This window comes from Flavobacterium tructae, from assembly GCF_002217475.1.
GTDB classification, from domain to species: Bacteria; Bacteroidota; Bacteroidia; order Flavobacteriales; family Flavobacteriaceae; genus Flavobacterium; species Flavobacterium tructae.
On record NZ_MUHH01000016.1, the window covers coordinates 57672 to 109746 of the forward strand.

Annotated in this window: 54 protein-coding genes (1 of these 54 running past the window's edge); 25 read left to right on the top strand and 29 right to left on the bottom strand. The window is 35.6% G+C overall.

From position 1 onward, the window contains the following. The 5 genes from meaB to B0A80_RS04625 all read right to left on the bottom strand — a co-directional run. Window positions 1–880, bottom strand: the 5' portion of a protein-coding gene (gene meaB, locus B0A80_RS04605; protein WP_089076580.1) for a methylmalonyl Co-A mutase-associated GTPase MeaB. Its footprint begins 212 nt before the window's first position; the window shows 880 of its 1092 coding nt (coding positions 1–880); its start codon is at window positions 878–880; its stop codon lies beyond the left edge, outside the window. 223 nt (window positions 881–1103) lie between these two features. Further along, on the bottom strand, window positions 1104–1745 hold the full coding sequence (locus B0A80_RS04610; protein ID WP_070907493.1) for an NAD(P)-dependent oxidoreductase: 642 nt from the start codon (window positions 1743–1745) through the stop codon (window positions 1104–1106). Window positions 1746–1802: 57 nt separating this feature from the next. Then, window positions 1803–2210 carry an Rrf2 family transcriptional regulator gene (locus tag B0A80_RS04615; protein ID WP_089076581.1) on the bottom strand — a complete coding sequence of 136 codons (408 nt, stop codon included), beginning with the start codon at window positions 2208–2210 and terminating at the stop codon, window positions 1803–1805. 128 nt (window positions 2211–2338) lie between these two features. Next, window positions 2339–2818, bottom strand: coding sequence for a DoxX family protein (locus B0A80_RS04620; RefSeq protein WP_089076582.1), 480 nt, complete (start codon window positions 2816–2818; stop codon window positions 2339–2341). Between the two features lie 55 nt (window positions 2819–2873). Further along, entirely contained in the window at window positions 2874–3440 is a 567-nt protein-coding gene (locus tag B0A80_RS04625) for a Crp/Fnr family transcriptional regulator (protein WP_089076583.1), read from the bottom strand. Between the two features lie 106 nt (window positions 3441–3546). Here B0A80_RS04625 and B0A80_RS04630 point away from each other — a divergent pair, with 106 nt between their 5' ends. From B0A80_RS04630 to B0A80_RS04645, 4 genes are all read left to right on the top strand, one after another. Further along, window positions 3547–4458, top strand: a complete 912-nt coding sequence (locus tag B0A80_RS04630; RefSeq protein ID WP_089076584.1) for an AEC family transporter — start codon at window positions 3547–3549, stop codon at window positions 4456–4458. Window positions 4459–4570: 112 nt separating this feature from the next. Then, window positions 4571–5209, top strand: a complete 639-nt coding sequence (locus B0A80_RS04635; protein ID WP_089076585.1) for a peroxiredoxin — start codon at window positions 4571–4573, stop codon at window positions 5207–5209. A 310-nt stretch (window positions 5210–5519) separates the two neighbouring features. Continuing rightward, the gene (locus B0A80_RS04640) at window positions 5520–6467 is read left to right on the top strand and encodes a hypothetical protein (RefSeq protein ID WP_124020561.1); all 948 of its coding nucleotides are present in this window, start codon (window positions 5520–5522) and stop codon (window positions 6465–6467) included. 9 nt (window positions 6468–6476) lie between these two features. Beyond that, window positions 6477–7640, top strand: a complete 1164-nt coding sequence (locus B0A80_RS04645; RefSeq protein ID WP_208861479.1) for a chitinase — start codon at window positions 6477–6479, stop codon at window positions 7638–7640. A gap of 83 nt (window positions 7641–7723) precedes the next feature. Here the strand turns inward: B0A80_RS04645 and B0A80_RS04650 are convergent, their stop codons facing one another. The 3 genes from B0A80_RS04650 to B0A80_RS04660 form a co-directional block, all read right to left on the bottom strand. Continuing rightward, a complete protein-coding gene (locus B0A80_RS04650; protein ID WP_070907488.1) occupies window positions 7724–9961 on the bottom strand; it encodes a cation:proton antiporter domain-containing protein in 2238 nt (745 codons plus the stop codon). Between the two features lie 228 nt (window positions 9962–10189). After that, complete coding sequence (gene purB, locus B0A80_RS04655; protein WP_089076587.1) at window positions 10190–11536, bottom strand: adenylosuccinate lyase; 1347 nt, start codon at window positions 11534–11536, stop codon at window positions 10190–10192. Window positions 11537–11778: 242 nt separating this feature from the next. After that, entirely contained in the window at window positions 11779–12471 is a 693-nt protein-coding gene (locus B0A80_RS04660; protein ID WP_070907486.1) for an SIR2 family NAD-dependent protein deacylase, read from the bottom strand. A gap of 175 nt (window positions 12472–12646) precedes the next feature. Between B0A80_RS04660 and cysC the strand changes: the two genes are divergently transcribed. From cysC to B0A80_RS04680, 4 genes are all read left to right on the top strand, one after another. Further along, window positions 12647–13180 carry an adenylyl-sulfate kinase gene (gene cysC, locus B0A80_RS04665; protein WP_089076588.1) on the top strand — a complete coding sequence of 178 codons (534 nt, stop codon included), beginning with the start codon at window positions 12647–12649 and terminating at the stop codon, window positions 13178–13180. 122 nt (window positions 13181–13302) lie between these two features. Continuing rightward, entirely contained in the window at window positions 13303–13983 is a 681-nt protein-coding gene (locus B0A80_RS04670; RefSeq protein WP_165769219.1) for an aspartyl/asparaginyl beta-hydroxylase domain-containing protein, read from the top strand. Window positions 13984–13997: 14 nt separating this feature from the next. Further along, window positions 13998–14966, top strand: a complete 969-nt coding sequence (locus tag B0A80_RS04675; protein WP_089076590.1) for a sulfotransferase family protein — start codon at window positions 13998–14000, stop codon at window positions 14964–14966. A 65-nt stretch (window positions 14967–15031) separates the two neighbouring features. Continuing rightward, window positions 15032–15694 (top strand): TrmH family RNA methyltransferase, encoded by a 663-nt coding sequence (locus B0A80_RS04680; RefSeq protein WP_089076591.1) that lies wholly within the window; start codon window positions 15032–15034, stop codon window positions 15692–15694. A gap of 102 nt (window positions 15695–15796) precedes the next feature. Here B0A80_RS04680 and B0A80_RS04685 read toward each other — a convergent pair whose 3' ends face one another. The 10 genes from B0A80_RS04685 to B0A80_RS04730 form a co-directional block, all read right to left on the bottom strand. After that, complete coding sequence (locus B0A80_RS04685) at window positions 15797–16618, bottom strand: YARHG domain-containing protein (RefSeq protein ID WP_165769220.1); 822 nt, start codon at window positions 16616–16618, stop codon at window positions 15797–15799. A gap of 62 nt (window positions 16619–16680) precedes the next feature. Beyond that, a complete protein-coding gene (locus tag B0A80_RS04690; protein WP_233430709.1) occupies window positions 16681–17316 on the bottom strand; it encodes a DUF2306 domain-containing protein in 636 nt (211 codons plus the stop codon). Between the two features lie 206 nt (window positions 17317–17522). Beyond that, a complete protein-coding gene (locus tag B0A80_RS04695; protein WP_165769221.1) occupies window positions 17523–18482 on the bottom strand; it encodes a transporter in 960 nt (319 codons plus the stop codon). Window positions 18483–18648: 166 nt separating this feature from the next. Next, a complete protein-coding gene (locus B0A80_RS04700; protein WP_089076595.1) occupies window positions 18649–19689 on the bottom strand; it encodes a cytochrome-c peroxidase in 1041 nt (346 codons plus the stop codon). A 228-nt stretch (window positions 19690–19917) separates the two neighbouring features. Next, window positions 19918–20727, bottom strand: coding sequence for an MbnP family protein (locus tag B0A80_RS04705; RefSeq protein ID WP_089076619.1), 810 nt, complete (start codon window positions 20725–20727; stop codon window positions 19918–19920). Between the two features lie 279 nt (window positions 20728–21006). After that, entirely contained in the window at window positions 21007–21351 is a 345-nt protein-coding gene (locus B0A80_RS04710) for a hypothetical protein (protein WP_051041428.1), read from the bottom strand. Between the two features lie 211 nt (window positions 21352–21562). Next, window positions 21563–24904, bottom strand: a complete 3342-nt coding sequence (secA, locus tag B0A80_RS04715; protein ID WP_089076596.1) for a preprotein translocase subunit SecA — start codon at window positions 24902–24904, stop codon at window positions 21563–21565. A gap of 87 nt (window positions 24905–24991) precedes the next feature. Further along, entirely contained in the window at window positions 24992–25213 is a 222-nt protein-coding gene (locus B0A80_RS04720) for a DUF2795 domain-containing protein (protein ID WP_007138072.1), read from the bottom strand. A gap of 186 nt (window positions 25214–25399) precedes the next feature. Further along, complete coding sequence (locus B0A80_RS04725) at window positions 25400–25969, bottom strand: cob(I)yrinic acid a,c-diamide adenosyltransferase (RefSeq protein ID WP_089076597.1); 570 nt, start codon at window positions 25967–25969, stop codon at window positions 25400–25402. A 136-nt stretch (window positions 25970–26105) separates the two neighbouring features. Continuing rightward, window positions 26106–26810 carry an ABC transporter ATP-binding protein gene (locus B0A80_RS04730; RefSeq protein ID WP_089076598.1) on the bottom strand — a complete coding sequence of 235 codons (705 nt, stop codon included), beginning with the start codon at window positions 26808–26810 and terminating at the stop codon, window positions 26106–26108. A gap of 303 nt (window positions 26811–27113) precedes the next feature. Between B0A80_RS04730 and B0A80_RS04735 the strand changes: the two genes are divergently transcribed. Continuing rightward, complete coding sequence (locus B0A80_RS04735) at window positions 27114–27773, top strand: DUF6565 domain-containing protein (protein WP_089076599.1); 660 nt, start codon at window positions 27114–27116, stop codon at window positions 27771–27773. Window positions 27774–27850: 77 nt separating this feature from the next. Here the strand turns inward: B0A80_RS04735 and B0A80_RS04740 are convergent, their stop codons facing one another. From B0A80_RS04740 to B0A80_RS04765, 6 genes are all read right to left on the bottom strand, one after another. Beyond that, the gene (locus B0A80_RS04740; protein WP_089076600.1) at window positions 27851–28702 is read right to left on the bottom strand and encodes an alpha/beta hydrolase family protein; all 852 of its coding nucleotides are present in this window, start codon (window positions 28700–28702) and stop codon (window positions 27851–27853) included. A 109-nt stretch (window positions 28703–28811) separates the two neighbouring features. Then, window positions 28812–29606: a pyocin knob domain-containing protein gene (locus B0A80_RS21015; protein ID WP_070907477.1), complete on the bottom strand. Its 795-nt coding sequence runs from the start codon at window positions 29604–29606 to the stop codon at window positions 28812–28814. A gap of 20 nt (window positions 29607–29626) precedes the next feature. Next, on the bottom strand, window positions 29627–30025 hold the full coding sequence (locus B0A80_RS04750; RefSeq protein WP_070907476.1) for a helix-turn-helix domain-containing protein: 399 nt from the start codon (window positions 30023–30025) through the stop codon (window positions 29627–29629). Window positions 30026–30168: 143 nt separating this feature from the next. After that, window positions 30169–30960 (bottom strand): O-methyltransferase, encoded by a 792-nt coding sequence (locus B0A80_RS04755; RefSeq protein WP_089076601.1) that lies wholly within the window; start codon window positions 30958–30960, stop codon window positions 30169–30171. Window positions 30961–31128: 168 nt separating this feature from the next. Then, window positions 31129–31593 (bottom strand): FKBP-type peptidyl-prolyl cis-trans isomerase, encoded by a 465-nt coding sequence (locus tag B0A80_RS04760; RefSeq protein ID WP_070907474.1) that lies wholly within the window; start codon window positions 31591–31593, stop codon window positions 31129–31131. Window positions 31594–31757: 164 nt separating this feature from the next. Next, a complete protein-coding gene (locus B0A80_RS04765) occupies window positions 31758–33620 on the bottom strand; it encodes an ABC-F family ATP-binding cassette domain-containing protein (protein WP_070907473.1) in 1863 nt (620 codons plus the stop codon). Window positions 33621–33778: 158 nt separating this feature from the next. On the opposite strand from B0A80_RS04765, the gene B0A80_RS04770 reads away from it, so the two are divergent. Together B0A80_RS04770 and B0A80_RS04775 are read left to right on the top strand one after the other, a co-directional pair. After that, window positions 33779–34921: a helix-turn-helix domain-containing protein gene (locus B0A80_RS04770; RefSeq protein WP_089076602.1), complete on the top strand. Its 1143-nt coding sequence runs from the start codon at window positions 33779–33781 to the stop codon at window positions 34919–34921. 60 nt (window positions 34922–34981) lie between these two features. Further along, window positions 34982–35827, top strand: a complete 846-nt coding sequence (locus B0A80_RS04775) for an alpha/beta fold hydrolase (protein ID WP_089076603.1) — start codon at window positions 34982–34984, stop codon at window positions 35825–35827. Window positions 35828–35877: 50 nt separating this feature from the next. Here B0A80_RS04775 and B0A80_RS04780 read toward each other — a convergent pair whose 3' ends face one another. Continuing rightward, the gene (locus B0A80_RS04780) at window positions 35878–36843 is read right to left on the bottom strand and encodes a hypothetical protein (RefSeq protein ID WP_089076604.1); all 966 of its coding nucleotides are present in this window, start codon (window positions 36841–36843) and stop codon (window positions 35878–35880) included. A 159-nt stretch (window positions 36844–37002) separates the two neighbouring features. Between B0A80_RS04780 and B0A80_RS04785 the strand changes: the two genes are divergently transcribed. Beyond that, window positions 37003–38421: an undecaprenyl-phosphate glucose phosphotransferase gene (locus tag B0A80_RS04785; RefSeq protein ID WP_089076605.1), complete on the top strand. Its 1419-nt coding sequence runs from the start codon at window positions 37003–37005 to the stop codon at window positions 38419–38421. 6 nt (window positions 38422–38427) lie between these two features. Here the strand turns inward: B0A80_RS04785 and B0A80_RS04790 are convergent, their stop codons facing one another. Further along, window positions 38428–39165 (bottom strand): tyrosine-protein phosphatase, encoded by a 738-nt coding sequence (locus tag B0A80_RS04790; RefSeq protein ID WP_089076606.1) that lies wholly within the window; start codon window positions 39163–39165, stop codon window positions 38428–38430. A gap of 115 nt (window positions 39166–39280) precedes the next feature. Here B0A80_RS04790 and B0A80_RS04795 point away from each other — a divergent pair, with 115 nt between their 5' ends. After that, a complete protein-coding gene (locus tag B0A80_RS04795) occupies window positions 39281–40465 on the top strand; it encodes a DUF5009 domain-containing protein (protein WP_089076607.1) in 1185 nt (394 codons plus the stop codon). Window positions 40466–40585: 120 nt separating this feature from the next. Here B0A80_RS04795 and B0A80_RS04800 read toward each other — a convergent pair whose 3' ends face one another. Both B0A80_RS04800 and B0A80_RS04805 read right to left on the bottom strand, forming a co-directional pair. Then, complete coding sequence (locus tag B0A80_RS04800) at window positions 40586–40975, bottom strand: hypothetical protein (RefSeq protein WP_089076608.1); 390 nt, start codon at window positions 40973–40975, stop codon at window positions 40586–40588. Window positions 40976–40987: 12 nt separating this feature from the next. After that, window positions 40988–41569 carry a hypothetical protein gene (locus B0A80_RS04805; RefSeq protein ID WP_089076609.1) on the bottom strand — a complete coding sequence of 194 codons (582 nt, stop codon included), beginning with the start codon at window positions 41567–41569 and terminating at the stop codon, window positions 40988–40990. Window positions 41570–41788: 219 nt separating this feature from the next. On the opposite strand from B0A80_RS04805, the gene B0A80_RS04810 reads away from it, so the two are divergent. From B0A80_RS04810 to ftsY, 10 genes are all read left to right on the top strand, one after another. Then, window positions 41789–42952: a glycosyltransferase family 2 protein gene (locus B0A80_RS04810; RefSeq protein ID WP_089076610.1), complete on the top strand. Its 1164-nt coding sequence runs from the start codon at window positions 41789–41791 to the stop codon at window positions 42950–42952. A gap of 84 nt (window positions 42953–43036) precedes the next feature. Further along, the gene (locus B0A80_RS04815; protein WP_089076611.1) at window positions 43037–44350 is read left to right on the top strand and encodes a dihydrolipoamide acetyltransferase family protein; all 1314 of its coding nucleotides are present in this window, start codon (window positions 43037–43039) and stop codon (window positions 44348–44350) included. Window positions 44351–44567: 217 nt separating this feature from the next. Next, window positions 44568–45338: a 3'-5' exonuclease gene (locus B0A80_RS04820; RefSeq protein WP_017495175.1), complete on the top strand. Its 771-nt coding sequence runs from the start codon at window positions 44568–44570 to the stop codon at window positions 45336–45338. A gap of 90 nt (window positions 45339–45428) precedes the next feature. After that, window positions 45429–46040: a fumarylacetoacetate hydrolase family protein gene (locus B0A80_RS04825; RefSeq protein WP_089076612.1), complete on the top strand. Its 612-nt coding sequence runs from the start codon at window positions 45429–45431 to the stop codon at window positions 46038–46040. Beyond that, window positions 46040–46384, top strand: coding sequence for an Hpt domain-containing protein (locus B0A80_RS04830; protein WP_017495177.1), 345 nt, complete (start codon window positions 46040–46042; stop codon window positions 46382–46384). Before B0A80_RS04825 ends, B0A80_RS04830 begins: the two co-directional genes overlap by 1 nt. Window positions 46385–46509: 125 nt before the next feature. Next, complete coding sequence (locus B0A80_RS04835; RefSeq protein WP_089076613.1) at window positions 46510–47763, top strand: CinA family nicotinamide mononucleotide deamidase-related protein; 1254 nt, start codon at window positions 46510–46512, stop codon at window positions 47761–47763. A 71-nt stretch (window positions 47764–47834) separates the two neighbouring features. Next, window positions 47835–48071, top strand: a complete 237-nt coding sequence (rpmB, locus tag B0A80_RS04840; RefSeq protein ID WP_008468080.1) for a 50S ribosomal protein L28 — start codon at window positions 47835–47837, stop codon at window positions 48069–48071. Window positions 48072–48098: 27 nt separating this feature from the next. Beyond that, window positions 48099–48281: a 50S ribosomal protein L33 gene (rpmG, locus tag B0A80_RS04845; RefSeq protein ID WP_017495179.1), complete on the top strand. Its 183-nt coding sequence runs from the start codon at window positions 48099–48101 to the stop codon at window positions 48279–48281. Window positions 48282–48331: 50 nt separating this feature from the next. After that, complete coding sequence (locus B0A80_RS04850; protein ID WP_008468081.1) at window positions 48332–48484, top strand: DUF4295 domain-containing protein; 153 nt, start codon at window positions 48332–48334, stop codon at window positions 48482–48484. Between the two features lie 168 nt (window positions 48485–48652). Then, window positions 48653–49606: a signal recognition particle-docking protein FtsY gene (ftsY, locus tag B0A80_RS04855; protein WP_017495180.1), complete on the top strand. Its 954-nt coding sequence runs from the start codon at window positions 48653–48655 to the stop codon at window positions 49604–49606. A 271-nt stretch (window positions 49607–49877) separates the two neighbouring features. Here ftsY and B0A80_RS04865 read toward each other — a convergent pair whose 3' ends face one another. After that, window positions 49878–50948: a serine hydrolase domain-containing protein gene (locus tag B0A80_RS04865; protein ID WP_089076614.1), complete on the bottom strand. Its 1071-nt coding sequence runs from the start codon at window positions 50946–50948 to the stop codon at window positions 49878–49880. Between the two features lie 265 nt (window positions 50949–51213). Here B0A80_RS04865 and B0A80_RS04870 point away from each other — a divergent pair, with 265 nt between their 5' ends. Both B0A80_RS04870 and B0A80_RS04875 read left to right on the top strand, forming a co-directional pair. Next, window positions 51214–51654, top strand: coding sequence for a hypothetical protein (locus B0A80_RS04870; RefSeq protein ID WP_089076615.1), 441 nt, complete (start codon window positions 51214–51216; stop codon window positions 51652–51654). Then, on the top strand, window positions 51635–51931 hold the full coding sequence (locus B0A80_RS04875; RefSeq protein WP_017495184.1) for a DUF721 domain-containing protein: 297 nt from the start codon (window positions 51635–51637) through the stop codon (window positions 51929–51931). The genes B0A80_RS04870 and B0A80_RS04875 overlap by 20 nt, the downstream gene beginning before the upstream one ends. Window positions 51932–52075 lie beyond the last annotated feature (144 nt).

Here is a 52075-nt window from a genome sequence, read left to right on the forward strand (position 1 = left end):
TCGTTTCCGTATAATCAGAAATGGTATTCCAGATTTCAGAGATGCCCTCTTTGGTAATGGCACTGCAGGTAGTAACTTTTGGCTGCCAGTTCGATTTTTTGGGTGGAAACAAATGTAAAGCTCTGTTGAATTCCAGTTTGGCCTGATTGGCTTTTTTGATGTTATCGCCATCGGCTTTGTTGATTACGATAGCATCTGCCATTTCCATAATGCCGCGTTTGATACCCTGAAGTTCGTCTCCTGCACCTGAAATTTTTAGTAGTAAAAAAAAGTCCACCATGCTGTGAACAGCAGTTTCACTTTGTCCTACACCAACTGTTTCTATAACAATCGTGTCAAAACCTGCGGCTTCACATAAAATAATCGATTCCCTTGTTTTACGGGCTACACCGCCTAAAGTATCTCCGGAAGCACTTGGTCTGATAAAAGCATTTTCGTCTTTTACAAGTTCTTCCATTCGGGTTTTATCACCTAAAATACTGCCGTGTGAAATAGAGCTGCTGGGATCAACTGCCAGAACGGCTACTTTTTTCCCCAATTGAGTCAGGTAACTCCCGAAAGTTTCAATAAATGTACTTTTTCCAACACCGGGAACTCCAGTGATTCCAATTCGGATCGATTGATTGGCATGTGGCAGACAACCTTTTATAACCTCGTTTGCTTTTGCGGTATGTTCCGGATTGGTACTTTCAACCAGCGTGATAGCACGACTCAGAGCCGTGATATTTCCGGTTAGTATACCATCAATTAACTCCTTTGAAGAAGGTTGTTGTCTTCTGTTTTTTTTAATTTGCTGAATAGCAGAAACATTGGTGATTTCTGGAGGAGAAATTCCGGCTTTTTCGTGTAAACTACCTGATCGTTTTTTTGAACCTGACAAAATATACTTTTTGGTAGTGTAAAAGTACAGAAAACAAAAACAGTTTCAAAAAGGATTTTTTTTGAAACTGTTTGCGTTTGGCCGCCACGAATCACTCGAATTTCGCCAATTTTGATGTTTCGAAATTTGCTTGCGAAAATTGACGGAATTTAATGTAACTCCCGACTATAAGATAAAAAATCACTTAGAATCTTAGTACCTTAGTATCTTAGAGTCTCAAAGATTAATATGCCGCTGTAAACCTCACCTGATGATGTTTTGGAGTTTCCGCTTCGTCAGCGATAACGACTGCCAGATCTTCTACGGATAGAATGCTTCTCTGATCGTCGTTAAAAACCGGATTTTCTAAACCTAAGCGGTATTTTCCGGTTCGTCCGGTGGTAATTCCCTGATGCATTTCAAAAGCAGGACTAAAGAAAGCCCAATCCAGTTCTTTTTCTTCTTTTAAAATATTCAAATAATCTCTGGCTGCCGTGGCTCCTGCATGGTATTCTTTTGGGAAATCAGGTGTGTCAACTGCCTGTAGACCCGGAGCAACAAACAAACTTCCCGCTCCTCCGATGGTAATAAAACGTTTTACTCCCGATTTTTTTACCGCTTCCTGAATGGCTTTTGATCCGGCAATAAAATCATCATAGATATTTGGATTGGTCCACCCCGAATTGTAAGCATTGATAACGATATCATTTCCTTTTAAAATTTCAGACAAAGCTTCTACATTAAAAATGTCTGCACTTTTCCACGTTGCATTTGAGCTGTCTTTTGGGGTTCTGGCAATAGCCGTAAGATCATGATTTCTGTTAGCCAGTTCGTTTAAGATTGCGGTACCTACAAATCCGGTTGCTCCAATAATTGCGATTTTCATAATATATAAATTTAATTAGTAATAAAAAATGTTACAGTTTTGTGTAAAAAAATAGTTTTAGAATTGATTAGAAAAATCTTCCAGGGAGACACCATCTAATTGCAAACTAACTTTTTGATTCATTTCAGCATACAAAGAGCTCAAATTTTGATTGATCTTTTTTCCAACCGGACAATCCGGATTAGGCTGATTTTTGGCATAACCCAGATTGATCGTTTCAAAAGTCATTTCAAATATTTCTTTCAATGTAATTTTCGAAGGATCAACCGCCAGTCTTGTACCGCCGTTTTTACCTTCTTTACTTTCAACAATATGATGTGCTTTTAAATTGGCAATTTCTTTTCGTACCAAAACCGGATTCAGATTAATACTTCCAGCAATAAATTCCGACGACAAAAAATCGTTCGGGAATTTAGTGAGCAAAGTTAAAATGTGAATCGTTATGGCAAACTTACCTGAAATCATACTGTAATAAAATATGTTACAAATGTATGATGTTTTTTGAAACAAAAAAAAGTTTTAACTAAAAATTAATTCTATTTCGAAACTATCCTACAAAGGAGTTCAGGTTAAAGTGATACAAAATGCAAGTTTTAGCTAGCTGTAACTCTTTTCAAACTAGATTGCTTTTTGATGGAAGAGAAGTATACCCAGCTAATAAATAAAAGCTGCAGCGGTATTCTGAACCATAAATAAGAAATGCCTTTTCCGCTATAATTGGCTGTTTGTAAATTGATACTGTGTGCGGCTGCATAAATATTGGCAGGAAGTAAAACGATAAAAAATACGATCAGCAGTTTAGCGGTAAGCACTCTCGTTTTTGGAATCAATAAGCCCACTGCTGCCATGAGTTCTATAATCCCTGTTGCATAAACAATTGCAGTCGGCCAGGGTAAAAAAGAGACCATCATCGCCATTCCCTTGGTAAAAACAAAATGACTTACGGCTGTAAAGACAAGCATGACAGCCATGGCAATTCTGGCTGACTGAAAAATTTCAATTTTTTTTGAGATTAGTTTTATAAAAAGCAACGTAATGACAAAAACACCTACTAACACAATTAAAGTTTCCATATCTTTTTTTTTAACAAAGTTGCGCAGTAAAGCGATTGAAAACAATGAACCTGGGTTAATAAATGCGTTTTCTGATTCTGCTCAAAGCTTGTGGAGTGATGCCAATATAAGAGGCAAGATATTTTTGAGGAATCCTTTGTATGAGCTGTGGCTGTTCTGTAAACAGATTCAGATAACGCAGCTCGGCGGATTCGTTCAGCAGCGAAAGTTCTCTTTTTGTTTTTTTAAGAAATAATCCTTCACTGGCAAAGCGTCCGATGGTATTTCCAATCTTAGTTTCAGCATAAATATCCTGAAGATCTTCGTAAGATATGCGCCAAAGAACGGTTTCTGCGAGGGTTTCAATCGTATAAGTGACAGGTAGTCTTGTGATAAACGAATCATACCCACTCGTAAATTCACCATCGAATACAAAAGTAAAAGTACGGTCGTGATCCTCACCGGGAATGTAATATCTTACCAATCCCTTTTCGACAAAAGAAAGATAGTTTTCGATGGTACCCGCTTTCAGTATTGAGGTTTTCTTTGGAAATTCTTCCCGGATGAGCTTAGATGAAAAAGTATTCCATTCGGCATCTGAAAGTTTTGCCATTCGTTCAAAATTGTCTCTTATCGATTGCATTTGTTTGTGAAATTTGATCTTAAAAGTAGCAAAAAAATAAGAGAAGCAATCTGATTTGTGTAATGCATCCCATAATAAATGTCTATTTTTGTGACTACTAAATGATATGAGCAACTTTATTCAAATATTTCTATTTCTTGCACTGGGTTTACTTTTACAACGCATAAAGCAATTTCCAACTCACCTTTATAAGGTTTTAAATAAGGTCGTCCTTTATGTCTGCCTGCCCGCAATTACATTGTATCATATTCCGAAAATAAAATGGAGCAATGAATTACTGTTCCCCATACTGTCGGGCTGGATTGGTTTTCTACTGGCTCTTGTATTTTTTCATTTTCTCGGAAGAAGATTAGGCTGGTCAAACAAATTGATTGGCTGCCTGATTTTAACTGCGGGACTGTGCAATTCTTCTTTTTTAGGGTACCCTATAATCGAAGCTCTGTTTGGTAAAAAAGGCTTGGAAACTGCAATTCTTGTAGACCAGCCGGGAACGTTTGTGGTGGTTTCTACACTTGGAGTTTTTGTAGCAGCTTTTTATTCTAAAGGAAGCGCGGATTCTCTAAGCATTTTAAAAAAGATCATCTTATTCCCTCCGTTTATTACTTTTTTAGTAGCTTGTTTGCTGAATGTTCTCCAATACGATTTAGATACGAATGTTCAGTCTGTTTTAGTCAAAGTAGGAAGTCTTGTAACACCTTTGGCCCTACTTTCGGTTGGATTACAGCTTACTTTTGATCGAAAAAGCCAGCACTGGCAATTTTTGCGCCTCGGACTTTTCTTTCGGCTTGTAGTAGTTCCGTTTGTTATTTTGGTTTTATACGTTTTTATTTTAAAGCAGCATTCCGAAGCCGTTAAAATAACCATTATGGAAATGGCCATGGCACCCATGATTACAGGTGCGATCTTAGCGTCGACTTATGGATTGAAACCGAGATTGAGCAGTATGATGATTGGTTTTGGAATCCCAATTTCATTTATTACCCTTACGATTTGGTATTGGATTCTGAGTTTAATTTAGTTTTAAATACTAATTAGATAGAGAATGTAGAATTTTAACTTTTTTTTAGAAAATCGGTGTTTTCTTTGTGCTTTTTTTGACTAATTTTAGAGAAACTAAAAAATATATTATTATGTCAACATTAAGATTAGGAGATATTGCTCCGGATTTTCATGCAGAAACAACCGAAGGACCCGTTAAATTTCATGAATGGTTAGGTGATTCCTGGGGTGTTTTATTTTCTCATCCTTCAGATTTTACTCCGGTTTGTACTACTGAATTGGGAACAGTTGCCAATTATCTTCCGGAATTTACCAAAAGAAATACAAAAGTCATTGCGTTAAGTGTAGATGGTTTAGACTCCCATTTAGAGTGGATCAAGGACATTAACGAAACTCAGAATACAACAGTTAATTTTCCAATTATTGCGGACGAGGATAAAAGAATTGCGACTTTATACCATATGCTGCATCCAAATGCAAGTGATAAATTTACGGTGCGTTCTGTGTTTGTAGTGGGGGCCGATAAAAAGATCAAACTTACTTTAACCTATCCGGCTTCTACAGGAAGAAATTTTGACGAGTTACTCCGTGTTATAGACAGTTTGCAATTAACAGCCAACTATAGTGTAGCTACTCCCGCCAACTGGAAAGACGGAGAAGATGTAGTGATTACACTGGCTGTTCCGGATAGTGATATTCCTGCGAAATTTCCAAAAGGATATACACCAATAAAACCTTATTTGCGTATTACACCGCAGCCTAATAAGTAAGGGGCTAAGAGGCTAAGTTTCTTAGGTACTAAGTTTTTAATCATTAAGTTTTATTAAAGATTCCGGGTTTTTAAGAGTTTTTTCTTAAAGGTTCGGAATCTTTATTTTTTCCAGATTTAGGAGTCGAATAATAATTTTGGGATTATACTGTTTAAAGTAGACACAAAAAGTGATTAATGGTCCGCTTATGAAACAGAAGTTACCAATTATTGAATTGTTTTTCACAATAAAAGATTTGTATTGTAAGTTCGCTGTATGAATGCTAAATCTTTATGGGATTCAAAAAAATGTAATTAAACCCCAAAATAATATGATTTCTAAAACAAACTTTAGAACGATCGGTTCGCTCGTAATTATACTATTTCTTTTCAATAGTTGTGATAAAGGAGATAGTCCGGTTGATTCTGAATCAAAGACACCTGAGACTACAAATCCCGAGACACAGACACCTCCACCAGCTGTTACCACAAACCTGAGTATAGAATCCTCTAATACGTTTGGAGTTTTAAAATTATCACAAGACGATTTTAAGTACTGGAACAGCCACACTATTAATGAAACAGCCACAGTAGAAAAACTTAAAACGCTTTGTAAAACTGAAATTTATCCGGTTTTGAAAGATGATTTTGATTTTATTGTGATCGTATTGAATAATGCAACAAGTACGCCTCCTACAGGAATGCCTTATGGTATTTATCAAAGTGTAAAAAATGATACGCAGGGTATCGGACTTAGTTTGTTTGACAGTACAAAAGATTATGGTTCTGCGGGTAAACTGCAAGGAGTTTATTTTCTTTACCTAAACAATATCCAGGGCGGACCTATTTTACATGAGATGTTTCACCGATGGGCTAATTATGCCGTTCCGCAAGATTATGTATACCATTGGGATAAAGTAAAAGGAATACTAAGCGGAGTGTCCAATAACATTGCCGATATTGAATTGTATCTTGCAGGAGCGATTCCTGCTTCGGAGATTAAGGATGCCGAGAGTCTGGCTATTTATAATGATCCCCGTTTTACCAATAAAACAAGGATTCCAAACAGTACTAATTCGCAAAAAAGTTTTAAATCGCTTTTGGTAGTCATGAATCCTACCACTCTGACTGATACCGAAATAAAATCATACAAAGATCAAATTGCTAATGTCACTCGTACACCTGCACAAGGAGTCACTACAGGCTATCAGAATTTGTATAATAAAAGTAGGGGATTGCTAACGTTAACCATCGGTAATTTGGATAAATCCAAAAAATAAAATTGCATTATGACTAAAAAATACAATACGAATTGTAAAGGTGATGTTGCTAAAAAACAAACCTTATTAATGAGGTTTACGCCACTTGTTTTCTTACTTGTTTTATTTTGTTTCTTTTCTGTACTATTTTCTTGTAGTCATGATAATCTGGAAGAAAAGAAGGATCCTACGACAGAAAATCCTAAACCTGATGAAGAACCTAAAAATCCGGATTCTCCAGGTACTCCAGAGAATAATGCAGGGCTTAAAGACCTTATAAGCAAAGAGCAATTTCTGGTATTGTTTCCTTATCGTTATGGAGCAGAGCAGAGTAATAACTGGGTAGTGAATCCTTCAAAAGATTTTTATACCTACGATGCGTTGATGAAAGCAGTTGATCTTATGGCAGACCTAAAGGTTGTTATCGAAAGAAAAGGATGGTTTCAGAAAATAACCCGTATTAAAAAATCGACTAATGAGACAAAAGTGATTAAAGAAGATGCTGATTTCAGTGCTTCCTGGAATAATAATACCGTAGTTAGACAAGAAGTTGATTATGCAGATTTTATAAGCATTGGTTCTTTGGAAGTGCGAAAAAGAGAACTAGCCGCTTTTCTTGCTAATATATCTCATGAAACTACGGGTGGCTGGTCAACGGCACCAGGAGGAGCCTATTCATGGGGTTTACACTTTCGTGAAGAGGTAGGCTATGACGAAAATAGCACGACAGGTTACAGAGAGGAGAATAACGTGAATTATCCTCCAGTGGCAAAGAAATCCTACCACGGTCGAGGGCCCATACAGTTGAGTTGGAATTATAATTATGGACAGATAAGTGAATTTTTATATGGAGATAAAAACGTACTGCTTAAAAATCCTGAAAATGTAGTCAAAGATGCGGCTTTGGCGTTCCAGACTGCCATATGGTTTTGGATGACACCACAGGCTCCTAAACCTTCGTGTCATGCTGTAATGGTTGGTCAGTGGCTGCCTACCCAACAGGATATTAATGAAGGACGTAAACCTGGTTTTGGAGCGACGATTAATATTATCAATGGTGCTTTAGAATGCAATAAAGCAGATAGTGATAAAACACAATCAAGAAGGGGTTTTTATCAAAGATATTTAACGGTTCTCAACACCAGTGACCCTAATTGCGAATGTCAATGCGATAAAATGCAACCGTTTAAATAAGGTATTACTATAAAAAAGCTCCATACATTTTTTGTATGGAGCTTTTTTTCCTTAGCATCTTAGGACCTTAGTATCTCAGCGCCTTAGTAACTTTTGACCAATTCGGCCATTTTCTTTTTATCTCCTACAACCCAAAGAATATCATTTTTTTCTAAGATTAAACTTGATTCCGGATTCAGAAGCCTATTTCCATTTCGCTCAATTCCAACCACCATACCATTGGTTTTTGTACGGAATTGACCAATGCTTTTTTGTACAAAATCTTCTTGAGAAACTTCAAATTGACGTAAAACAATATCCGTTTCTGCTACTTTTGTCGGAGCCTCGATTTCATTTTGATTGAGGTATTTATTGAATTCAGTAACCTGAGCATCGGTACCAATAACACAAATTTCATCACCGGGGAACAGACGTTCATTTTTAGTTGGAATTGGAATTGTAATATCTCCTCGTTTGATGTAGGCAATATTGATTCCCATTGATTCCCGAATACGCAGTTCTTCTAAAGTTTTCCCCACTAAATTGGATTCTGTCCCAATATCAAAAAAAGACATGTGACCGTCCCAAGGCATTAAATTAGCGTAACGTCTATCGATTTTTTTGTTTTCGCGATCATTTAAATTTTTAAGAAAGTGACTTTCAATTTTATGGTATTGTTCGTTTAATTTTTTAGGGAATATTTGATAGACCACAATGGCAACAACCAAAGCAATAAAGGCAACTAAAGGAGAGAAGAAAATGTTTAGTAAAAATCCGATTAAGAACAATCCCAGACTCATTCTAATCAGAATCAGCATCAATATTGCACCACGGTATTTACGTTCTTCCCATAAAGAATCCACTTCTTCTACTGCCACTCTTCGAAGGGAGAGTGCCCATAAGAACGGCGCAATAATTATCAGAGTGATAAGAGCCGCCAATGTATTTCCGAATCTTGTTTCAGCAACTAAAGGCGCAACAAATTTTACCGATAATAAAATAATTGCTGTAATAATAATAGTATGCAGAACGATTTGAATGATATAAGCATTAAGCACTTTTTGCCAAACACTTACGGATTTTATCGCCTGTGCATTGACACTGTAACGATTGATGTTTTTAACCCATCTTTTAGGAAGCTTTCGTTCCAGAAAATCAGAAAATGGCACTGCATATTTGACCATAAACGGAGTTGTAAAAGTAGTAATGGCGGAAACAGCAACCACTACCGGATATAAAAAGGAGCTAGTTACATTTAGTGTCATTCCCAATGTAGCAATGATAAACGAAAACTCCCCGATTTGAGATAAACTCATCCCTGTTTGTACAGATTGTTTTAAAGGTTGTCCGGCCAGTAGTGCACCAATAGTCGAACTGACAGACTGACCTATGATGGTTACCAAAGTTAAAATAGCAACTGGCAGCGCATGTGTATATAGCATTTTAGGATCGATAAGCATCCCAACTGATACAAAGAAAATAGCTCCAAATAAATCTTTTATGGGTTTTATAAGATGTTCTATGTGTTCTGCCTGAGTTGTTTCGGCAATGATAGATCCCATGATAAAAGCGCCCAGAGCAGGTGAGAAACCAACATTTGCGGCAAAACTTACCATTGTTAGACAAAGGGCAAGCGAAATAATTAGCAACATTTCGTCCGTTAGTAAATGTTTGGCTTTTTTAAGTAAGGTTGGAATAAAGAAGATTCCGCCCAGAAACCATACGGTCAGGAAGAAAATTAGTTTTAGCACAGACATCATCAGTTCACTTCCTGAAAATTGCTGACTTACTGCAATGGTCGAAAGTAACACCATCATCAAAATAGCAACAAGATCCTGCACAATTAAAGACCCGATTACAATTCCGGCAAATTTTTGAGCTTTTACGCCTAGTTCATCAAAGGTTTTCAGGATAATGGTTGTCGAAGAAATAGAGAGGATAACACCTAGGAAGATACTGTCCATTTGTTCCCAGCCCATCCAGCGCCCGACCATATAACCCATGACGACCATTGTTATAATTTGGGTAATAGCCGTTATAGAAGCGGTTCCGCCAACTTTCATTAGCTTTTTAAAACTAAATTCAAGACCTAGACTAAATAGTAAAACGATTACACCAATTTCTGCCCAAACTTCAACACTTTTCATTTCGGTAATGGTAGGAAAGAAATCAAAATGATTTCCGGCCAAAAAACCCGCAATTAGATATCCTAAAACCAGAGGCTGCTTGATTAGTCTAAATAACAGAACAGCAATACCTGCAGTCAGCAGGATGAGACCTAAGTCGCTAATTAGAGGTTGTAGGTGGTGGGTAGATGCGGTGGCGGCGTTTAATGCGATCATAGAGTAGTGTTTTTTGTTAAGAAAATCATCCGGCTTTTTGTTTCAGTGTTTTGCTAAAAAAGATACGGCGTTTGAAAATAACAGTTTTTCATGGCAAATAAATTCACTGAACTCCTTTGAAAAATAAAAGTGGAGTGAATCAGCAGGACTAATTTTTTTAATACAATTTGTAAATAAAAAAGCTATCGATAAAGATAGCTTTTTTTGAGAAAATATTTTAGGTTTTCTTTAAATTCCCACATAATTACTAGGAGTAATGGCTAATAATTCGGCTCTGACAGCATCAGAAACTTCTAAAGTAGCAATAAAATTATGAATGGCATTTTTGTCAATTGCTTCATTTGTTCTGGTTAAACCTTTCAAGGCTTCATACGGATTTGGATAAGCCTCACGACGAAGGATTGTTTGAATTGCTTCGGCTACAACAGCCCAGTTTTTCTCTAAATCTTCAGCAAATTTGGCTTCATTCAGCAATAGTTTGTTTAAACCTTTCAGAGAAGCCTCAAAAGCAATAATGGTATGTCCCATTGGAACTCCGATATTACGTAAAACAGTGCTGTCTGTTAAATCACGCTGCAATCTCGAAACCGGTAATTTTGCGGCTAAATGCTCAAAAATAGCATTCGCAATTCCTAAGTTTCCTTCTGAATTTTCAAAATCAATAGGGTTTACTTTATGTGGCATAGCAGAGGAACCAATTTCTCCTGCTTTGATTTTTTGTTTGAAATAATCCATCGAAACATAGGTCCAGATATCACGATCTAAATCGATGATGATTGTATTGATTCTTTTTAAAGCATCGAAAAATGCAGCAAAATGGTCATAATGTTCGATTTGAGTGGTAGGGAAGGAGTGGTGTAAGCCAAGATCCGTTTCTACAAATTTATTACCAAACTGTTTCCAGTCGATTTGTGGGTAAGCTACATGATGTGCGTTGTAATTTCCGGTTGCACCGCCAAATTTAGCCGCAAACGGAATATTAAATAACAAACGCATTTGTTCTTCTAAACGCTCTACAAAAACTAAAATTTCTTTTCCTAAACGAGTAGGCGAAGCAGGCTGTCCGTGTGTGCGTGCCAACATTGGAATAGCGGCCCATTCTACGCTTAGTTCTTTCAATTTAGAAATTAAAGCAATTAACGAAGGCATATAAACCTGCTCAAACGCTTCTTTTGTTGAAAGTGGAATCGCAGTGTTGTTGATATCCTGAGAAGTTAATCCGAAGTGAATGAATTCTTTGTATTGAGATAAACCCAGTTTTTCGAAAGCATCTTTGATAAAGTATTCTACGGCTTTTACATCGTGATTAGTTACTTTTTCAGTTTCTTTAATCCAAAGAGCATCTTCAGTAGAGAAATTTTTATAGATGTTTCTTAAACTTTCAAACAGATCAGGATTTACGTCTGAAAGCTGTGGCAAAGGTACCTCGCATAAAGCGATGAAATATTCAACTTCAACCAGTACACGGTATTTGATTAAAGCTTCCTCAGAGAAAAATGGTGCTAATGAAAGGGTTTTATTTCTATATCTTCCGTCAATTGGAGATATAGCATTCAATTCGTTTAAAGTAGTCATTGTTATGTTGTTTGTTCGAAAGGCACAAATATAAACAGAATTTGTGGATAAAAAAGAGTTAAAAGTTAGATGTTGGATGTAAGATGTTAATTGTAAAATGTTAATTGTAAAATGTTGGAGGCTGGATGTAAGATGTTACTCTTTACTCTTTACTCTTTACTCTTTACTCTTTGTTCTTTCTTCTTTGCTCTTTCTTCTATTGACTAAGGACTAGGGACTAATAACTAAGTACTAATCAAAAACTAGAGCCCGGATTCTAAACGATCTCTTAAAGCTGCTACACCTTTTGAGGCTACTTCGGCAATTACTTCTACTTTATTACGAAGGTTTGGAATGCTGATTGGATTTGGATCAATATAGAAAACAGGTGTGACAGAGGGCGTGTATGAAATTAATCCTGCCGCCGGATATACTTGTAACGATGTTCCGATAACGGCAAAATAATCGGCTGTTTCGGTAATGTCGATGGCTTCTTCAAGAGCAGGAACATCTTCGCCAAACCATACAATATGAGGACGAAGCTGATGCCCGTTTTGGTCCAGATCACCGGTATAGAGGTCCTCTGTCCAGTCTAGAATTAAATTGCGATTTTGAGTGCTTCGTACCTTTATTAATTCTCCATGTAAATGCAAGACTTTGGAGCTTCCGGCACGTTCGTGCAGATTGTCTACATTTTGAGTGATGATGTGCACATCAAAATCTCGTTCTAATTCAGCTAGAATAGTATGCCCTGAATTGGGTTCTACTTCCTTAAGCTGCTGGCGTCTTTTGTTGTAAAAGTCCAGAACCAATTCCTGATTTTTTCTCCATCCTTCAGGAGTGGCAACTTCCATTACATCATGACCTTCCCATAAACCATCACTGTCACGAAAAGTTTTGATCCCGCTTTCGGCACTAATTCCTGCTCCGGTTAAAACCACTAATTTCTTTTTCATTGTACTGTAATTAAAGGATAAAAATAGTGATTTTCCCATTTAGTTTCAGGATAGCAGTAGGGGCGTTGCATTTTTTTTAATAGTTTAGATAACCGATAAAAGCGTATTTATACTTATTGTTTCGGTCTTACAAATTATCTAGTTTTAGTGAGCAATAAAAGAAAAGAGTTTTAAAATGATTTTAATACAATTTACGGGATTATCGGGTTCGGGTAAAACAACATTAGCTGAAAATGTTCGACAGCTTTTAATAGAAAAAAAGTATAAAGTCGAAATAATTGATGGGGATGTATATCGGAAAACCATCTGTAAAGATCTGGGATTTTCTAAAGAAGACCGCTGCGAAAATGTCAGACGTCTTTTTAATGTCGGACGAAATTTTGTTGTATCAGACACGATCGTTTTGATGTCAGTTATAAATCCATATGAAAATCTGAGAAACGAATTGCGCAATCATGAATTTGTCAGAACCGTATATTTAGATTGTTCGATCGATAATTTAATCGAAAGAGATCCTAAAGGACTGTATAAAAAAGCATTATTATCGGATAATGATCCTGATAAAATAAAGAATTTTACCGGAATAAGCGATATTTTTGAAACTCCGTTACAGCCAGATTTAGTGCTGAGAACCGATATAGAAACCGTTCCCGTTTCGACTCATAAACTGTATCATTTTATTTTAAACAGTTTGCCTGATCTGGCTTGACCTTTTAAAGTCAGGTTTCCAAATTCTATTTATTTTACTTATTTCTTTGATGATAAAGCGTTTGTAATTTTTTATATTTACAAGCCCCAAAGTATACTGTCTAATTTAATTTTTTAATGCCTATGAACCCTTCTTCCAGTAAACTCTCTGTTTCTTTTTCGATAGATAAACTACAAAAAGACCTTGAAATATGTGAAAATGATCTATGGACTCCTCACTTTAACACAGGCGACTATAGCGGTAATTGGACAAGTGTATCCTTAAGGTCACAGTCGGGTTTGATAAACGATATTACCTCTTTTGCTAACCAAGAGTATAAAAACACAGAATTACTGGACAGATGTCATTATTTTAAGGAGATTATGGATTGGTTTCAATGTGAAAAGGAGGCTGTGCGATTATTAAGGCTAGGGCCTCAAAGCGAAATAAAGGAACATACAGATAATGATACCTCATACGAAGAAGGTTTCTTTAGAATTCACGTTCCTATAATTACAAATCCGGAGGTGCTTTTTTATGTGGATAAAAAATTGGTTCCCATGAAAGAAGGAGAGTGCTGGTATGCTAATTTTCAGCTGCCGCACAGTGTAGCGAATAAAAGTTCTGAGGCGCGTATTCATCTTACGTTGGATTGTGTCAGAAATGACTGGTCCGATCAATTGTTTGCTGAAATGGGATTCGATATTCATTATACTCCAAAAAAAGAACAATATTCTGATGAGGTAAAACAAATGATTATTGCAGAACTTTCCCGAAACCCGTCGGCAGCAGGAGCTCAGATTATTGCCGATTTGCAATCATAAATAAATACCGAAGAATGGAAAACACAAATCATCCTTTACTAAATTGGATTCCCTATAAGTTAATAGAAAAAGAAAATGAAGTTTATCTGGAATGGCTGTACCTGGCGGATAAAAGATATGTCGATCCTTTTTTTGATGAAACCATTTCGAAATGTAAAAGTCATGCTTATAATTCAACATCATTTAAAATTGTTAGTACGGTAGAAAATTTAGTAGACTGGTCAAACGAATTGGTTTCGGCAGATTTAAAATCACTCGTATTTCATGTGTCCCGATGTGGTTCTACAATGCTGAGTCAATCGCTGGCAACTTCGAAGGAGAATATTATGATTTCGGAAGCACCTCTTATCGACGAAATTTTAAGAAGTCCTAATTTTGGAACAGATAAAAAAAGCGAGCTTTTACAATCGGCTTTGAAATTCTTAGGTCAGAAAAGATTTCCGGAGCAAAAGAATTTAATTGTAAAATTAGATGCCTGGCATATTTTTAAAGCCGGATATTTAAGGTCAATATTTTCCGGGCTGCCTTTTGCTTTGCTTTTTAGGAATCCGGGTGAAGTCTTAAAATCGCATCAAAAAATGATGGGGATGCACATGGTTCCCAATTTATTACCACCTGATGTTTTTGGAATCTCTGCTAAAGAAATTAGCGAGATTAGTTTCCAGCAATATGGAGCCTTGGTCTTAGGGAAGTATTTTCAGGGCTTTCTGGATTTTTATGAAACAGATCAGAATGTTGTAAAACTCAATTATAACGATGGTATGAAAAACGTCATTGAAAAGTTTATATCCTTTATTACTATTGATTACAGCGCCAATGAACTTGAAAAAATGTACGAAAGACTCAACAGACATTCTAAAAATGAAAATGCCGTTTTTAAAGGTGATTTGTTCAAAGAAGAAGTTCTGGAGGTCGATTTGACATTGGTAAACAGTTTGCACAAAAAGCTGGAGAATGTTCTTCTGGAGGATATAACAAATTGAAAATAGTTCTTAATTTTTCTTTCTGTTTTATTTAAAATGTATTTTTGTGGCAAATTAAGATTGAAATGATTGATTTAGATTACCTCGCTTTCCTTGAAAATATATTAACAGACAACCGCAAAGAACGATTTTTGGATGTTCTGGCCAATCGCACCAAACATTTTACAGTTGCTGTAGAAGATGTTTTTCAGATGCACAACACAAGTGCCGTAATGCGCAGCTGTGAGGTTTTCGGGATTCAGGAACTGAATATTATTGAGCAGCGTTTCGGAAAAAGAATCGATAAAGAAATCGCTCTGGGGGCACAAAAATGGGTTGATATCAATCGTTTTGATACCGTAGAGGGCTGTATGACTTCCTTACGAAACCAGGGATATCAAATTATTGCGACAACTCCGCATGAAAACGATTGTTTAATTCAGGATTTCGATATCACAAAACCAAGTGCCTTATTTTTTGGAACTGAAAAAGACGGGCTTTCTCCTGAAATTATGGAACAAGCAGATGGTTTTCTTAAAATTCCAATGGTAGGTTTTACAGAAAGTTTAAATATTTCCGTTTCGGCAGCCATTATTATTCAAAATCTAACCAACCGATTGCGAAATTCAGATATCAAATGGCAATTGTCAGATGAGGAAATCCTGGAGAAACGTTTACTTTGGGCAAAAAACTCCATCAAAGATATTAAGCGCATCGAAGCCAGATATTATGAGGATAATCCCCGATAAAAAATAGTTAGCCACGAATTCACGAATGCTTTTAAAAATTCGTGAATTCGTGGCTAAAAACTTTGCAACTCTGAGCCTTTGAAGCTTTGTACCTCTACAAAATCATCTTCCAAAAGAATCATAATTGTCTTCGGCGTATTTTTCAAAGCGTTTTAACAATACAATGTTATCTTTTTCTGTACTGGTTAGTTCATTGTTTACGTTGTCTGAAACAGGAATATACCATTCTACACTATCAAAAAACTGACGAACTGTTTTTGTTTTAAAAGTCAGTCCATGTCTTGCGAAAATGGTGTTTCTTAGAATCTCTAAATCAATTTTTTTTAAATTTTTTAAATCTGATTCTTTTAATTTTTGCGTAGACGAATTTATCGTCATAATACTTTCTGATGCTGCTCTGAATACTGCTTCTATGTAGGTTTCAGCTTCTTCTCCCTCTTCACCCTCTAAATTGGTTACTTGTTCTTCTCTTGGATTTTCATAATCAATATACATTCCGTCTTCCGGAAGCATCACATTAGGATCATACTTAAATTCTTTTTTAATAAGTTCAAATTTCCTTTTAGAGACTTCTTTTTTAGGATTATTTGCTACCCAGATTCCGGTTAAAAGAGTGTCGTTTTTGATCTCGAAATCAAAAACACCGTCATTTTTATCATCACCAGGTTCTTTAAGTATAAAACGAAGGGTGCTTCCTTTTGTCGTCATTGTACCTGTGAGAGGTCTGCTATTTCCGGCAACAATACTTTGTCCTATAACTTTTGAGGATGTGATTTTTTTGATCACAATATTAATTTTATTGATATAATTTTCTTTTTCAGGTCCTGTGGTATCGCGTTCTAGAATTGTAAAATCACCTACATAAGAGCCATATAAATCGGTTCTGATTTCTTTAGGCAGATCTTTGGTAGTGTCTTTTGTCATTTTTTTCTCTTTAGAATTACAGGAAAAAAGTAATATTGACACTAGTAGACAAAAAAGGTTTTTCATTTTTTTAATTGGTTATAAAGATAATACTCAACGATTAATAAATTGGGGATCCAACCCAGCCAAGCAATAATCTGATACAAATCCATTGGTGCGGGATGAAACAAATATACAAGAATAACCTTCCAAAAACGTAATGTTACAGCAGAAAAGGTTAGAGCAAAACTTCGTAACATAAATGCCTTATGTTGCTTAATCTTTTTGTTTTTTATAGATGTAAAACCTTTAAGTGTGAAGTAAAACCAATAAATTGACAAGGCAACAAAAGAGATCTTAGCGAAAAGTCCACCGTTGGCGAAAAGACCGATAAATAATCCCGACGGGGCACTAAAAAAGAGCACTGTCAAAACATAAAATTTTCCAATACTTCGATGAGTTGCAGGATATTTTTTTAATAGAGTGTCACTGAATTGGAAAAATCCGCTGAGCAAAACAAAAATTGCCGAATATACATGTATGTAAAAGAAAGTAATGTAAAATGGAATTTCAGAAACTTCAGTCTGCTTGATTTGAAGAAATGCAATGTTTTTTTTTAGTGGAACATATTGTAATGTCAGCTGTAACATTAAAACAAAGAAGTAACTAAAAAGGAAAGTCCAAATTAATTGCAATGAAAACCGAAAATTCTTTTTCAATCTTTTTTTTGTAAAGGATTTATTAGCTTCCAAATATAAAAAAATCCCCAATCGTAAAAGCGATTAAGGTTAGCTATTTTCAAAATTCCCTTTAAAAAATTAGCCACGTATTCACGAACACTTTTTAGAAAATTCGCGAATTCGTGGCTAAAAAACTTTGTCCCTCTGTGCCTTTGCCGTTTAGAGCCTCAGAGACTTAGAACTTCTTACAAAGTATAATTCAAATTAATACTCCATCTGTAATTGGCTTCCATATTACCATTTGACAGGTTCTGAGTAATTGGCAGCATCGCATTTACGCCAATTGAAAACTTATCTTTTCCGGCTTCGAGACCAAATTTTCCAAACAAAATATCGCCGGCAGTATTGGGTAAATTCAGATTATGCTGTTTATTGGTTTGATAAAGTTCTCCTGCCAGGCCGGCTTGCGGAACAATCTGAATTGATTTTGTATTAAACAAATAAAAGAAAGTGGCAGCATAATTAAACTGATCACCGTACTGATAATTTTTGTTGTTTTGGGTTTTAAAAATATAATTCAGCGTCGTGTTTAGTCCCAGATTTTTACGTTTTACCACATACTCAGTGGCCAACGGAAAATCCCAGCTCCCGGTTCCCAATTGAAAACTTTGGTTAACACTTCCCGCGTTATTAGCTTCCGTAAATTTTCCTGTCGGAATTTTAACACCACCGCCGAGGCTTATTTTATGCGTAAAAATGGTACTGTCTTTTTGAGTTTCAAAAACTGTGTACAAAGCCATTACCGTAATATCACCCAAACCGGCAATATTTTCGGTTCCTGCAGTTAATTGTCTTTCATGAAAATGATACGGAATCAATGCCGAAATTTGTACTTTTTCTGTAATCGGTATACGTGCCCATGCCTGAACAGTATTAAAATTTTCGTCAATCCACGGAGAGTTTGCAAAGATTCCATCACGGCTGGTATAACTCTGTCTGAAATATCTCAGGCCTACAAAATTATTGTTCAGCATAGAGCTAAATCCCATGCTTCCGCCACTTGCCGAACAACCACAGGCATCACAATCAAAATCTTCCATCAAAGCCATACGCTGAAAAGTGAAGGCAGAAATACTATCTTTTGAAGTAAAACTAAAAGCTGATAAACCAGTCAAAAGGGTGAACATTACTATTATCTTTTTCATTTGAATTATTTTTAGAAGCTAATCCCGCTTTCGGCTTTATCTTTTCGGGTGAAGAAAAATCACCCAAAAAGGATACCGCCTCTATCGGGGCTAGGACTTCGGTTTTCATTATGTTTTTTGTCGCAGCTTATACATTTCTGTAAAGCAATAACCTGCGGCCGTATTTTTAAAATTCTGCGAAACGTTTATCGGTTAGGTATTCCGTATCGGTCAACGTTTTCAGGAAAGCTATGATTTGCTTTTTATCGGTTTCGGAAAGTGTGATTCCAAATTTTCCGTTTTGTTTTAATATCGGATCCAGAGTTGGGGAGGATTCTATCCCTCTTGCATAGTGATCCAGAACACCTTCCAGAGTTCCGAATCGCCCGTCGTGCATGTAAGGTCCGGAAACTTCTACATTTCGTAAACTTGGTACTTTAAATTTGTAATAATCGCTCGCCAGTTCGGTGACTTTGTATCTTCCGACATCATTTACCATTGGGTTTACAGCGAGGCCGTTGTTTCGAAACGAATTGTCGGTTTGTAAATCAGTAGCATGGCAGGAAGCACATTTCGATTGGAACAAATCATATCCTGCCAATTCGTCTGCAGTTAAAGTTCCGCCGGCTTCTTTACGTCTGTATTTGTCAAATTTTGAATTAGAAGAAGTGACCATAACCATAAACTGCGAAAGTGCTTTCAGCATGTTTTCGGTTGAGATTTCTTTGTCAGTAAAAGCCTGTCCAAATAACTTTTGGTATTCCTTGTCGGCTTTCATCATTTTTAGAATGGCATTCAGATTCCCATTCATTTCTATAATACTCGTCAACGGAATTATAGGCTGCAGGTCCAAATGATCCGCAGAACCATCGTACATAAATACAGACTGGTAAGCCAGATTTTGAATTGGTGGTGTATTTCGTGTTCCCTGAGCATCGTTAACACCGTGACTAACCGTGTGTCCGTGATGGGTGAAGGCATTAGCCTGTATGTGACAAAAGCCACAGGAAACAACTCCGTCTGACGCTAAACGTCCGTCATAGAATAGTTTTTTGCCCAGTTCGAATCCTTTTACCGTTGGAGGATTCTGAGCAATATTGTACGCTAAAGCGGGGAAATTAGAAGGGACTTTAAATTCTAAAGGAATATTTACATATTCTTCTTCTTCATTCGAACAGCTCCATACTAGCGGGATCAATAGCCAAAGAAAGTATTTTATTTTCAGCATGATTTTTTGGGTGTAAAAAGAGTAAAGAGCATTTCTTATTACTACTTGCGCGAGTTAGCACAAAGTAGAACAAACTAAATTTTACCGGGATTACTCTTTGATTTGCAGAAGTATCTCTATTTTTTCCGTTACCAATATGCTCTTGTGTCCATTTTAGCGGACACAAAAGATACGGTATAGTGGATTGTTTAGGTTTTGCCTAAAGGTTTGTACTTCTTAAAAAATAAATTAATCGTTGTGTACGTGGTCAACTCTAAACATTGTTGAAATGTTTTGAGTGATTAATGGCAGTTTTGCACCACCCATAATCATGGCGCCCATACCTCCCATATTGTTATCGGAAAGTTTGATTTTGTTTTGACCGTCAATTATTTTAGAAAGATCTGTTATGATATGAACAGCAGGGGTAATGTTAGAACGAACTAAAGCTTTTGTTGGAAAATCTACAGTTACCTCAGTGTAGTTGTAATCTGTTCCTGTTTTTCCGGTGTGAATCATAAATGGGGTAGCAGTTGTAACAGTCGATGAGGTAAAAGTACCTTCAAAAGCAAGAAATTTATACCCGGCAGCCCATGACCACATCATACCTGCAGCGTCTGCCTGTGCCAGAAAATCTCCCTGACCTGCAGCACCTAGTTTCCATTGCGCTTCGTCAACTCCGATTCCGAATTTTACTTTCACATAATCACCTGCAGGAACATCTGTTAGTTTAAATTGCTGACCGGCAGCAGTAGATTCGTCAGCAATAAAATAGCTTTTGCTTTTTGGATAGGTAAAAGTCGTTCCGTCTGCTTTTGTGAAAACAACATTGCTCACGATATACTTTACAAGGTTGATTTTTAGCACTTCGTTGTTTGAAGTTATATTGCCTTGTGTGTTTAAAATAAGATCGTTTGCACCATAAGCATTGTCGAATTTTAAAGTGATGTTTCCGTTTCCTGAAACAGTTTCGTTATTGTCGTCGTTTGAACAGGAAAATAAAGATATAGATATAGATAGTGCTACAATAGCAAGGGCTTTGTATAAAGTATTTTTCATTTTAAGAATTTTATATAATTGTAATTTTAAATTTTTGGGTGTGCGCAAGCACATTTTCATTGTTTTTTAGTTACAATGAAAGATCATTTCAATTGGTAATGAAACGGGATTTAAAAAATTATATGACTGTCCTCAATGCGCACCAAGAGCACTTTTTCGCCACTGATTTTGCAGATTTACATAGATTTTATACACAATTAATAAAGAAATCTGTGGGAATCATTCTAATCTGTGGCTAATTTTACCAGCTTGGTATTAGTCACGAATAGTCATAAAAAATTATATAAAATAGGAGGGAGGATGAAAAGTAGTAATAGAAACCGAAATAGGTTTTTCGTCTAAAGAAGCATAAATTTTTGCTTTCGATTCTATTGGTGCTACTAATTTAAAATCGGCTGTGGTTGTATTTTGAATGTAAACGATCTCTGATTTTTCTTTCAGGTTGTTTTGCATTTTCTTTTCGTTGTCGGCGTATTTTTTTAAACTTTTCTGAAGTTCGCATCGACCGTTACAGGTGTTAAAAACTAATTTACGCTGCACACAAATCGTTTTTACTATTTCGTCCTGATTTAATTTGAAAGAGGTATAAACAACAAAACTGCCGAATGAGGGCACTAGGAGCATACAGGAAAGAAATATGGTAAATAACTTCTTCAAGAGTAGATTTCGTTGTTTCGAATGCAAAAATACACTATAATCATTTTTTGAACGAACAAATACTGGTTTTTTTTCAAAAAAAATATCCGCAGGTACTTTTGTACTTGCGGATATTTTAAAAACAACAAACCCGACAGGTTTTTGAAACCTGTCGGGTTTACTTAATTAAAAGTCTTTATTATTTAACGATAACCCATTCGCCTGAGGCTACTAAAGATTCCGCTTTTTTAAATTTCATTGTTTCCGTTTTGCCGGTTGCAACTTCCTGAACGGTTACAGTATCATTACGGTTGATTTTTGGCATGTCTCTTACAATCGTTTCAGTAACCTGACGCTGTTGTGTTTCTCCGGCTTCACGGTTGATTTCCTCGCTGTTTACGATTTCGTCTTTGCTTAATTTGAAGTTTTCTTTTTGACGTACTTCTTTAGCTTCGTGAATTTCAGGAACGTTTTGAGCCGGTAAATCACCTTTGAACAAGAATGAAATAACTTCTCTGTTTACGTTGTCTAACATTCCTCTGAACAAATTGAAAGCTTCTAATTTGTAAATAAGCAATGGATCTTTTTGCTCGTGAACGGCCAATTGAACTGATTGTTTCAATTCGTCCATTTTGCGTAAGTGTTTTTTCCAGGCCTCATCAACGATAGAAAGAGTAATGTTTTTCTCGAAATCGGCAATTAACTGAGCTCCTTCGCTGTCGTATGCTTTTTTCAAATCAGTTACCACATTCAGTGTTTTGATACCGTCTGTAAACGGAACTACGATACGCTCAAAATGATTGTTTGGCTCTTCGTAAACTCCTTTAATGATTGGGAAAGCTTCTCTGGCGCTTCTTTCTGTTTTTTCAGTATAGAAAGCCAAAGTCTCTTTGTATATTTTTCCTGTAATTTCGATGTCTGATAATTTCGTAAAATCAGCTTCAGAAATTGGAGAAGTGATAGAGAAATAACGGATCAGATCAAATTCGAAAGTTTTGAAATCATTAGCTGCTTTATTCTGACTTACGATTAGTTCACAAGTATCGTAAAGCATGTTTGCGATATCCAGTTTCAAACGCTCACCAAACAAAGCATGACGACGACGTTTGTATACTACTTCACGTTGAGAGTTCATTACGTCATCATATTCTAATAAACGTTTACGAACACCAAAGTTATTTTCTTCTACTTTTTTCTGTGCACGCTCGATAGATTTCGTCATCATAGAATGCTGAATTACTTCGCCTTCCTGAAGTCCCATTCTGTCCATCACTTTAGCTACTCTTTCAGAACCAAATAAACGCATTAGGTTGTCTTCAAGTGAAACATAAAACTGAGAACTTCCCGGATCTCCCTGACGTCCTGCACGACCACGTAACTGTCTGTCTACACGACGAGAGTCATGACGCTCTGTACCCACGATTGCTAAACCTCCGGCAGCTTTTACTTCCGGTGTTAATTTAATATCGGTACCACGACCAGCCATGTTGGTTGCAATCGTTACTACTCCGGCTTTACCCGCTTCTTCTACAATTTGTGCCTCTTGTTTGTGCATTTTAGCATTCAAAACGTTGTGTGTAACGCCTCTCATTTTCAACATACGGCTTAATAATTCTGAAATCTCTACAGAAGTTGTTCCAATAAGAACTGGCCTTCCTGCATTTGATAATTCAGTAACGTCTTCAATTACAGCATTGAATTTTTCACGTGTTGTTTTGTAGATATAGTCTTCTTTATCTTGTCTCGCAATCGGACGGTTGGTTGGAATTTCAACAACGTCTAATTTGTAAATCTGCCATAACTCGCCAGCTTCTGTAACAGCTGTACCGGTCATACCACCTAGTTTGCTGTACATTCTGAAATAATTCTGTAACGTAACAGTTGCAAAAGTTTGTGTAGCAGCTTCGATTTTTACATTTTCTTTAGCTTCGATCGCCTGGTGTAAACCATCAGAATAACGACGGCCATCCATGATACGGCCTGTTTGCTCATCGACAATCATAATTTTGTTGTCCATGATTACGTATTCTACATCTTTTTCAAAAAGAGCGTATGCTTTTAAAAGTTGAGTAAGAGTATGAATACGCTCGCTTTTTACTCCAAAATCCTGGAATAATCTTTCTTTCGCTTCTGCTTCACCATCTTTGTCTAATTTTTGCTTTTCAATAGCGGCAATTTCAGTTCCGATATCCGGAAGTACGAAAAAGTCCGGATCAGTATCTCCTGAAAGGTATTGGATACCATTATCGGTTAATTCAACCTGATTGTTTTTTTCTTCAATTACAAAATACAAAGCTTCATCCACTTTATGCATTTCGCGATTGTTGTCCTGCATGTATTGATTTTCGGTTTTTTGAAGCAATTGTTTGATTCCTTCTTCACTCAAAAATTTAATTAATGCCTTATTTTTAGGTAAACTTCTGTAAGCTCTTAACAATAAGAATCCACCTTCTTTAGTGTTTCCTTCTTTGATTAATTTTTTGGCTTCTGCTAAGAAACCGTTTGCCAACTGACGTTGTTGTGCTACTAAGTTTTCGATTTTTGGTTTCAGTTCATTAAATTCATGACGGTCTCCCTGAGGTACCGGTCCTGAAATAATAAGTGGTGTTCTGGCGTCATCAATCAATACAGAATCGACCTCATCGACAATAGCATAGTTGTGTTTTCTTTGTACTAAATCGCTTGGCGAATGTGCCATGTTATCTCTTAAATAGTCAAAACCAAATTCGTTATTGGTTCCGTAAGTGATATCGGCGTCGTATGCTTTCTTTCTTTGTTCCGTACTTGGCTGGTGATTATCGATACAATCAACAGTTAAACCGTGGAATTCAAATAAAGGCGCTTTCCATGTGCTATCACGTTTGGCAAGGTAATCATTCACTGTTACTAAGTGAACTCCGTTTCCGGTCAAAGCATTTAAGTATAATGGAAGTGTAGCTACTAAAGTTTTACCTTCCCCTGTTTGCATCTCAGCAACTTTACCTTCGTGCAACACCATACCACCAATTAGCTGAACATCATAGTGAATCATGTCCCACGTGATGTCTTTTCCGGCCGCATTCCATTTGTTAGCCCAGACAGATTTTTCGCCATCTATAACAATGTATGGTTTTGTTGCCGAAAATTCGCGGTCTTTTGCAGTTGCGGTAACTTCAATATGAGAATTTTCTTTGAAACGACGAGCCGTTTCTTTTACTACAGAGAAAGCTTCAGGAAGGATTTCCAATAAAGTTTTTTCTGAGATTTCGTAAGCTTCTTTTTCAAGAGTATCAATCGCATCATAAAGATCTTCTCTTTTGTCGATGTCTTCGATGTTTTCTACTTCTGCTTTAAGCGAAGCAATTTTAGCATCTTTATCAGCTCTGGCTTCTTTTATTCTTTCCTTAAAAAATACAGTTCTGGCCCTTAATTCGTCGTGAGACAAACTCATTAAGCTGGTTTCGAATGTTTTAATTTTGTTTAAGTAAGGCTGTAAAGCTTTGACATCTTTCTGTGATTTATCACCTACAAAGACTTTAATAATACTGTTTATGAAACTCATGATTTATTGTATTTCTATTTTATGTAAATGTGTATTTGAACCAAAAAAAAAGCCTCGGTGATGAGACTTTTTCCTTTGGTTTATTTTTTAATATTCATCCTCATTCCAAAGATAATCTTCGTCTGTTGGATAATCAGGCCAAATTTCTTCCATTGATTCATATATCTCGCCTTCGTCTTCAATTGACTGAAGGTTTTCTACTACTTCTAATGGAGCACCAGCTCTAATAGCGTAGTCAATAAGTTCATCTTTGTTAGCAGGCCATGGCGCATCACTTAAATACGATGCTAATTCTAATGTCCAATACATCTGTTATCTGTTTAGTTTTGTGCAAAAATAAATTTTTTACTGAAAAAGACAAGTAAAATTTAATTTATTTTAATAAAATTTAAGAACGTCATCTTTAAACTCCAAAAATCAAACTCCAAATACCAAAAAATGGTGATGAAATTTTGTTGGAATTTGGGATTTGAAAAATTGTAATTTCCAGAAAATTTATTTTCTGGGGATCCATTTTACTTCCTCCGCGTTTAGATCTGAGGACAACTTCCGTGCCAAGACAAAAAGGTAGTCAGAAAGTCGGTTTAAGTATCGAATTGCGATTTCAGGAACAGCTTCATTATGGCTTAAATGTACTGCCAAACGCTCGGCGCGACGACAAATACAACGTGCTATATGACAATGTGACACAGTGGGATGTCCTCCAGGTAAAACAAAATGAGTCATTTGTGGAAGACTTTCTTCCATTTGATCAATTTCATTTTCTAATAATTCGATATCTGTATCGATAATTCCAAGGTTTTTTAGACGAAGTTCTCCATTTTTAAGAACCTCTTTTTCTGCCGGAGTAGCCAAAATGGCACCAACGGTAAACAAACGATCCTGAATTTCAATTAAAATAGTCTTATAATGTGCATCCATTTCCTGATCGCGAATAAGTCCTATATAAGAGTTTAGTTCGTCTACAGTACCGTAACTGTCAATGCGGATATGGTCTTTAGGAACACGGTCACCGCCAAAAAGAGCAGTAGTTCCTTTGTCTCCTGTTTTTGTATATACTTTCATTTTTTTTGAGGTGCTAAGGTTCTGAGATGCTAAGGCTCTAAGGTTTTTCCCATTTGAACCAATTTACAGTCAGAACTTTTTTAAAGATTTTAAGATACTAAGCGACTACTAAGTTTCTTTGCGATCAAACGATTAATCAACTAAACGATTTAACTTCTTTTTGGGTGTCACTTTCGATTAATCCGTCTCTTAAACGTATTACACGATGTGCATAGGCTGCGATGTCTTCCTCGTGTGTTACCAGAATTACGGTGTTTCCCTGTGCGTGAATGTCGCCAAAGAGTTTCATGATCTCCACAGAAGTTTTACTGTCTAAGTTTCCGGTTGGCTCATCGGCAAGAATAATAGAGGGTTTATTGACCAAAGCTCGTGCAATGGCAACACGCTGACGCTGTCCTCCAGATAGCTGATTGGGCTGATGATCCATTCGGTCGGCAAGATTTACCTGCTTTAAAACTTCTTCGGCTCTTTTAACACGTTCTGTTTTGGAGTAACCGGCATAGATCATAGGCAATGCAACATTGTCTAAGGCTGTAGTTCTCGGTAGCAGATTAAAAGTCTGAAATACAAAACCAATTTCTTTGTTTCGAATTTCAGCCAGCTCATCATCACGCATTTGACTGACATCTTTTCCGTTTAGTACGTACTGTCCGGAAGTTGGCGTATCCAAACAACCCAGTAAATTCATTAAAGTTGATTTTCCGGATCCGGATGGGCCCATTAAAGCCACATATTCCCCTTTGTTGATTTGCAGGTCGATTCCTTTTAAAACATAAACAATTTCATTACCCAGAACGAAATCTCGTTTGATGTTGGTTATTTTAATTAATGGATTTGCCATTTCGATTTACAATTTTGGATTTAAATGTACAAAAGACTTTTCAATAAAAGTATGAGTAGTCGAGATTTGGTTTTTGTTACAAATTGTCTTTTGTTTTTTGTTCATCTGAAAATAACCAAAAAACATATCTTTTTTCGACAGAAGAGTGCTATGTTATTTTTGATAAATTTTACATAATTAACATTAAATCTTGTGTTTTATAGTTTTAATATGTTTTTAATGTTTAAAAGGTGATAATTGTGTAATTTTTTATAGTAGGTTTTAGGTAGATTTGTTAAGATAGTAACTAAAACAACTAAGATTATGAAAAATATATCATTATTATCCGGAATTGCGGTAATCGCATTAGGTTTTGTATCCTGTAAAGATGAAAAACAAGAACAGGCCGAAAAAACAATCGATTATTATGTTGCCTATGTCGACTCTGTTAAAAATGTTAAGGCTGATGATTTAAAGGCTGATTGGAAAGCGGTTGAAGCCGAGTATGAAAAAAGAGCTGCAAACGCTCAACTGGCACTTGCTGATATTAAAGAAAATAATGCCGCGACAGAGAAAATAAATACGAGCAAGATCAAATACGAAGAATTTAGAAATAATATGGTGACTATTCTTGCTCCTCCGGCCCCAAGTCCAAAACAGCAATTGCGTAATGCTTTATTTGGTGAAGGAAAGATTGGGGAAGATATGAGTTTTGCCTGGGTGAATGCTAAAAACATTCATAGTGTTTACCAACAGTTTGTGCATACGGTAGAAAAAAATAAAGACAGTTACTCCCGTGAAGATTGGGACGAAATTAAATTGATGTATGAAGCACTTGACAGCCGAAAAAATACAGTAGAAAAAGAAGGCTTAACAGGCGAAGACAATCGTAAAATTGCCGGTCTGAAATTAAAATTTGCGCCAATGTATACTTTAAACAGAATGGGGGCAAAGTCTGAAGAAACGGCGGCGGCTAAGAAGTAAGTTTTAAAATTTTGAATTAGTAAAAAAATGGCAGCCGGAAATGGTTGCCATTTTTGTATCTACTATTTTGTAAATTATTAGGATTGAAATCTTTTTAAATCTTCTAAAAAAATAGGCCAGATAGTATCTTTAAATTGACTTCTGAAAAAACCAAAATGACCTATGTCTTTTACGCCAAATTCTTCCGCTTTTAAATGAATTCTGCTTACTTCAGATTTTTTAAATTTGGAAGCAATCCAATCAATTGCTGATACAGTGGCATAAAAATCATTGTCGATACTATAAGATTTAATGCTGCAGTTTATTTTATCGTAATGTTCTTTTGCATTTTCGATGCAGTCAAAATGATAGTTGGGTTTCTTGCACCATTTGGCCCATTCAATCGCCATTCCCTTAGGTAAATCTTCCATTCGGGTGAAGTGACTGGATGGGAGATAATTGAAGATTTTGGTAAAAGACGGTATAATTGCATACCACAAAAACTGCATTTTTAGTCGGTCAAATCCTTTCCAGTGTATCCAGCTTCCGGATTGTGATGCCACCATTACAATACCATCAAATAAATTATTGGAAGGAACTAAACCTATTAGCTGACCGCCAATACTGTGTGTGATCACAAATAACTTACTGTGAGGATTTTTCTCTTTGACGTATTGGACTACCGTTTCGAAATCATTTTTGGCCCAATCTGAAGCAGTTGTTTTAAATTTAGAAAGTGGTGCGGACTTTGAGTCGCCAATTCCGCCGTAATCAAAAGTAAAAACAGAATAATGATTTTCGGAAAGATACGTTGCAAAATTGTAATAATAATTTTGTTTAACACCGGTGGCCGAAGCTATAATCACACAATTCTCGCTGGGAGTCGCGGATTTAAATTCTGTTACAGCTATAGGGTATTGTAAAGGGGTGTCGATTTTTATCGCATTCATAAATGTATAAGTATAGAATGTAATAAAAGTATCATTTTAAAGTCATTTGTCAAACGCGAATCACAAAATGTTCTTTTTCCTGTTCGTATCTAAAGTGTAATTCTCATAATTAATTACCTAATTTTTTTTTCACTGAATTTAATTCTTGATTTTGAAGCTCAAGTTTTTTGTTTAAATCTATAATGTATAATGTTAATTCTTCAATCTTTTGTAAAAGTTTAGCATTCATTTCACCCAAGTTTATACCATTTTGGAGAACTTCTTTTTCACTTGGAATGTTTTCTAAATGTCCTTTTTCGCTAATGTGTTTTTCTACTTCTGAAAGGGTTGGCAGATTGTAATTTTCTTTAAAAACAAAGTCAGACCAATTTTCCATATCAACTTTTACTTCCTTTGAATGAATAGTTCCGTTTACATCAAGTTTGTTTTTAGGATTAATTGTTCCTATTCCAAAATTACCTGAATTTATATATGAATTACTTGTTGCAGATAAAAGCACATTTGTTTGGGTTTGAGAAATAATTAGTTCTTTTGCTGTCAAAACTTTGGCGTTGAAATCTGTACTGTTGTTGTTTAAGTTTTCAGAATTATAAATTTTCTTCCATTCTGACCAAACTGTTCCGGCAGTATTTGTTGATTGACGAAAGTAAAAATCACTTTCGGTACTAAATGCCAGTTGTGTTCTCCAATCTGATCCGCCAGCTCCTCCCCAGTGCCTAAGCCCTAAGACAGTGCCATAAGTTGAAGGACTATTAAGTGTATGAGGTAAGTAAATTGCTAGATCATTCGTAAATGTATTTAAATTGTCTACTCCTGTTTGTGTTACAAATTGCCCACGTGTAATAATTGTTGTGAAGAGCAGAATAACTACTATTAAATGTATTTTTTTAACCTTGAAAATCATTGATAATATTTTGAGATTGTCTATTTAATTAATTTTTCAAGCCTTGCCATCATTTCATCTTTCTCTTTCAGCATACGCTCATAGAGTGCGATTTTTTCTGCATGCAGTTGAATAATCTTTTCAATTGGATTATGGTTATTAATTACAAATCCAATTGCGTTATCATTAGTATTAAATGTATTCGCAATCACATTTACGGCCTGTTCTTCATCAAAATTTTGAAAAGCTTCTACTGGAATTCTTAATACGGCTGAAATTTGTTTCAATAGGTTTTCTTCAATTACATCTTTCTGCTCAAGCATTGAAATTTTCTTTTGGTTCCAGTCTTCACCCAAATTATAAGCCAGTGCTTCCTGCTTGATGTTAAGCATTTCTCTAAAACGTTTTACGTTTCTTCCCTGATGAATTTTCTGTTCCATAATGAATATTATTTTTTTGAAGGTTCAAAGATAAAATTATCCAAAGTAAAAAGTCTGAATTTCAAAGATAAAAAAACATCTCATAAAATGTTATTTTTGTAAGATATTATATCTGAAATTAGAGAGGATAAAAATATTATGAATTAGGCTCTAATCACAAAATGTTCTTTTTCCTGTTCGTATCTAAAAAATACAAATCCCCATTGAAAAGTGTCTATAGTGACTTTTACTTTTGGATGATTTTGGATGATTCCCCAGGCTTCTTCCATTTCTTCTGACCAATGAATGTCGTCAAAGATCCAAACCGAATCGTTGTTGATTGTTGGCAGTAAAAGCTCAAAATAGGCTAAAGTTGCTTTTTTGGAATGATTTCCGTCGAAATAGATTAAATCGAAGTCTTCAGTCTCCGTTTTTAGTCCCTGTTGAATATCCTGAAGATAGTTTTCAAATTCTGTTACAATTGAATTTACATTAGAACAATCAAACTTTGTAAATTGATTTTGAGCAACATTTGCTGTATTTGGGCAACCTTCTAATGTAATAACTTTTGCTTTTGGATTCCCTAAAGCCAGAGCTGCAGTGGCCAAACCTAATGATGTTCCAATTTCTAAAACATTTTTAGGCTGAAAATAATTGGTTACACGAAATAACAATTCAGCCCGTTTTGGAGAGATTCCGGCTGTTTGGGCAATTTTTGAAATTTGCCTGCTGTTGGATTTAAAAACTTTTGAACCCGCTCCAAAATCCGTTACTTGAATGAAATTTTTATTTTCTAAAAGTGATTTTCGATATTTTTTTAGAATTAAATATTCCGGTTTTGGTTTCCTGTCGTAAAAACATTTCGTCAATAGATGGAATACAAACGGAGAATGAACAGCATGCTCGTTTTTAGAGTTCCAAAGAAATTTGAGATATGATTTTATTGTATGTAGCATTTTTTTGTTTCGCAGAGATTCACAGAGAAACGCAAAGATTCACAAAAAAACTTTTTGAAGCTCGCTTTTTTGCGAATCTCTGTGTAATTGTTTGAGTATTTGATTCTAAATTAAAGCCCTTAGTTGATCTTTGTCAGAGCTTTGAAGGATCATTTTGTCAATTGATATTTACTTGTTTACTTTTAGTAGTTTAATATCAAAAATAAGAACAGCACCTCCCGGAATTCCATCAGTTCCGCCACTTCCGTAACCTAAATGAGACGGAATTAATAAAGACCCGCTTCCGCCTTCTTTGAAGTAAGGAATACCTTCTGTCCAGCCTTTGATTACTCTGTCCAGCGGAAAAGAAATCCCTTCGGTTTTACTTTTATCAAATACTTTACCATTGGTAAAATATCCTGTATAAGCTACAGTTACATTAGACGAGGCTGTAGGTTGGGCTCCTGTTCCGGGCTCATTGATAATATAGTATAAACCTGTAGTGCTTTTTATAGCGTTTAATTTGTTTTTGGCAATATAGTCCGTAATCTCTTTTTCATTTTCAACAGTATAGTCTGTTTTTTTATTTTCTTTATCACTATTGCAAGAGATGAATAATGTCAATGCAAGTAGTGAAGTTAAAAGGTATTTCATAGAATAATAATGTAATATGGGGTTAATAAAGTCGCTAATATAAAAAATACTTACTATGCTTTTTTTGTTGCACAAAGATTCACAAAGAAAAACAAAGATTCACAAAAGAAAAATAAAGCTTGGTGTAGCTCTGCGTTTCTTCTTTGTGAATCTTTGCGGAATAACTATCCTTCAATCTTAGCCGAAAGCTCGAACCAGCGTTCTTCTTTCTGATCGATTTTGTTGATGATGTTTTGTAATTCGTTTGCCTTTTTCTCGATATCAGCATCGGCAACTTTTCCGTCAGAGAATAATTGTTCGATTTTAGTCTTTTCGATTTCTAAATCTTTGATTTCTCTTTCCAGTTTCTGATATTCTTTTTGCTCGTTGAAACTTAGATTTCCGGTTGGATTGTTTTGCTTCCAGTCTTTCTTTTCGGCCTTATTTTCTTCTTTTTGAGCCACATCGGCACTGTCTTCATAGGCTCTGAAATCAGAGTAGTTTCCGGGGAAATTTTCGATTTCACCTTGTCCTCTGAAAACAAATAAATGATCGACAATTTTATCCATGAAATAACGGTCGTGCGAAACTACCAGTAAACATCCCGGATAATCCAATAGAAAGCTTTCTAAAACGTTTAGCGTCACAATATCTAAATCGTTTGTAGGCTCATCTAAAATTAAAAAGTTAGGATTCTGAATCAGAACGGTACATAAATACAAACGTTTTAACTCTCCACCACTTAATTTGTCAACGTAATCGTATTGTTTTTTGGCGTCAAAAAGAAAACGCTCCAATAATTGTGAAGCCGATATAATTTTGCCTTTAGCTAACGGAATATACTCTCCGTATTCTTTAATAATATCGATAACTCTTTGTCCCGGTTTCGGATTGATTCCGCTTTGCGTGTAATAACCAATTTTGATGGTGTCACCTTTTACAACGCGCCCACTGTCCGGTGGGATCGTTCCCGTAAGAAGATTTAGGAAGGTTGATTTTCCGGTTCCGTTTTTACCAATAATTCCAATTCTCTCGCCACGCTGAAAATCAAAACTGAAATTGTCCAGAATAACACGGTCTTTGAATTTTTTAGAAAGTTTGTGAAGCTCAATAATTTTGCTTCCCATACGTTCCATATTAATTTCAAGTTCTACTTTATTTTCTTTACGACGGCTTTGTGCTTTTTCTTTGATCACGTAAAAGTCATCCTGACGAGATTTCGACTTTGTAGTTCTTGCCTTAGGCTGACGGCGCATCCATTCCAATTCTTTAACGAATAAGTTTTTGGCCTTGTCAACACTGGCATTTTCAGAAGTAATACGTTCTTCTTTTTTCTCTAAATAGTAAGAGTAATTTCCTTTGTATTGGTATAATTTCCCGTTATCAAGTTCGATAATTTCGTTACAAACACGCTCTAAAAAGAAACGGTCGTGCGTTACCATAAAAAGCGTAATGTTTTCTTTGGCAAAATAACTTTCCAGCCATTCGATCATTTCCAGATCTAAGTGGTTGGTTGGCTCATCCAAAATCAATAAATCAGGACGATTGATCAAAATGATCGCCAATGAAAGACGTTTCTTTTGTCCACCCGAAAGATTTTTTACTTTTAATTTAAAGTCTTCCAGTTTTAGTTTGAATAAAATCTGCTTGTATTGTGTTTCAAAATCCCAGGCATTGTGCTGATCCATTCCGTCAAAAGCTTTTTGGTAAGCTTCTTCGTCATTTGGATTCTCTAATGCTTTTTCATAAGCCTCAATAATCTTAAGCGTTTCATTATCGGAAGCAAAAATGCTTTCTTCGATAGTCAATTCGTCCTGTAGGTTATTGTCCTGAGAAAGAAAAGCCATTCGGATGCCTTTTCTTAGAACTACCTGTCCTGTATCGGGTTCGTCCAAACCATTAATAATGCTCATAATGGTCGTTTTTCCGGAACCATTTTTGGCGATGAAGGCAATTTTTTGATCTTTATTGATTCCAAAAGAGATGTTTTCGAATAAGGTTTTTTCGCCAAATGATTTGGATATGTTTTCTACAGATAGGTAATTCACTTTGTATATTGTAAGTTATAAATTATGAGTTATGAGTATTTTAGAAAACATAACTTTTTGCAAAAGTAAACTTTTATCTTACGATTTGCGAATTGTTAATCTTATTTAAGTTGAGTAAGACAAACTTAATTACTTAGATTTGTGATCAAAATTGTTTTATGTACTCGATATTCAATGCAATAATTTGCGGTGCAGCATTTTTACTGACATTTATAATTTTTGTAAATCAAAATAAGATCAATATAAAAGCCAATCGCTGGTTTGGATCTTTTATCGGCTGTATTTTTTTAATCGTACTTGAAAATGTTATTATAGACGGCAAAATACTCAGAGAAGATGATATTCTGAATCAATTAATAAACATCTCCAGTTTTGTTGTTGCTCCGGTATTTTATCTAAGTATGAGCTATTATATCGAGCCAGTTAGAAAATGGAAAGCAATGGATTATTTGCATTTTAGTTTCGCTTTCCTCGTTTTTATTCTTCTTATGAGTTCCTGGGTAATAGACGATAACCATAACCCTGAAGATATAAGTCCGGAAATTGTACAGAAAACGATAGCCATATTTAATTTTATTTTCAGCCTGTACGTTTTTATTTATTGTTTTCTGGCTTATCAAAAAATTGTTAAACATGAAAAAACGATTAAACTTTTAAATTCTACTTCTGAGAATCTGGATTTAAAATGGTTGAAAAATATTATTGTCGGCGTTATTTTTATCACGATTTTTTGGATTCTGGATATTGTGTTTCAAATTTCGGAGGGAAACAAAACTTTTGATATTCTAACAAGTTTGATCTACTTTCTAAGTATTCTTTACATCACGTATTACTGGCAGAAGCAAAAAGAAATTTTCCCTTATTCATTAAAAGAGAAAGAAGAAATAGAAAATATTATTGTTGAAACTTCTCTTCCGGAAAGCAAAAGAAAACAATTACTGACTCCTCAAGAATTGGAAGAACAAAAAAGCAGGTTGTTGCAATTAATGAATACCGAAAAACCTTTTTTAGACTTTGATTTGAGCTTGGTAAAATTGGCTTCTTCTATGAATGTATCGACACATGTTCTTTCCTATGTAATCAATAACGGATGCAATGAAAATTTCTATCAATTTGTAAACAGATATAGAATTGAAGAAGCAAAAAAACTTATGGCCAATTCTGAAATGGATCGTTTAAGTTTACTTGGAATTGGATTTTCTGTAGGTTTTAATTCAAAAACTGTTTTTAATACCACATTTAAAAAACTGACCGGACAAACCCCCTCAGAATATAAGAAACAAATAGGTTCTGCTTTATAAACCCGAACGACCAGCCTTTGTTTTTAAGAGATTTTTGCTGAAAATTTTAATCTTAAAGAAATGAAATCAGCAAAAAACAGTATCGTAAAAATGGGTCTAAGTTTATTCTTTGTATTTACTTCATGCGACAAAGACAGTGACACTTTAAAGAATGACAAGGAAACAGTAAAAGAGACAAAAGTCGATTTAGGGACTCATAAAGTAATGACTTATTCGATTATTCATAACACAAAATATTTGATTGTTTTTGAATCCGGACTTGGAGACGGACATTCGGTTTGGGACGAAAAAAAAATACCTGCACAATTAAACGCCAAATTAGATATTGTAAGTTATGACAGAGCCGGTTATGGGAAGTCTGAAAAAGATTCAAAACCAAGAAATATAAATCAATTAAGAAGTGAACTCGAAACTGTAATTAATAATTTTTCGAATGGTAGAAAAGTTATTCTTGTCGGACATTCGCTTGGTGGAATGATTATTAGAGATTATGCGGTTAAAAATCCTTCTAAAGTTGCCGGATTATTATTTATAGATCCATCGCATGAATATTACAATCAGCCTTCGCAAGAGGAGGAGGATATGCTTTGTAATCTTTTTAAGACAAACTTTGGAGAAAATTTTGGAGGAACACTCGAAGCCAGAGAAATAATAGAAGATTCTCAATATATGGCGACACTTCCACATTTGCCAAATATTCCAGTAATTGTAATTTCGAGCTTAAAAGTCGATGCCTCTACTTCTGAATCAGATAAACAAAAATGGTTTAAGGCGCATGAATTATTAAAAGAAGGAGTTTCTGATTTTACACACGTTTCCACTACAAAATCCGGACATTACATTATGTACGATGAGCCAAATTTGGTAATTGATAATTTTAATTTGCTTTTATCTAAAATTAAATAAAAAGGTTTTGCGGGATTTGCTTTTAATACAAAATAAATTCCGCAAAAGTTTTATTGATGAATATAGGAGTTCAGCAAAGAACTCAAATCAAAATAATGAAGCTGCTGTGGTACATTAAGGATTGGTTTTCGAACCAGAGCTTCATTGGTTAAGTAATAATGAAGACCGTCATGAGTTGCAATTCCTTCTATTTGATGAAAGGGAAGTTTTAGATGGATTCTTCGTTTGTTTCCCGACAGAAAATCAGTGTTTTTGAAATCGTATAAAAGGTATAAAAAGGGTTTGCCAAGTTTCGAGTATCCACAAAGAACAATTGTTTTTTTAGACGCTATATAAGTTGCTCCGGTTACCAGACCTTTCGTGTTTAAGGAATGTTTTAGTCGTGCAACGTGAGATTCCGCCTGGTTAGGCAAAACGTAAATATTGGTTTTCGATGTTTTCCATTGTTTGGTAAACAAATAAATACTGTCTTTGGACACGATGAATGCCTCGCAGTCAAAATTAGCAGTGTTTGGTTTTTTTGCAGAAAAATCAGTTTGGTCGGCATATTGAAAGGAAATTTTTTCAATTGCCGGATTTCCTTCCAGGAACGATTTTTTCTCTATTTTTAAAATGTTTAGATCGGTTCTGTTACCGGAGAGATTGTTCCCGAAATCACCAAGGTATATAAAAGAGCTGTCTTGTGAAATCTCTTCCCAGTCGTGATTGATGGTCTGTTTCAGAACAACTTTTTTTTGAATTCTTCCCAATGAATCCAATCCGTAAATTGTGGTGTCGTGATCATCGTTGTGTGTCCAAAGCAACTTGTTAAAAGCAATTAACCCCGAGGTTTCTTTGATAGAATCGCTGAGGAGTTTTGAATACTCCGGTTTTAGATGGATATTTTTATAACTGCAACTTCCGTCGTTAACGGTTACATTGGGATTGTAATTTTTGGAAAGAGGATCAGTACAGCCTGAAACCTGCGCATGGGCAAAGGGCAGCGTGAGAAAAAAAAATAAAATTATCTTAATCATGGTCTGCAATATTAAATTTGCATGACATAAAAGTAAACTTTTAAAGATAGATTTTAAATAATGCTGAAAGATATAATTAAAAGACTATTTTGCACTATTAATTTTTAACTGATTTTTAATCAGGTTTTATTTCGCTTAAAGTAAGAATAAGTCCAAAGTATGGAAATTTTACAGAAACTGTCGCATTATCGTTTTTCGCGCTATTTCAAGCTTTTATTTGTTTGCGTTGATGTTGTGTTGTTAAATTTGGCAACTGTACTTTCTGCACTGACAAGATTTGGTGGTTTAGATAAGCTTTTATCAAAGGAAGAGCGTACAGTTTCATTATTGGCAATTTTAATTTGGGTAGCCTTATTGTTTCAAAATGATTCCAATCGAAGCGTAAGAGTAGAACCTATCGAATCAATATTGGTCAGAACTGTTAAGAAGTTAGTGATTCATGCTGCTTTGATTTCCATTTTTGTGGTGTATCTCAAATACAATGACATTTCAAGACTCAGACTACTTTCTTTTTATTTGATTTTTTTTGGATTACTGATGATCTCGCGCTATTTGTCCATGAAACTTTTAAAGTACATCAGAAGTCGTGGGTATAATTTTAAAACATTTATTATTGTCGGAGCAAACGAGTCAGGAGAAAGAATACGTAAGATACTCGCAAAAGATCTGACGTATGGTTATAAATTTTTAGGTTTTTTTGATGAGAAAAGGGATTCCTCAATTATTGACCCTGCTAACATACTAGGCGATTTTAATGCTATTCATAAGTTTGTTGTTGAGAGAAAGGTAGACGAAATGTATGTGGCACTGCATATTGATCAAATTGAGATCATAAATAAACTCACACAGATTTGTGAGCAAAACATGGTGCGTATCAAGTTTATTCCCGATTTTCAGCTGTACACAAAATCCAGTAAGGTAGAAGTAACGTTTTATGAAAATACTCCGGTTTTGATGTTTCGGACAGAACCTTTGGAGTTTGCCGTGAACCGACTGATAAAAAAAGTATTTGATGTTGTTTTTTCACTTTCTGTAATCTTGTTCGTGTTTCCGTGGCTGTTTCCTGTCATTATGCTGATCATTAAAATTGAATCGCCGGGACCTGTATTTTTCAAGCAGGAAAGATCGGGGCGCGACAACCGGTCGTTTATGTGTTATAAATTCAGGAGTATGCGTGTGAATCGTCTGGCTCATAAAAAACAAGCTGAGAAAGGAGATAGCCGTGTTACGAAATTTGGTTCTTTTATTCGTAAAACCAGTATTGATGAGTTGCCACAGTTTTTCAATGTTTTTCTGGGAGATATGTCGGTTGTAGGGCCAAGACCTCATATGGTGAACCTTGCCAAAGAATACAGCGATTTGATTAATAATTACTTAGTGCGTCAGTACGCCAAACCCGGAATTACCGGCTGGGCACAGGTCAATGGCTATCGCGGTGAAACCAAAGAATTGGTTGATATGGAAAACAGAGTGGAATATGATATTTGGTATATCGAGAACTGGAGCCTGATGCTGGATATTAAAATCATTATAAAAACGATCATCAACATCGTAAAGGGAGAAGAAAACGCCTATTAGTACGCTCTAGAATTTAAAAAACTGATTGTTAGCAATGACTTCTTTTAAGTTGGCAATACTGTCGATTTTTATTTTCTGATCAAAAGCTCTGATGTGATTCATGTGATGCACATCGGTTCCGGTAAAATCATACATTCCCTTTTTAAGAAGTTCTTCAGCGGTTTTACAAATGTACTCTCCATAATAGCCCACTACGGCCAACAAATTTAATTGAAACAAACACCCCGCCTTTTTTAGTTTGTGATATTCATTAAAATCTTTTCGATAGTATACATAACGTTCCGGATGTGCCAGAACCGGAATATATCCTGCCACCTGTAGTTCAAAAAGAGTTTTATACAAATGGATAGGAGCGTTTTGATAGGAGATCTCTACCAGTACATAATTATCTTTTAAAGGGAGAAGCTTTTCATTTTTAAAATGATTTTCAAACCAATCATCGATAAAATATTCTGCAGCAGCCTGAAAAGGAATTTGAATGTGGTTTTCTTCTAATAAAAGTTTAGTTTCTTCCTGTTTTGCAGTAATAATCTGAGCCGAATTATTCCAGACATAATGATTGATATGCGGAGTGGTGGTAAATTGTGAAACTCCCATTTCCTGAAACGCGCGGACAAGTTTTAGGGTATCGGTTATGGTTTTTGCGCCATCGTCAATTCCGGGTAATACATGTGAGTGAATATCAACGTAAGGATCAGAAAGCAGATCTTTTAAAAGAGGTTTTGATTTAAAAAAGGATAACATGTTGCAAAAGTATGCAAATAAGAAGAATTTGTGATGGATTAATTTTAATGAAACTAATACAATTGGTCATTTCATAAAAATATTATATTTGAGATTCCTAAAAATCTAACCATTTATGAAAGTAAAAGAAAATTTATACAATCAAAGGATCATTTCGATAGATGCTTTACGCGGAATCACAATTTTTGTTATGATTTTTGTAAATGAACTGGCCAGTGTTGTAAATGTTCCTCAATGGATGAAACACATGCCGGCGGATGCTGATGCGATGACTTTTGTAGATTTAGTTTTTCCGGCTTTCTTGTTTATTGTTGGAATGTCAGTTCCGTTTGCATTTAATGCCCGATTGATTAAAGGAGATAGCGCAAGAACGATTTGGACGCATACCTCAAAAAGAGCTTTGGCTCTCATCATTATGGGAGTTTTTATGGTCAATGCATCCGACGGTTATGATGCTGAACAAATGATGATTACACCTGCACTCTGGGGATTTCTGGCCTACGCAATGCCAATTCCAATTTGGAATAAGTATGGCAAAGATTTTCCGGTTGGGTTAAAAAGCATACTTCAGTATGGAGGAATAGCAGTACTGATAACGCTTTACTTTTTATATGTCCAGATTGATGGTACTATTGGTATGACGCCTCAATGGTGGGGAATTCTGGGGCTAATTGGCTGGGCGTATCTTATTTCAGTAATTTATTATTGGCTGGTTTCAGGCAAATTGTGGACAATGATTGTCTTTTTAATAGTATGTGTTTCTCTAAACTCCGCTAATTTGACCCAAAGTTTACATTTACCGGAGTGGCTGCGTTTTATCGCCGGACATTTAACACACGCCACCTTGGTAACGGCAGGAATAATAATCTCATTATTGTTTTTTGATCGAAAAATCGAAAAGAAAATCAACTGGCCTGTAATTGGGTTCATTGTTTTATTTTTCTCATTCGGATTTTTTCTGCGTCAATATTATGGAATTTCAAAAATACAGGGTACTCCTGCTTGGACATTGTTGTCAGCCGGAATTTGTACGGTTTTGTTCTATTTTCTGTATTGGCTTATGGAGCTTAAAAAACAAACCCAATGGAGTAATTTCTTTATGCCCGCTGCTGCAAATCCGCTACTGATTTACATTTTACCGGGTGCTATTTATTATTTCTGCAAAGCTTTGAATATTCATATTATTCCGGGTTATTTTCGTGAAGGAGTTCCGGGGATCATCTGGTCGCTGGTGTTTTCGACGATCATGCTTTATGTGATGAAAATATGTAACAAGTACAAGATTCAGCTGCATTTGTAGAGGGAGGGGATTTTCAAGTTTTAGGTTTCAAGTTTCAGGTTTCAAGTTTCAAGTTTTAGTTTTTGGGTGCAGTAGGAACCTGAAACTTGAAACCTGAAACCCTTCAACAAAAACAAACGCTCAGCGTACCCTTTTAAACGAAATCGGTCCCGTTCTGTTTTTGTTGTCGATAAAAGTGCCTTCCAGTGTATTTCCATCTTCAGACAAGATCAGAGTATGTGTTCCCTGATTTGCCCAGCCCTCAATAGGTAAGGTGACCTCTACTGTATAAACAATGGTGTTTCCGGTTCTTTTTCCTATGCCGCTTTCCACAAATTTTTGCCCTTTCCATTCCAGGTAATGTGAGAAAATAACCTTCCCGTTTTGTTCCGATACGATGGCAATAGCATTCTGTACGCCCGGATTAATGTCTTCCCAAACGCCGTTAATATCGATTTTTTTCGATTGACTATAGCTGTTATTTGAAAAGAACAGAACAGTAAAAAGTAAAAGACAAAGTTTTGTTTTCATATTTCTTAAAGATTAAAGAGTAACTGATTTTATTTCTAAAAAAGCTCCCGAAACCGGATGGTAATTCACAAAGTTGAATTTGCATAAATTATGAATGTTCAGAAGTTTTCCGTTTGGAAGACCGTCCTGTCTGAAATCCGTCCATTTAATTGTGATTGTTTTGAATTTATTAGGAGAAGCAGGTAAGTCAACTCTTGGGTGAGATCCACCATGTATGCAGCCGGTTCCTTCTTCGTTTCCTTCGCGCGCCTGAAGTTTGATGAGGTGAGAAGATTTATACGTAATGCTCACAAATTTAGAAGCATCTGATAAATTGGTCGGAGCACCGTCATTAGAATCAGAAGGTGTAATCAGAACATTCAGTTCAATTTCACCCGATGGATTGTCTTTTGCTGTGACTTTTACAATCCCTTTTTCTTGCCGAACCTGGTTTATGGTTTCCTGACTCTCAACAGCAGGGCCGGCAATATACCACGTAGCGGTTTGGACTAAATTTATTTTTGGGCTTTTAAAAAGGGTAAAGGCAGATAATAGAAAAATGATACTTGTTAGTACGAGTAAAGAAGGAACTTTAATTGGAGTTTTGATTTCCATGCAGAAGTTTTTTAATCAAAAATATGCTTTTTTGAATTGCATTGCTGTTTTTCTTTCGGATTCAGTCAGAATGTTTCAAGTTGGTTTTTTACTCTGGTCTTAGTTTTTCGAGTTAGAAATCTGGTGACTTATTTTGATGTTTGTAAAATCGACTGATCATTATCATCAGGATTGGCTGAAAATTTCTAACTTTCCAAAAAATCTATTTCGTTATTTTTCATGCAATTATCGGTTATTATTCTCAATTATAATGTGCGTTACTTTCTGGAACAATGCGTTTTAAGTGTTCAGGAAGCTATTTCGTCACTTGATGCAGAAATTATTGTGGTCGATAATAATTCGTCAGACGAGAGTTGTTTGATGATGAAAAGTAAGTTTCCAACTGTAAAACTGATTCAGAATGATACCAACTTTGGTTTCCCAAAAGGGAATAATATTGGAGTAGCGGAGGCTCGAGGAAAGTACGTTTGCATTCTGAATCCCGATACTGTTGTTGCTGAAAATACATTTAAGAAAATCCTGAATTTCGCTGACAGACAAGTCAATTTAGGAATTGTGGGTTGTAAACTAATCGATGGTACGGGAGCTTTTTTACCCGAAAGCAAACGCGGAATTCCAACTCCCTGGGTAGCTTTTACCAAAATTTTCGGACTGTATAAGATCTTTCCAAATTGGAAATGGTTTAATCAGTATTATGCCCAGCATTTAGGTACAAATGAAAGTGGGAAAGTTGATATTTTAGTGGGAGCCTTCATGTTAATGACGCGTGATTTGTACGTTGAATTAGAAGGTTTTGACGAAGAATGTTTCATGTATGCCGATGATATTGACTTGTCGTATCGGGCACTGCAAAAAAAGAAATCGAATTATTATTTTCACGGAACGACCGTTTTGCATTATAAAGGAGAAAGTACGGTAAAAGACGAAAAATACATGAAACGTTTCCAGGAGGCGATGAATTTTTTCTATCAGAAGCATTTCAGAAAATCATGGTTTTTTGAATTTTTCATTCAAATTGGTATTTGGTTCTTTTCGTTTGTAAAAATGTTTCAGGGAAAAACAAAATCAAAACCCTTACCTGAAAGCGTCATTTTTTACTCTTCAAATCGAATTTTGTCTGAAAAATTACCTGAAATTCTAAAAAATAAAGTTCGCTTTTTAGATTTCAAAAAAGAAAAAATGGTAAATTCGTGCCAGCTTTTTGAGGGTAAAAGAGTTGAGATTATTTTGGATAATCAGTATGTTTCATTCAAAAAATGTATCAAAATCATAGAAACTCTTAAAGATAAGAACATTACTTTTAAGATTTTCCCCAAAAATGCAAATTTTATTATTGGGAGTAATTCACGGAATGACAGGGGGCAAATCGTAAAAATCGAGTAAAAAATTATATTAAGTGTAATTTATATTCAAAATATTCAGTAATTTCGCAATCTGAAAATCAAAATCACCTTTTAGATTAACAATATGGCAAGATTTGAATTGAAACTTCCTAAAATGGGAGAAAGTGTCGCTGAAGCAACTATTACAAACTGGTTGAAAGAAGTTGGAGACAAAATTGAAGCTGATGAAGCAGTACTGGAAATCGCAACCGATAAGGTTGATAGTGAAGTACCAAGCGAGGTATCAGGAGTTTTGATTGAGCAATTGTTCGGTAAAGACGATTTGGTTCAGGTAGGACAAACTATTGCAATTATTGAAACAGAAGGTGATGCACCGGCTGTTAAGGCAGTAGAGACCGCTGCTCCGGCAGAAGTTACTGAAATCGAAAAAACTATCGAAGTTGCGAAAGATGCTGTAGCTGCACCGCAGGATTTTTCAGGATCGGATAAATTCTTTTCTCCATTAGTAAAAAATATTGCTAAAGAAGAAGGTATTTCTGTTGCTGAATTAGAAAGTATTGCAGGTTCAGGTAAGGACGGTCGCGTAACAAAAGAAGATATTCTAAAATATATTGAAACCCGTAAATCAGGTGTTCAGGCTCCGCAAGCAGTTGTAGAAGCTCCAAAAACAGTTCAGCCTGTAGCTCCGGTTCAAAAAAGCCAGCAAGCTGTTCCGGTATCTGTAAACGGAGGCGATGAAATCGTTGAAATGGACAGAATGCGTAAGCTGATTTCAGGTTACATGGTAGCTTCGGTACAAACTTCGGCACACGTACAATCGTTTATTGAAGTAGATGTGACTAACATTGTAAAATGGAGAGATAAAGTAAAAAGTGCTTTCGAGAAGAGAGAAGGTGAGAAGCTTACGTTTACTCCAATTATGATGGAAGCGGTTGCTAAAGCTTTAAAAGATTTTCCTGGAATGAATATTTCTGTTGATGGTGAGTACATCATCAAAAAGAAAAATATAAATTTAGGTATGGCGGCAGCTTTACCAAACGGAAACTTAATTGTTCCGGTAATTAAAAATGCAGATCAGCTGAATTTGGTTGGAATGGCCAAAGCGGTGAACGATTTAGGAAACCGTGCAAAAGCTGGAAAACTAAAACCGGACGATACGCAAGGCGGAACTTACACGGTGACTAATGTTGGAACTTTCGGAAGTGTTTTCGGAACTCCAATTATCAATCAGCCGCAAGTTGGAATCCTGGCTTTGGGAGCTATTCGCAAAGTACCTGCGGTTATCGAAACTCCGGAAGGAGATTTTATCGGAATCCGTCAAAAAATGTTCTTATCACATTCTTACGATCATAGAGTAGTAGATGGTGCTCTGGGAGGAAGTTTTGTGAAAAGAGTAGCTGAATATTTAGAAGCTTTTGATGTGAACAGAGATTTTTAAATTCTGTTTTAAAAATAATTTGAACCCGGGAATTTGGATAAATTCCCGGGTTTTTTGTTTTGTAAGAAAAGGTTAAGAAAACAAACAGATGCCGACTTTGAGAATCCATTTAAAAGTTAAAATCGCTGGATTGCGGCCCTTTTTGTTTAAAAAAGTCAAGAATAGAAGAGGAATTTCGGCTTTAAAAATTACATTTGTAATCTTATAAAAATTAAAAATGGAACTCAAACTCAACAAACCAATTTGCTTTTTTGATCTTGAAACAACCGGAATTGATATCGGTAAAGATCGAATTGTAGAAATTTCGATATTCAAAGTTTTTCCAAACGGAAATAAAGAAAGTAAAACCTGGTTAGTGAATCCTACGATTCCAATTCCGCCGCAAACAACTGCTGTTCATGGTATCACAGATGAAAAAGTAGCAAACGAGCCTACTTTCGCAGAATTGGCGCCACAGGTTTATAATATGATTAAAGACAGTGATTTGGGCGGTTTTAATTCAGATCGGTTTGATATTCCGTTATTAGCAGAAGAATTGCTGCGTGCCGGAGTTGATTTTGATATGAAAAACAAAGTTTCGGTAGATGTGCAGACGATTTTTCATAAAATGGAAGAGCGTACTTTAAGTGCTGCATTGAAATTCTATTGTGGAAAGAGTCTGGAGAATGCACATTCTGCAGAAGCTGATACAATGGCGACCTACGAAATCCTAAAAGCACAATTAGACCGTTATCCGGAATTGGAAAACGATATGAAATCGTTGTCTGAATTTACCACCCGTAAAAAAATCGCTGATTTTGCCGGAATGATTGCTTTTGATAAAGACAACGAAGAAATTTTTACTTTCGGAAAACACAAAGGTGCTAAAGTGGAGAAAGTCTTAGAAAGTGAGCCTGGCTATTTCAGCTGGATTCAAAATGCCGATTTTCCTTTGTATACCAAAAAAGTACTTACGGCTATTAAATTAAGAAAGTTAAATACGAAGTAAGGCTCTGAGTCCCTAAGGCTCTAAGGTGCTAAGTTTTTTGCATAGTTTCTTAGAGCCTTAGTGGCTTAGAATCTTAGAATCTATAGAAAAATGAAAATCATCTGTATCGGTAGAAATTATACCAATCATATTGAAGAGCTAAAAAACGAGCGTCCCACAGAACCGGTGGTCTTTATGAAACCGGATTCGGCAGTTTTATTGAAACAGCATCCGTTTGTAATCCCCGAATTTTCTGAAGAAATTCATCACGAATTAGAAGTAATTGTTAAAATTAGTAAGGTTGGAAAATACATCGAACCTAAATTTGCACACAAGTACTATGACGAAATTAGTGTTGGAATTGACTTTACAGCCAGAGATTTACAGGAAAAATTAAAAGAGAAAGGATTGCCGTGGGAAAAAGCAAAAGCTTTTGATGGCTCTGCGGTTATTGGAGAGTTTTTGCCAAAGAGTGATTTTGTTTCGATGGAAAATCTTACATTTGAGCTGACGAAAAATTCTGAAACCGTTCAAAAAGGAAATACGAGTTTCATGCTTTGGAAAATTGATGAGCTTGTTTCGTATGTATCGCAGTTTTTTACATTAAAAATTGGAGATATTATTTTTACAGGAACACCGGAAGGTGTTGCTGCGGTTAAGCCGAATGACGTTTTAGAAGGCTTTTTAGAAGATAAAAAATTATTCAGAATACAAGTAAAGTAATGGCTTTAAAATACAACCTTTCGAAAGTATATGCGCTTTCAGACAATGATCCGGAATTTGTAAATGAAATTCTTAAATTGTTTGTTACGGAAGTTCCTGAAGATTTAAAACAAATCAAAGAAGGGATTAAAAAGAAGGATCATAAGTATGCCTATTCTTATGCACATAAAATAAAACCTACATTGGACTTAATGGGGTTGAATGTTGCTTTTGAGGAAATTCTTCAGGTAGAAGCCTGGACCAAAGCCGAAGGCAAGAAAAAAGAAATTATCGAAACTTTTAAGAGTATTAAGTTACAGGTAAAAGAAGCCATCAAAGAGATTAAAAAAGACTTTGATGTGTAAATCTTTGATGTGATTCTTTTTTTTTTTGCAAAAGCAAGCCGTATCTGGCATTCGTATAAAATCACGGCAATAATATTCTTTATTATAATAATTGGACTTACGATAAGTAAAAATAATTCACAGCTATGAAAGCAAGCATTATTACTATTGGAGATGAAATTTTAATAGGTCAGATTGTAGATACTAACTCGGGTTTTATTGCAAAATCACTGGATCGCATTGGTGTCGAAGTTCATGAAATGATTTCGATAAGTGACGATAAAAAACATATTTTAGACACATTTGCCCAACTGCAGAACAAAGTTGATCTGGTTATTGTAACCGGTGGTTTGGGGCCTACAAAAGATGACGTTACAAGAAAAACTTTTTGCGAGTATTTTGAGGATGAGCTGGTGATGGATGCTAAAGTTTTGGCTCACGTGACAGAGTTAATTGAAGGTTTTTACAAACGTCCAATTTCGCAGTTAAATAAAGATCAGGCTCTGGTTCCTTCTAAGTGTACCGTTTTGCACAACAAAGTGGGGACGGCTCCGGGCATGTGGATGAAGAAAGAAGACACTGTTTTTGTTTCGCTTCCGGGAGTCCCGTATGAAATGAAGTATTTAGTCGAAGAAGAAATAATTCCTAAAATAATTCGCGAGTACAAACGTCCGTATATCATTCATAAGACAATTTTGACTTATGGTCAGGGCGAGAGTTTAGTTGCGGAACGTATCGAAGACTGGGAGAATAATCTGCCGGAATTTATCAAGTTGGCCTATCTGCCCAATCCCGGGCGAGTGCGTTTGCGCTTGTCGGCGAGAGGAACCAATAAAGAAGAGCTTGAAGCTGCAATTGAAGAAAATGTAAAATCTTTAGATGTTATAATTCATGATATCATAGTGGGTTATGAGGAAAACGAAACTATTGAAACGGTAATTGGAAAAATTTTAACCAAACAAAATAGAACGATCTCAACTGCCGAAAGTTTTACCGGAGGAAAAATTGCCTCCATTTTGTCGGCAATTCCGGGAGCTTCTGCTTATTTTAAAGGCAGTGTGGTTTCCTATGCAACAGAGGCGAAGGTCAATGTTCTTGGGGTTTCGCAGGATTTGGTTGACAAGTTTTCGGTGGTAAGTGCTGAGGTTGCGTCGGCTATGGCTTTGAATGTGAAGGAGATGCTGAAAACAGATTATGCAATTGCGACAACCGGGAACGCCGGACCGACAAAAGGAGACTCTCAAGCTGAAATTGGAGCTGTTTTTATCGCTTTAGCAACTCCGGAGGGTATAATCGTAGAAGAATTCAACTTTGGTCAACCCCGTGAAAAAGTGATAGATAGAGCAGTGAATAAGAGTTTAGAAATTTTGAAGAAAGAAATTTTAAAAATTGTGCAATAATTTTTTGCTACAATGGTTTATTTTTCTTTTCTTTGCACCCTGATTTTGAATAACGATAAAAGTAAAGTATAATGTCAAGAGTTTGTGACCTTACAGGTAAAAGAGCGATGGTAGGAAATAACGTTTCTCACGCTATGAACAAAACTAAGAGAAAGTTTTCTGTAAACTTAGTTAAAAAGCGTTTTTATCTTCCAGAAGAAGATAGATGGATTACTCTTAGAGTAGCAGCATCTACGATAAAAACAATTAATAAAAATGGAATCACTGCTGTTTTGAAAAAAGCACAGTCAGAAGGATTTATCAAATAATCTTTTCCTAAATAAATATATAGCAAGATGGCAAAGAAAGGTAATAGAATCCAGGTGATTTTAGAATGTACTGAACACAAGACTTCTGGTGTTGCAGGTACTTCAAGATACATAACAACTAAGAACAAGAAAAATACTCCGGACAGATTAGAGATTAAAAAATTTAATCCAATCTTGAAACGTGTAACTGTTCATAAAGAAATTAAGTAATTAATTAGAGATTTTTATTTAAATTAAAAATTTCAAATAACATTTGAATCATGGCAAAGAAAACCGTAGCATCGTTACAAACATCTTCTAAGAGATTATCAAAAGCCATCAAAATGGTAAAATCTCCTAAAACTGGTGCATATACATTCGTAGAATCTATTATGGCTCCTGAAGAAGTTGATGAGTTCTTGAAAAAGAAATAATAACAATCACAGTATATAGAAAAGCTACTTTCATTCGGAAGTAGCTTTTTTATTTTTTATATTTGTCTAAAATTTAAAGAAACATGACTAATTTTAAGTTTCTTTAAAGATTAAAGATTATTTGGGTTTTATTATCCCATAATCTAAAAAACTAACAACCTATAAAAAATGAGTTTTTTTAAAAAATTATTCTCTACTGATAAGAAAGAGACTTTAGACAAAGGTCTTGAAAAATCAAAAACTAGTTTTTTCTCCAAGTTAAGCAAAGCTGTTGCGGGAAAATCTAAAGTCGACGATGATGTTCTGGATGATCTGGAAGAGATTTTAGTAGCTTCTGATGTTGGAGTAAACACAACGCTGAAAGTAATCTCCAGAATCGAGAAACGTGTTGCTGCAGATAAATATTTAGGAACAGATGAACTGAATCAGATTCTTCGCGAAGAAATAGGTGCTTTATTGTCTGAAACCAATACAGGCGAAGCAACGGAATTTGAGATTCCAAAAAATAAAAAACCATACGTTTTAATGGTTGTAGGAGTTAATGGAGTAGGTAAGACTACTACAATTGGTAAATTAGCGTACCAGTTTAAAAAATCCGGTTATAAAGTCGTTTTAGGAGCTGCCGATACTTTTCGTGCTGCTGCTATCGATCAATTGCAGGTTTGGGCAGACCGTGTAGATGTTCCAATTGTGAGACAAAATATGGGGAGTGATCCTGCTTCTGTCGCTTTCGACACGCTGCAATCTGCCGTAGCGCAAAATGCCGATGTGGTGATTATAGATACAGCCGGACGTTTGCACAATAAAATCAATTTGATGAATGAGCTTACAAAAGTAAAACGTGTCATGCAAAAGGTTGTAGAAGATGCTCCGCATGATGTACTTTTAGTTTTAGACGGTTCTACAGGGCAAAATGCTTTCGAGCAGGCCAAACAATTTACGGCTGCCACCGAAGTGACTTCTCTTGCTGTAACTAAACTGGACGGAACAGCCAAAGGCGGTGTGGTAATTGGGATTTCTGACCAGTTTCAGATTCCTGTAAAATACATCGGTGTTGGAGAAGGAATTGAAGATCTTCAGGTCTTTAATAAGTATGAATTTGTAGATAGTTTTTTTAAATAATTTATAATGGGTTTCGAATCTTTAAAAAATATATCAGCGATAGCTTTTTATTTTGCCAGTGTGATATGTTTTGTTTTAGCAAATGTATTGAAAGATAGTAATCTTTCGGTTTATTATGCTTTGCTGGTAATCGGAATAGTTTTATTCTTTTTAGGAGTTTTTAAAAGAATGCGAACTAATCGTTAATAGTATCACACAGATATTATTTCAAAAAAATAACAAGCTTTAAATAGTAATGTTTTCGAAAGCATTTCTATTTAAAGCTTTTTTATTACTGATACAAAGCATTAATTTTCTCCCATAAAGTTTTGTCAAAATCCGATAAAGCAAGATTAACATTGTCTGCAGCGTCTCCCATTCTGATAACTACCATTTTTTTACCGGGTATGACATATATTTTTTGGTCATTTTTACCTAAGGCCATAAACATATCGGTTGGTCCGCTTGGGATTATACTTCCCTGAAAAGTAAGTTGTGATTGTGGTAAGTGATAAGAACTTTTTCCGTTCAGCCACCATAAATAACCGTATCCTAAATTGATATTCTGAGAAGTTGTGGTTGCTTCATTAAAATATGCCTCGTTGAGTATTGTGTTGTTTTCCCATTTTCCTTTGTTCAGCATTAAAAGTCCAAAACGCGCCATACTTCTGGAGGTACTGGTGTAAACACTATTGGCGCCAATTTGTACCCAATTTCCATTCATCCCGATTTTGTCTCTTAATTTGGTGTTGAAATAATTTTCCCAGCTTTGTGCGCTTGCTTTTGCAACAACATCTTGTAGTTTTACATAAACATTGTGATAGGCCCATCTTGTTCCTGCATCGGCTTTATAGACTAGATTAGCAGGATTTACATCGTCTGTGCTGTCATCGAGCCCGGAGGTCATAGTCAATAAATGTTTACAGGTGATTAAATTTTCTTTGGGTAAAGTTTCACTTGTCCATCCTTCTCCCAAATACTGAGAAACTTTATTATTGATAGTAAGCAAATTTTCTTGTTGGGCAATTCCTGTAACAGTAGAGGTTAATGTTTTTCCGGCGCTGGCCCAATACCAATTGGTAGTTGCCGAATGCCCGTTAAAATAGTTTTCTAAAACAATTCGCCCGTTGACCAGTATAATGAACGACTTGGAATGTTTTAGTTCCAGATAATCTAAAAGCGGCTGAACAGCAGCCTGATTCCATTTAAGATCAGCGATTGACTTTGTTTCCCAGTTTGTTCCGGTTATTGGAGGGAAATACATGTTTTCTGCGGGAACTGTAATTGGTTCTGATTCAGATGAATCTTTGCTGCAGCCTGTTAAGAGGATAGCAATCAGTATGGTGTAAATAGCTTTGGTCATGCTTTTTTATTTTGGTTTGAGGTTTGACCAGAAAGATATAAAATAGTTTAAATGGTTTTGTGATTTTTTGCTTCTTATGAGGTTTTTAAGTTTAACTTTGCAGGTTCATCTTTCTTTTGAAAAGAGAAATTTTAGTCCACAGGAAAACGGTGTTTTTTTTGGTACTATTTACTGTAAAAATGAAGTAACATGACCGATAATTGTTTTTTTTGGGCGGGATCTTTTTCAGGAGAAAAGGGAAAAATAGAATTTTAAAAATTATAGTATGAAAAACACTTTTATGATTTTGGTTTTATCGCTTTTGTTAATAAGCTGTAAACAAGAAATTAAACCTGCTGATATTGCAAAACTGAATGGATACTGGGAAATTGAGAAAGTAGTTTTTGATAAAGGGGAGGACAAAGATTACGGAATGAACGAAAATTTCGATTATTTCAATATCAAAGGAACTAAAGGAACACGAACCAAGGTGATGGCGCAGCTGGATGGAACTTTTTTAACAACAGATACTTTTGAAGATGTATCGGTTCGATTTAAAGGAGATCAGGTTTTCCTGGATTATAAAACAGATTATGCAAAGTGGAGTGAAGAACTGATTTCTATTTCTGAGGAGACTTTTGTAGTAAAGAACGATCAGAATAAAGAATATCATTATAAAAAAACCGGACCAGTAAATTTATTAAACGATGGCAAAAAGACTAAATAGTGAAAGCACGATTGGAGCTGTTTTGCAGCAGATTATCCAAGTGAATAAGTTAGGTGCCGGAATGGACCAGATTGATGTAAAAGAGGCCTGGAGGCAGTTGATGGGGAATGGTGTGAATACGTATACCAAAAATGTTGTTCTGAAAGGAAGTACATTGTATGTCGAGCTGGGATCGGCAGTTTTGCGTGAAGAATTAAGTCACGGTAAAAGCAAGATTGTAAAAATGATCAACGAGGAGTTAGGTCGTGAGGTGGTGAAAGAAGTTGTTCTTCGTTAGATTTTTTAGACTGGCTTAGACTTCTTAGATTTTTAGATGTTAGATTTTGGCTGGGATGTTATAAAAGAAAACCCGTTTCATTTGAAACGGGTTTTCTTTTATGCCTTTTCTAAGATCTAAGAAGTCTAACATCTAAAAATCTAA

Excerpts from the sequence above, each read along its gene's own strand:
- B0A80_RS04645 (WP_208861479.1), top strand. The coding sequence starts at position 6,477 with ATGACTAAAAAATACAATACGAATTGTAAAGGTGATGTTGCTAAAAAA.
- B0A80_RS04650 (WP_070907488.1), bottom strand. The coding sequence starts at position 9,961 with ATGATCGCATTAAACGCCGCCACCGCATCTACCCACCACCTACAACCT.
- B0A80_RS04850 (WP_008468081.1), top strand. The coding sequence starts at position 48,332 with ATGGCAAAGAAAACCGTAGCATCGTTACAAACATCTTCTAAGAGATTA.
- B0A80_RS04810 (WP_089076610.1), top strand. The coding sequence starts at position 41,789 with ATGCAATTATCGGTTATTATTCTCAATTATAATGTGCGTTACTTTCTG.
- B0A80_RS04735 (WP_089076599.1), top strand. The coding sequence starts at position 27,114 with ATGAAAAATATATCATTATTATCCGGAATTGCGGTAATCGCATTAGGT.
- rpmB (WP_008468080.1), top strand. The coding sequence starts at position 47,835 with ATGTCAAGAGTTTGTGACCTTACAGGTAAAAGAGCGATGGTAGGAAAT.
- B0A80_RS04670 (WP_165769219.1), top strand. The coding sequence starts at position 13,303 with ATGAACCCTTCTTCCAGTAAACTCTCTGTTTCTTTTTCGATAGATAAA.
- B0A80_RS04760 (WP_070907474.1), bottom strand. The coding sequence starts at position 31,593 with ATGAAATACCTTTTAACTTCACTACTTGCATTGACATTATTCATCTCT.
- B0A80_RS04800 (WP_089076608.1), bottom strand. The coding sequence starts at position 40,975 with ATGAAAACAAAACTTTGTCTTTTACTTTTTACTGTTCTGTTCTTTTCA.
- ftsY (WP_017495180.1), top strand. The coding sequence starts at position 48,653 with ATGAGTTTTTTTAAAAAATTATTCTCTACTGATAAGAAAGAGACTTTA.
- B0A80_RS04805 (WP_089076609.1), bottom strand. The coding sequence starts at position 41,569 with ATGGAAATCAAAACTCCAATTAAAGTTCCTTCTTTACTCGTACTAACA.
- B0A80_RS04640 (WP_124020561.1), top strand. The coding sequence starts at position 5,520 with ATGATTTCTAAAACAAACTTTAGAACGATCGGTTCGCTCGTAATTATA.
- rpmG (WP_017495179.1), top strand. The coding sequence starts at position 48,099 with ATGGCAAAGAAAGGTAATAGAATCCAGGTGATTTTAGAATGTACTGAA.
- B0A80_RS04875 (WP_017495184.1), top strand. The coding sequence starts at position 51,635 with ATGGCAAAAAGACTAAATAGTGAAAGCACGATTGGAGCTGTTTTGCAG.
- B0A80_RS04630 (WP_089076584.1), top strand. The coding sequence starts at position 3,547 with ATGAGCAACTTTATTCAAATATTTCTATTTCTTGCACTGGGTTTACTT.
- secA (WP_089076596.1), bottom strand. The coding sequence starts at position 24,904 with ATGAGTTTCATAAACAGTATTATTAAAGTCTTTGTAGGTGATAAATCA.
- B0A80_RS04615 (WP_089076581.1), bottom strand. The coding sequence starts at position 2,210 with ATGATTTCAGGTAAGTTTGCCATAACGATTCACATTTTAACTTTGCTC.
- B0A80_RS04750 (WP_070907476.1), bottom strand. The coding sequence starts at position 30,025 with ATGGAACAGAAAATTCATCAGGGAAGAAACGTAAAACGTTTTAGAGAA.
- B0A80_RS04680 (WP_089076591.1), top strand. The coding sequence starts at position 15,032 with ATGATTGATTTAGATTACCTCGCTTTCCTTGAAAATATATTAACAGAC.
- B0A80_RS04635 (WP_089076585.1), top strand. The coding sequence starts at position 4,571 with ATGTCAACATTAAGATTAGGAGATATTGCTCCGGATTTTCATGCAGAA.
- B0A80_RS04755 (WP_089076601.1), bottom strand. The coding sequence starts at position 30,960 with ATGCTACATACAATAAAATCATATCTCAAATTTCTTTGGAACTCTAAA.
- B0A80_RS04790 (WP_089076606.1), bottom strand. The coding sequence starts at position 39,165 with ATGTTATCCTTTTTTAAATCAAAACCTCTTTTAAAAGATCTGCTTTCT.
- B0A80_RS04700 (WP_089076595.1), bottom strand. The coding sequence starts at position 19,689 with ATGCTGAAAATAAAATACTTTCTTTGGCTATTGATCCCGCTAGTATGG.
- B0A80_RS04695 (WP_165769221.1), bottom strand. The coding sequence starts at position 18,482 with ATGAAAAAGATAATAGTAATGTTCACCCTTTTGACTGGTTTATCAGCT.
- B0A80_RS04795 (WP_089076607.1), top strand. The coding sequence starts at position 39,281 with ATGAAAGTAAAAGAAAATTTATACAATCAAAGGATCATTTCGATAGAT.
- B0A80_RS04830 (WP_017495177.1), top strand. The coding sequence starts at position 46,040 with ATGGCTTTAAAATACAACCTTTCGAAAGTATATGCGCTTTCAGACAAT.
- B0A80_RS04620 (WP_089076582.1), bottom strand. The coding sequence starts at position 2,818 with ATGGAAACTTTAATTGTGTTAGTAGGTGTTTTTGTCATTACGTTGCTT.
- B0A80_RS04660 (WP_070907486.1), bottom strand. The coding sequence starts at position 12,471 with ATGAAAAAGAAATTAGTGGTTTTAACCGGAGCAGGAATTAGTGCCGAA.
- B0A80_RS04725 (WP_089076597.1), bottom strand. The coding sequence starts at position 25,969 with ATGAAAGTATATACAAAAACAGGAGACAAAGGAACTACTGCTCTTTTT.
- B0A80_RS04685 (WP_165769220.1), bottom strand. The coding sequence starts at position 16,618 with ATGACAAAAGACACTACCAAAGATCTGCCTAAAGAAATCAGAACCGAT.
- B0A80_RS04730 (WP_089076598.1), bottom strand. The coding sequence starts at position 26,810 with ATGGCAAATCCATTAATTAAAATAACCAACATCAAACGAGATTTCGTT.
- B0A80_RS04780 (WP_089076604.1), bottom strand. The coding sequence starts at position 36,843 with ATGATTAAGATAATTTTATTTTTTTTTCTCACGCTGCCCTTTGCCCAT.
- cysC (WP_089076588.1), top strand. The coding sequence starts at position 12,647 with ATGATTTTAATACAATTTACGGGATTATCGGGTTCGGGTAAAACAACA.
- B0A80_RS04625 (WP_089076583.1), bottom strand. The coding sequence starts at position 3,440 with ATGCAATCGATAAGAGACAATTTTGAACGAATGGCAAAACTTTCAGAT.
- purB (WP_089076587.1), bottom strand. The coding sequence starts at position 11,536 with ATGACTACTTTAAACGAATTGAATGCTATATCTCCAATTGACGGAAGA.
- B0A80_RS04675 (WP_089076590.1), top strand. The coding sequence starts at position 13,998 with ATGGAAAACACAAATCATCCTTTACTAAATTGGATTCCCTATAAGTTA.
- B0A80_RS04825 (WP_089076612.1), top strand. The coding sequence starts at position 45,429 with ATGAAAATCATCTGTATCGGTAGAAATTATACCAATCATATTGAAGAG.
- B0A80_RS04710 (WP_051041428.1), bottom strand. The coding sequence starts at position 21,351 with ATGCTCCTAGTGCCCTCATTCGGCAGTTTTGTTGTTTATACCTCTTTC.
- B0A80_RS04770 (WP_089076602.1), top strand. The coding sequence starts at position 33,779 with ATGTACTCGATATTCAATGCAATAATTTGCGGTGCAGCATTTTTACTG.
- B0A80_RS04820 (WP_017495175.1), top strand. The coding sequence starts at position 44,568 with ATGGAACTCAAACTCAACAAACCAATTTGCTTTTTTGATCTTGAAACA.
- B0A80_RS04785 (WP_089076605.1), top strand. The coding sequence starts at position 37,003 with ATGGAAATTTTACAGAAACTGTCGCATTATCGTTTTTCGCGCTATTTC.
- B0A80_RS04870 (WP_089076615.1), top strand. The coding sequence starts at position 51,214 with ATGAAAAACACTTTTATGATTTTGGTTTTATCGCTTTTGTTAATAAGC.
- B0A80_RS04740 (WP_089076600.1), bottom strand. The coding sequence starts at position 28,702 with ATGAATGCGATAAAAATCGACACCCCTTTACAATACCCTATAGCTGTA.
- B0A80_RS21015 (WP_070907477.1), bottom strand. The coding sequence starts at position 29,606 with ATGATTTTCAAGGTTAAAAAAATACATTTAATAGTAGTTATTCTGCTC.
- B0A80_RS04835 (WP_089076613.1), top strand. The coding sequence starts at position 46,510 with ATGAAAGCAAGCATTATTACTATTGGAGATGAAATTTTAATAGGTCAG.
- B0A80_RS04610 (WP_070907493.1), bottom strand. The coding sequence starts at position 1,745 with ATGAAAATCGCAATTATTGGAGCAACCGGATTTGTAGGTACCGCAATC.
- B0A80_RS04775 (WP_089076603.1), top strand. The coding sequence starts at position 34,982 with ATGAAATCAGCAAAAAACAGTATCGTAAAAATGGGTCTAAGTTTATTC.
- B0A80_RS04720 (WP_007138072.1), bottom strand. The coding sequence starts at position 25,213 with ATGTATTGGACATTAGAATTAGCATCGTATTTAAGTGATGCGCCATGG.
- B0A80_RS04815 (WP_089076611.1), top strand. The coding sequence starts at position 43,037 with ATGGCAAGATTTGAATTGAAACTTCCTAAAATGGGAGAAAGTGTCGCT.
- B0A80_RS04705 (WP_089076619.1), bottom strand. The coding sequence starts at position 20,727 with ATGAAAAATACTTTATACAAAGCCCTTGCTATTGTAGCACTATCTATA.
- B0A80_RS04865 (WP_089076614.1), bottom strand. The coding sequence starts at position 50,948 with ATGACCAAAGCTATTTACACCATACTGATTGCTATCCTCTTAACAGGC.